This window comes from Dechloromonas sp. H13 (assembly GCF_009469615.1).
In the GTDB taxonomy this organism is placed as follows: domain Bacteria; phylum Pseudomonadota; class Gammaproteobacteria; order Burkholderiales; family Rhodocyclaceae; genus Azonexus.
This window is the reverse complement of the sequence record NZ_SSXX01000002.1, coordinates 540118-596353: the sequence shown is the minus strand read 5'-3', so window position 1 is coordinate 596353 and position 56236 is coordinate 540118. Positions and strand designations below refer to the sequence as shown.

Below are 56236 nucleotides of genomic sequence, written 5' to 3'. Positions count from 1 at the left end.
TAGCAGCGGGTAAGTCGACATGTTATTCCTTGCTTGTCTGCGAACTATTCACGCTAGGCGCGGTTGATCCACAGGGTCATCAGGACAAAGACACCGATGATCATGGTGAAAGCGTAGTGATAGACGTAACCGGTCTGGAAGGTCCGGGTCACGGTGGAAATCATTGCAACGAGTTTGGTCGAGCCGTTAACGATGACGCCGTCGATCACCGACACATCGCCACCTCGCCAGAAAACCTTGCCGAGAAGGCGGGCACCGCCGGCGAAAAACACCTCGTTGAATTTGTCGAAGTAGTACTTGTTCTCAAAGAGGGTATAGATGGCGGAGAAGCGACGCTGGATCGCAGCCGGGATGTCGGGACGCTTCATGTAGAAGAACCACGAAACCACCACGCCGGCCAGTGCCAGGAAGAACGGCAGCGTCGTCAGGGCATGGATGCCCATTGCCGCGGCGCCATGGAAATGCTCGGCAAGATGCTCCATCGCCGGGTGGGCGTGATGATCGATGAAGATGACACCCTTGAAGTAGTCGCCGAAGACCATGGGGCCGATCGCCAGGTAGCCGATAACCAGGGACGGGATGGCCAGCAGAACGAGCGGGAGAGTAACGACCCACGGCGTTTCGTGGGGCTTCTGGCCAGGCGCCAGTCCGTGGTGGTGGTCGTGGGCAACCTCCTCGTCATCGTGGTCGCCATGATGCTCGTGGTGATGCTCATCATCAGCCTTGCCAAAGCGCTCCTCGCCGTGGAAAACCAGGAAGTACATGCGGAAGGAGTAGAAGGCGGTCACGAAGACCCCGGCCAGCACCGAGAAGTAGGCGAAACCGGCACCTGGAATATGCGACAACGCGACAGCTTCGATAATCGAATCCTTGGAATAGAAGCCGGACAGGAAGGGCGTACCAATCAGCGCCAAGGAACCGATGAGCGATGTGATCCACGTGATCGGCATGTACTTGCGCAGGCCGCCCATGTTGCGGATGTCCTGATCGTGATGCATGCCGATGATCACCGAACCCGCCGCGAGGAAGAGCAAGGCCTTGAAGAAGGCATGGGTCATCAGGTGGAAGATGGCTACCGAGTAGGCCGACGCACCGAGCGCGACGGTCATGTACCCCAGTTGGGACAAGGTCGAATAGGCGACCACACGCTTGATGTCGTTCTGGATGATACCCAGGAAACCCATGAACAGTGCGGTAATGGCGCCGATGACCAGCACCAAGGAAAGCGCCGTGGTGGAGAGTTCGAACAGGGGCGACATCCGGGCGACCATGAAGATGCCCGCAGTCACCATCGTGGCAGCGTGGATCAGCGCCGAAATCGGTGTCGGGCCTTCCATCGAGTCGGGCAGCCAGACGTGCAGAGGTACTTGGGCCGACTTGCCCATGGCGCCGATGAACAGACAGATGCAGGTGGCGGTCATCAGCGAAACGCTCGATCCCTCGCCGAACAGGGCGATCGTCGCATTCGCGAATTCGGGCGCCTTCTGGAAGACGGTAGCGTAATCGAGCGTACCGAAGTAGGTCAGCACGAGGCCGATACCGAGAATGAAACCGAAGTCGCCGACGCGGTTGACCAGGAAGGCCTTCATGTTGGCGAAGATCGCCGTCGGACGCGTATACCAGAAACCGATCAGCAGATAGGAAACCAGGCCCACCGCTTCCCAGCCGAAGAACAACTGCATGAAGTTGTTGCTCATGACGAGCATCAGCATCGAGAACGTGAACAGCGAGATATAGCTGAAGAAACGGTTGTAGCCCGGATCTTCCTGCATGTAGCCGATCGTGTAGATATGCACCATGAGCGACACGAAGGTCACGACCAGCATCATCGTGGTGGTCAGCGTATCGATCAGGAAGCCCACTTCGAATTTGTAGTCGCCGCTGGTCAGCCAGGTATAGACCGGGCCGTTGAAGACGTGTCCGGCCTGCACATCCCTGAAAATGATCACCGATGCGACAAAGGCGACGGCAACCCCGGCGATGGTCACGGTGTGGGCGACCCAGCGCGGAATCACGCGACAGAAAAGGCCTGCGATCATGGCACCGAACAACGGAGCCAGGGGAACCAGGAGGTAGAGTTTTTGCATTTCCATGTTTAACCCTTCAGGCTACCCAGGTCATCCACGTGGATGCTCTTCAGGTTGCGGAACAGCACGATCAGTATGGCCAGGCCGATTGCCGATTCGGCGGCGGCAACGGTCAGGATGAAGAAAACGAAGATCTGTCCGGAAAGGTCCTGAAGATAGTGCGAAAACGCCACGAAATTCATGTTGACCGCAAGCAGCATCAGTTCGATGGCCATCAGCAACACCAGAAGATTCTTCCGGTTGAGGAAAATGCCGACCACGCTGATCGCGAACAGGATCGCGCCCAGAATGAGGAAATGCGAGAGGGAAAGAGTAAGCATTGGCGCCCCGGGTTCAGTCTTTTTCTACAGGCATCTGCAGTACGCGGACACGATCCTTCGCCTTGACGAAGACCTGTTGATTCGGATTGGTGTATTTCGACCTCTTGGGACCGCGGTAGGTCAGGACGATCGCCGCAATCATGCCGACGAGCAGGACGATAGACGCCAGTTCGAACGGATAGACGAAGTCGGTGAACATCAGGGCACCGATGCTCTTGGTGTTCGACACGCCGGCCGGAACCATGGCTTCGGCAGCCGGTACCTGGAAATACTTGGCGCCCAGAACCAGTCCCATTTCCATGACCATCAGAATCCCGAGCATCGCGCCGAGCGGCAGATAACTCCAGAAGCCCTGGCGAATCCGGTCGAGGTTGATGTCGAGCATCATCACGACGAACAGGAACAGCACCATGACTGCACCGACATAAACGAGAATGATCGCGATCGCTAGGAACTCGGCTTGCAGCAACGCCCAGATACCCCCGCAGGTGAAGAATGCGAGAATCAGGTGCAATGCGGCATGCACCGGATTGCGCGCGGTAATGACGCGCAGGCTGGCGAATATGAGGATCGCCGACAGGAAAAAGAAGACTAGGGTCTGAAAATCCATCGCTCGTACCTGTTATCGGTAAGGTGCATCTTGTTCGCGATCCTTGGCGATCTGCGCCTCGTACCGGTCACCGTTGGCCAGCAGCATCTGCTTGGTGTAGTAGAGATCGCCCCGCCGTTCGCCGTGGTATTCGAAGATGCGCGTCTCGACGACCGCATCCACCGGACACGCCTCCTCGCAGAATCCGCAGAAAATGCACTTGGTCAGATCGATATCGTAGCGCGTGGTACGACGCGAGCCGTCGTCACGGGGCTCTGCCTCGATGGTGATCGCCAGCGCCGGGCAGATTGCTTCGCACAACTTGCAGGCAATGCAACGCTCCTCGCCATTCGGATAACGGCGCAAGGCATGCAATCCGCGGAAGCGCGCGCTCTGGGGCGTCTTTTCCTCGGGGTACTGAACGGTAATCTTGCGTGCGAAGAAATACTTGCCCGTTACCGACATGCCCTTCAGCAGCTCCTTGAGGAGCAGGCTGTTGAAGATTTCCTTCATCGAACCCATTGATCTCTCCTCACTTCCAGATATTGAGCGGGGACATCATCCAGACGCCCACGACGACGAGCCAAACGAGGCAAACCGGAAGGAAAACTTTCCAGCCAAGACGCATCAACTGGTCGAAACGGTAACGCGGGAAAGTGGCGCGGAACCAGAGGAACAGGAAGAGTACGAAGGCCATCTTGGCAAACAGCCAGAGTGCACCATCGGGCAGGAACCCGACCGGCGACAGCCAACCGCCAAGGAACATGATGGAGGTCAGCGCCGACACCAGAATCATGTTGGCATATTCGGCCAAGAAGAAGACCGCAAAAGCCATACCCGAATATTCAACGTGGAAACCGGCGACGATTTCCGATTCACCCTCGGCCACGTCGAAAGGCGCACGGTTGGTTTCGGCGATTCCGGAAATCAGATAGACGAGGAACATGGGAAGCAGCGGCAACCAGTTCCAGGAAAGGATCCCCAGACCCCAGCTCGCAAAACGTCCGTGATCCTGGGCATTGACGATTTCGACCAGATTGAGACTGTTCGAAACCATCAGGACACAGATCAACGAAAAACCCATCGAGATTTCGTACGATACCATTTGCGCCGATGCGCGCATGGCGCCGAGAAACGCATATTTGGAGTTGGAGGCCCAACCCGACAGGATGATCCCGTACACGCCCATCGACGTGATGGCCATGATGTACAGGAGGCTGGCGTCGATATTGGCGAGGACCAGTGAATCGGTGAAAGGTACGACAGCCCACGCGGCGAGTGCCGGAGCGATCGCCAACATGGGCGCAATGATGAAGATACCCTTGTTGGCGCCGCTCGGAACGATGATTTCCTTGAGCAGCAGCTTCAGACCATCGGCAATCGGCTGGATCAGACCCCACGGCCCGACACGATTGGGGCCGATACGCACTTGCATGTAGCCGATCACCTTGCGTTCCGCCCAAGTCAGATAGGCAACGCTAAGCATCAGCGGCGCAACGATCAATACGATCTTGAGCAGGGCCCAGACGGCGGGCCACGCACCACCGAACACCCCTTGTCCAAAATTCATCAGTGCATCCATTTATGCACGCTCCACGGAAATGAGGCCGAACATAGCGCCTAGGCCCGCCGTACTCTGATGTGCCGCCGCAACGCGAACACACTCGTCGGGAACGGTGTTGTCGAGCTGGGCATTGAGAATCGCCTCGCCGGCTCCCTGCCTGACACGCACCGGCTGCCCACCGGCGATACCTAGTTTGGCCAGCGTCGTCTCGTTCATGCGGGCCGCAGGCGCTATCGAATCAGCAGTTTGCTGGAGCGCCGGCGCGCGGCGCGCCATCGGATCTGCAAAGTTAATCGGCACCTCGGCAATACGCTCCATTCCGCTCGTGGACAAAGGCTGCAGTTTGATCGCCACACCGCTCAAGCCATTGTCCAGGCCGGAGACAAATTCGGTTCCCTTGCCGATGATTTCATCACGCACCGCTTCGCTCGTCTCGTAAGCAAACCCGTCGAAATTCAGCACATTGCCGAGCACACGCAGGACCTTCCAGGCAGGGCGGCTGTCTCCGCGCGCCTTGACGACGCCGTTGAAACTCTGCACCCGACCCTCGGTATTGACGAACGTCCCGGCGGTTTCCGTATAGGGTGCAATCGGCAGCATCACATCGGCGTATTCAAGCGCCGGAGCATGCTTGAAGGCTGACATATAGACGACGAGACTGGCCTGTTTCAGCGCACCAACGACCATTTGCGGATCGGCACAATCGAATTCCGGCTCCAGTCCCATCAGCACGTAGGCCTTGCGCGGCTGCTCGAACATCTGGCGTGCGTTCGCACCGGCGGGCAACGCCCAGCCGACATGGCCACCCACGGTGTTGGCCCCCTCCCCGAGGAAGCCGACAACCGCATCGGTCAACTTCCCGAGTTCCAGCGCCAAGGCATGCAATTGTGTCGCATCAACCGCCTGGGTCGCGACATTGCCAAGGAAGATCGCACGCTTTTCACCTTCAAGCAGGCTTTGCGCAATTTTTTTGGCAACCTCTCCACTGGCAACATTTTCCAGTCCGGCCGGAACGGCGACCCCCTTGATCTCGGCCGCTGCCTTGACCACCGCCGCCAGGCTATGGGCCAGGTTGGACGGAGCAACAGAAAGGTTGGCGTGCAAATCGATCAACTGATCGTCAGCAGTCACGGAGATCAAACTGACCTTGGTGTATTTCTTGGCAGCCTGGCGCAGGCGTTGGGCAATCAGAGGATGATCCTTGCGCAGGAAGGAACCGACAACCAGAGCAGCATCCAGGTCCTTGATATCGGCCAGCCGCATGCCGAGCCACGGTGCACCGGTGCGCTTGAAGTCCGTACCAAAATCACTCTGGCGCGGACGGAAATCGATGTTGCCGCTTCCCAGGCCCTTCATCACCTTCGACAGGAGGTGCAACTCCTCAAGCGTCGAACTCTGGGCAGCGAGCGCAGCCACCGCATCGCCGCCAAATTCCCGCGCGACGTCTTTCAGGCCATGCGCGACGTAATCGAGGGCCACATTCCAGTCGACCTCGCGCCATTCGCCACCCTGCTTGACCATGGGCTTGACGAGACGTTGATCGGAGTTCAACGCCTGGTATGAGAAACGTTCCTTGTCGGAAATCCAGCACTCGTTCACCGCCTCGTTTTCGCGCGGCAGGACACGCATGACATTGTCGTGCTTGACCTGGACCACGAAATTTGCCCCGACGGAGTCATGCGGGCTAACCGACCTGCGGCGCTGCAACTCCCAGGAGCGGGCGGTATAGCGGAAGGGCTTGGAAGTCAGCGCACCGACCGGACACAGGTCGATCATGTTGCCCGACAATTCCGAGTCGACGGTACGTCCCAGGAAGGTGGTGATTTCCGAATGCATGTTGCGATTGGCCATGCCGAGTTCCATGATCCCGGCGATCTCCTGGCCAAAACGGACACAGCGGGTGCAGTGAATGCAGCGGCTCATTTCCTCCATGGAAATCAGCGGACCGACGTTCTTGTGGAATACCACGTGCTTTTCTTCGGTATAGCGGCTCTTCATTGGGCCGTAACCAACCGACATGTCCTGCAACTGACACTCGCCGCCCTGATCGCAGATCGGGCAATCGAGCGGGTGATTGATCAGCAGGAACTCCATCACTCCTTTCTGTGCCTTGACGGCAAGATCGGAGTGGGTAAATACCTTCATGCCATTGGTAACCGGCGTCGCGCAAGCAGGCAGCGGCTTCGGCGCCTTCTCCACCTGAACCAGACACATCCGGCAGTTGGCGGCAATCGAAAGTTTCTTGTGGTAGCAAAAATGCGGGATATAGACACCCACCTGCTGCGCGGCATCCATCACCGTACTGCCGTCGGGTACTTGCGCTTTCTTGCCGTCGATCTCGATTTCTAGCATGTCGCTACCTTGGAGCCAGTTCTTTCGTATCTATCGCTTGGAAGGTTTCGTTCAGGCCTGAACCTTGTGGAAACCGCTGCCCGCCCACTGCACATTCTTGGGAACCAGGCAGGTCTTGTGTTCGATGTGGTATTCGAATTCGCTGCCAAAATGCTTGAGGAAGCTCTGCACCGGCAGTGCCGCCGCATCGCCGAGGGCACAGATGGTGCGCCCCATGATGTTACCCAGCACGCTGTTCAAGAGATCCAGATCCTCAGGCTTGCCGAGTCCGTTCTCGATCCGATGGACCACCTTGTACATCCAGGCAGTACCTTCGCGGCATGGGGTGCATTGACCACAGGACTCTTCGTAATAGAAGAATGACAGACGCTCCAGCGCCTTGACCATGCATACCGTCTCGTCCATGACGATGACGGCACCGGAACCCAGCATGGAACCCGCCTTGCTGATGCTGTCGTAATCCATCGTGGTGTCCATCATCACCGCACCGGGGATGACCGGCGCCGAGGAACCACCGGGAATGACCGCCTTGATCTTGCGCCCACCGCGCATGCCGCCGCACATTTCAAGCAACGTGGAGAACGGCGTACCGAGGGGAATTTCGTAATTGCCGGGGCGGTTGACGTGACCGGATACCGAAAACAGCTTGGTACCGCCATTGTTCGGCTTGCCGAGATTGAGGTACTCCTCGCCACCCATCTTCAAGATGAAGGGAATGGAAGCGAAGGTCTCGGTATTGTTGATCGTGGTCGGCTTGCCGTAGAGACCGAAAGAGGCGGGGAACGGCGGCTTGAAGCGCGGCTGACCCTTCTTGCCCTCGATTGATTCGAGCAACGCAGTTTCTTCGCCGCAGATGTAGGCACCGTAACCATGGTGGGCGAAAAGTTCGAAATTGAATCCCGAACCCAGAATGTTCTGCCCGATGAACCCCGCGGCGCGCGCTTCGTCCAGAGCCTCCTCGAAGCGCTTGTAGATTTCCCAGACTTCACCGTGGACATAGTTATACCCGCGGTTGGCACCCATCGCGTAAGCGGCGATGGCCATCCCCTCAATCACCGAATGAGGGTTGTAGCGCATGATGTCCCGATCCTTGAAGGTTCCGGGCTCGCCCTCGTCGGTATTGCAGACGACATATTTGTCGCCCGGGAAGGAACGCGGCATGAAGGACCACTTCAAGCCAGTCGGGAAACCCGCACCTCCGCGACCGCGCAGCACGGATTTCTTGACCTCGCTGATAACCTCTTCCTGGGACATCTTGGTTTCCAGGATACGGCGCAACTGAGCGTAGCCGCCACGCGCAACGTAATCCTTGAGGCGCCAGGTATTGTCGCCATCAAGTCCTTCCATCAGGACGCCATTGATCGATCCAAGCATTGCCATTATTTGCACTCCTCCAGCAGCTTGTCGATCTGCTCCGGATGCATGTGGCTGCACATGCTGCGATTGTTGACGATCATCACCGGTGCGTCGCCACAGGCGCCCATGCATTCACCTTCCTTCAGGGTGAATTTCCCGTCAGGCGTCGTTTCACCGTAGCCGATACCGAGCTTCTTCTGGACGTATTCACCGGCGTGATAGCCACCGGACAAGGCACAAGGCAGATTGGTACAGACCGTGATCTTGTACTTGCCGACCGGCTTGAGGTCATACATGTTGTAGAAGGAAGCAACTTCGTAGGCTGCCATGGGGGGCATACCGAGGTATACCGCGACTGCCTCGATGCATTCCGGAGGCAACCAGCCCTTCTCTTCCTGGGCAAGCGCAAGACAGGCCATTACCGCGGACTGCTTCTGGTCAGCGGGATACTTGGCGACCTCGCGGGCGAATTTCTGGAGGGTTTCAGCGGAAAACATCAGCGGTCGATCTCGCCAAAAACAATATCTTGGGAACCGATAATCGTAACGACGTCGGCAATCATGTGGCCACGGGACATTTCGTCCATGCCCGCGAGGTGAACGTAGCCCGGCGCGCGAATCTTCATGCGATAAGGCTTGTTGGCGCCATCGGAGATGAAATAGATGCCAAACTCACCCTTTGGGTGCTCGACGGCAGCGTAGGCCTCGCCCGGCGGAACATGAATCCCCTCGGTAAAGAGCTTGAAATGGTGAATCAGCTCTTCCATGTTGGATTTCATGTTTTCGCGCGGCGGCGGTGCAACCTTGTGATTTTCGGTAATCACCGGCCCGGGATTCTTGCGCAGCCATTCGATGCATTGCTTGATGATGCGATTGGACTGAAGCATTTCTTCCATGCGCACCAGATAGCGATCGTAACTGTCGCCATTCACGCCAATCGGCACATCGAAATCGACCTTGTCGTAAGCTGCATACGGCTGTTTCTTGCGCAGATCCCATGCAATCCCGGAACCACGCAACATCGCCCCGGAAAAGCCCATCTGCAATGCCCGCTCGGGAGAGACGACACCGATATTTACCAGACGCTGCTTCCAGATCCGGTTGTCGGTCAGCAGGGTATGGTATTCACTATGATAGGTCGGGAAGCGATTGGTGAAGTCCTCAAGAAAATCAAGCAATGATCCGCTTCGATTCTCGTTTAACTCCTTGGCCTTTTTCGCGCTCGTCCAGGTGGATTCTTCGTACTGCGGCATGCGATCCGGAAGATCACGATAGACGCCGCCCGGACGATAATAGGCTGCGTGCAGGCGAGCACCTGAAACCGCCTCGTAGGCATCCATGAGATCTTCACGTTCGCGGAACGTGTAGAGCGCCATCGTCATCGCCCCGACGTCCAGCGCATGACAGCCGATCCACAACAAATGGTTGAGGATTCGCGTCACCTCGTCGAACATCGTGCGGATGTACTTGCCGCGCTCCGGCACCTCGATGCCGAGCAGCTTTTCCGTCGCCAAGCAATAGGCGTGCTCGTTGCACATCATGGACACGTAATCCAGACGGTCCATGTAGGGAACGGACTGAACCCAGGTCCGGGTTTCTGCGAGCTTTTCGGTGGCGCGATGCAGAAGTCCGATATGCGGGTCGGCGCGCTGAACCACCTCACCGTCGAGTTCCAGCACCAGACGCAGAACGCCGTGCGCCGCCGGGTGCTGCGGACCGAAGTTGAGTGTGAAATTGCGAATATCAGCCATGGGCAGGATCCCCGTAGGTATCTTCGCGCACAATGCGCGGGGTATTCTCGCGCGGCTCGATCGTCACCGGCTGGTAGATAACTCGAGCCTGATCCGGGTCGTAGCGCATTTCGACATGGCCGGAAATCGGGAAATCCTTGCGGAAAGGATGGCCGATGAAACCGTAATCGGTGAGGATGCGACGCAGGTCGACGTGGCCGACAAAGGCGATACCAAAAAGGTCGAAGGCTTCGCGCTCGAACCAGTTTGCGCTGGTCCACACACATGTCACGGAATCCACCGACGGAAATTCGTCATCTTCGGCAAAAACCCGAACGCGCAAACGCCAGTTGTTGGAAATCGACAGCAAATGCGAAACTGCAGCAAAGCGACGACCAGTCCAGGCGCCATCGCCATAGGTCGAATAATCGACGCCACAAAGATCTATGATCTCCGCAAAACCCAGATCAGGCTCGTCACGCAGGGAGGTCATCACCGCCAGATAGTCGGCGGGCGCAACTTCGATGGTCAACTCACCGAGCGCAAGCTTGACGGACTGCAACTTGTCACCGAAGTGCTTCTGCAGATTTTGGCTAAGCGTTTCCAGCTTGGCAGACATATCGGATCAGCCTTGGCAATTAACGAGCGATGGTATTGGTGCGACGAATCTTGTTCTGCAACTGGATGATGCCGTAAAGCAGGGCCTCGGCGGTCGGCGGGCAACCCGGCACGTAGATATCCACTGGCACGATTCGATCGCAACCGCGCACGACGGAGTAGGAATAGTGATAGTAGCCACCACCATTGGCACAGGAACCCATCGAGATCACCCAGCGCGGCTCGGCCATCTGGTCGTACACCTTGCGTAGCGCCGGTGCCATCTTGTTGGTCAGGGTGCCGGCCACGATCATCACGTCGGACTGGCGCGGACTGGGACGGAAAACGACACCAAACCTGTCGAGGTCATAGCGCGAGCAGCCGGCGTGAATCATTTCGACCGCGCAGCACGCCAGACCGAAGGTCATCGGCCACATCGAGCCGGTGCGCATGTAATTGATCAGCTTGTCAGCCGTCGTGGTGACAAACCCTTCCTGCAGGACGCCTTCAATACCCATGACGGAGCCTTATTCCCATTCCAGAGCACCCTTGGCCCAGGCATAGACATAACCAATGACCAAGATAGCAACAAAGACCAGCATCTCGATAAAGCCGAACAGCTTGATGGATTCGGCCGCGACGATATCCTTGAAAATCGTCGCCCACGGAAAAAGGAAGGCGATTTCCAGGTCAAACAGAATGAAGAGAATGGCTATCAGGTAATAGCGCACATCGAATTTCATGCGCGCATCTTCGAATGCTTCGAAACCGCACTCGTAGGGCGAGAGCTTTTCGGGATCCGGTCGACTGGGAGCGAGCAGAAAACCCATCGCCACGGGCAAAACGCCGATCGCGACCCCCACGAGAACGAACATCAGGATTGGAAAGTAGTTTTCCATGATCCGCCGCCAATATTCAGTTTCTTGTACGAAACAGCGTGCTATGCAGCCACTGCCCCCATTTTTGGTGCCGACGGCGAGACTCGAACTCGCACAGCTTGCGCCACTACCCCCTCAAGATAGCGTGTCTACCAATTTCACCACGTCGGCACTGCTTCTTTACCCCACCCGGCGAGGACTCATGCCGGGCAAGGCACCTTGCGTCACTTCGGAATATCCCTTGCCTTGGAACCCGCATCCGCCGGCGCCACAGGCGACTCACCACCCATCGCCGCAGGCTGCGAAACCGGCTGCGATTGTACCGTTTCCTGCATCACACTGCCAGTCGTTTTTGGCTTGTGCGAAGCCACATAAGCAAGACTGAGACTCGTGATGAAGAACACTGCCGCCAGAATGCCGGTGGTTCGACTAAGAAAATTGGCCGACCCGGTCGCGCCGAACAAACTGCCCGAGGCACCGCTACCGAAAGCCGCACCCATGTCTGCCCCCTTGCCATGCTGCATCAGCACAAGCCCGATGATGGCCAGCGCCACGAGAATATGGACAGTGAGAAGAAGAGAAAAAAGCCAGTTCATTATTTACGCCTATCAACCTGCCGCCTGGCAAATCGCAAGAAAATCATCCGCAACCAGCGCAGCCCCACCGATCAAACCGCCATCGATATCGTCCTGCGCAAACAATTCCGCCGCATTCTGCGGCTTTACGCTACCACCGTACAAAATTCGCAGCCCTTCCGCCAACCCCGCATCCAGATCAGCCACCCGCTTCCGGATTGCCGCATGCACCTCCTGCGCCTGGGCAGGTGACGCCGTCACACCTGTTCCTATCGCCCAGACCGGTTCGTATGCGACAACCGCCGAAGCCAGAGCAGCAACGCCGGCACGATCGATCACTGCGTCCAACTGCCGCGAAACAACCGCAGCCGTTGCTCCCGCCTCTCGCTCCGCCAGGGTTTCTCCCAGGCAGAGGATCGGCACCAGGCCAACCTCGCGGGCAGCCACGAACTTGGCCGCGACGACCGCATCGCTTTCACCAAACAGACTGCGCCGCTCCGAATGCCCGACCAGTACGTAGCGACAACCGAACTCGCAGAGCATCGCAGCCGACACCTCTCCGGTATAGGCACCGGACACATGTTCACTTACCGACTGCGCCCCCCAGCGCACCTGCGTACTCGCCAGCAGCGCCTGAAGCTGTGCCAGATAGGGAAACGGCGCACACACCGCCACTTCGCACTGAAGCCCCGGCATTCCCGCCTTCAGGCGTTCGAGCAAAGCTGCATTGGCCTGGAGGCTGCCGTGCATTTTCCAGTTTCCAGCAACGAGCTTCTTGCGCATGTGACAGGCCATTCCGTTGGCAAAAAACCCGAGGATTATAGCGGCCGGCAGGTTTTGCGGTCAAGAATCAAAGGGATTAATACCACTTCACTGCGCCGCCTCGCGCACCACTGCAGCCAGTTCCTCAGCCGCCGCCAGGACCTCCTTCGGGTCTTCCCCCTCCACCATCACCCGCAACAGCGGCTCGGTGCCGGAGGCGCGGAGCAATACCCGTCCACGCCCGGCGATACGCGCCTCGACGTCGCCGAGTCCGCGCTGAATCGAGACATCGTCCCGCCATGGAAAACCCCGCGCCAGAGGAACATTGATCAGCTTCTGCGGGTAGAGGCGCAAGTCGCCAAGCAGGCCGGCGAGGTCGCCACCCGCCTCCCTGAGCGCCGCAAGCACCTGCAGCGCCGCAACGATGCCGTCGCCTGTCGTATGACGATCGAGGGCAAGGATATGCCCCGAGTTCTCGCCGCCGAACAGCCAGCCTTTTTCATGCAGCATTTCGACCACGTAGCGGTCGCCAACCGCCGCGCGCGCGAAGGGAATATCCATCTTGCCCAGGGCATGCTCCAGGGCCAGATTGGTCATCAAGGTGCCGACGACGCCCTTCACCTGCCCATGGCGCGCCCGACTGCGCACGATCGCATAGAGCAACTGGTCACCGTCGTAGAGCCTGCCGCCGGCATCGACCATCTGGAGGCGGTCGGCGTCACCGTCGAGGGCGATGCCGAGGTCGGCCCGGTGCGCCAAGACCGCGTCGCACAAGGCCTTGGGGGCCGTCGCCCCGAACCCGTCGTTGATGTTCAGGCCATTGGGCTGCGAGCCGATCGTCACGACTTCCGCGCCAAGCTCGTGGAAGACGTTCGGCGCCGTGTGATAGGCTGCCCCATGCGCACAATCGACCACGATCTTGAGGCCGCGCAGATCGAGATCGTTGGGAAAGGTGCTCTTGCAGAATTCGATATAGCGGCCGCGCGCATCGTCGATCCGCCTGGCGCGCCCGAGTTCGGCAGCCGGCACGCAACCCATCGGCTGGTCGATTCCCTGCTCGATGGCAAGCTCGACCTCGTCGGGCAACTTGGTGCCCTGGGCCGAGAAGAACTTAATTCCATTATCGTAATAGGGATTGTGCGAGGCTGAGATGACGATCCCGGCCTGCAGACGCAGCGCCCTCGTCAGATAGGCCACCGCCGGCGTCGGCATCGGCCCTACCAGGCAGACGTCGACCCCGGCTGCCGAAAAACCCGCCTCCAGCGCGGATTCGAGCATGTACCCGGAAAGCCGCGTGTCCTTGCCGATCAGAACCGATGGCCGCTCGCCGTCCGGCATGGCGGTCTGCCCCAGCAGCGCCTTGCCCGCCGCATAGCCGAGGCGCATCACGAAATCGGGGGTTATCGGCGCCTGACCGACCCGACCCCGCACACCGTCAGTGCCGAAATATTTTCTGCTCATTGCTGTTCCACTCCCTGTTCCATGGCCGCCAGCACCGCCAGCGCATCCCTTGTTTCCGCGACGTCATGCACGCGCAATATTTTCGCACCTTTCTGCACCGCCAGCAGCGCGGCGGAAACGCTGGCCGCCAGACGCTGCTCGACCGGCCGGCCGGTAATGGCTCCCAGCATGGATTTCCGCGAGACGCCGACGAGCAACGGCAGCTGGTGGCTGCCGGTTGCGGTCAACGCCCGAAACAGGGCCAAATTGTGCGCCAGCGTTTTGCCGAAGCCGAACCCCGGGTCGAGCACCAGGCGATCATCGGCGATCCCCGCGGCTTGGCAGCGCGCCACTCGCGTGGCGAGAAATTCCCGCACCTCGCCCACCACGTCGTCGTAGTGCGGCGCCTGCTGCATCGTTCCCGGCTCGCCGGACATGTGCATCAGGCAGACAGCACAATCACCTGCAGCAACCGCTTCGAGGGCGCCAGGATGGCCAAGCGCGGTGATATCGTTGATCATGGCCGCCCCCGCATCGAGCGCGGCACGCATGACAGCCGGTTTGTAGGTATCGACGGAAACCGGCACATTCCAGGCGGCAATTTCGCGGAGCACCGGGATCAGCCGACGCAATTCTTCAGCCTCCGGCGTCGGAATCGCCCCGGGGCGTGACGATTCGGCACCGATATCGAGAATGTCGGCGCCGGCATCGAGCTGGTGACGGGCATGTTCGATGGCGCGACCGACATCCGATCCCGTTCCGTCGCCCGACAATGAATCCGGCGTGAGATTGACGATGCCCATGACAAGCGGGCGATCGAGTGGCAGCCTGTAGCGGCCGCAATGAAGAATGCTCATGGCAAAAAAGGAAAAGCCGGGAGAGAACTCCCGGCTTGCAATGAAAGACCTTGGTCAGGCGGTTGCCGGCGCGCTCGGCTCGGCGCCCGGCGAGTCGCTCGGGGTCGAGGCACGCGGCGTGCTCTGCGTCGGCTTCGGCGGACGCGGCGGCCGGCCGGCCATGATGTCATCGATCTGCTCGGCGTCGATGGTTTCCCATTCGAGCAATGCCTGGGTCATCGCCTCCACCTTGTCACGGTTTTCTTCCAGCAGCTTGCGCGCAAGCGCATATTGCTGGTCGATGATGCGCCCGATTTCGGCATCCACCTTCTGCATCGTCGCCTCGGACACGTTCTTGTGCTGCGTCACCGAACGGCCGAGGAAGACCTCGCCCTCGTTCTCGCCATAGACCATCACGCCGAGATCGGACATGCCGTAGCGCGTCACCATGTCGCGCGCCATCGAGGTGGCCCGCTCGAAATCGTTGGAAGCACCGGTGGTCATCTGGTTCATGAACAGCTCTTCCGCGATCCGGCCGCCAAACAGCACCGCGATGCGGCTCATCAGATAGGTGCGGTCGTAGGCGTAACGATCCTGCTCGGGCAACTGCATGGTGAGGCCCAAGGCACGGCCGCGCGGGATGATCGTCACCTTGTGCACCGGGTCTGATTTCGGGACCAGCTTGGCGACCACGGCATGCCCGGATTCATGGTAGGCGGTATTGCGCTTCTCTTCCTCGGACATGACCATGCTGCGGCGCTCGGCGCCCATCATGATCTTGTCCTTGGCCTTCTCGAAATCCTCCATGTCCACCAGGCGCTTGTTGCCGCGCGCCGCGAACAGGGCGGCCTCGTTCACCAGATTGGCCAGGTCGGCACCGGAGAATCCCGGCGTGCCGCGGGCGATGATGTCGGCCTTGACGTCGCCCGACATCGGGATCTTGCGCATATGCACCTTGAGGATTTCCTCGCGGCCGCGGATGTCCGGCAACGGCACGACGACCTGGCGGTCGAAACGGCCCGGACGCAGCAGCGCCGGGTCGAGAATGTCGGGACGGTTGGTCGCGGCAATGACGATGATGCCGGCATGACCCTCGAAGCCGTCCATCTCGACCAGCAGCTGGTTCAGCGTCTGCTCGCGCTCGTCGTTGCCACCGCCGAGGCCGGCACCGCGATGGCGGCCGACCGCGTCGATTTCGTCGATGAAGATGATGCACGGCGCGTGCTTCTTGGCGTTCTCGAACATGTCGCGGACGCGGGCGGCACCGACGCCGACGAACATCTCGACGAAATCCGAACCGGAAATGCTGAAGAACGGCACCTTGGCTTCGCCGGCGATGGCCTTGGCGAGCAGGGTCTTGCCGGTGCCCGGGTTACCGACCATCAGCACGCCCTTGGGAATGCGGCCGCCGAGTTTCTGGAACTTGGACGGGTCACGCAGGAAGTCGACCAGTTCCTGCACCTCTTCCTTGGCCTCGTCGCAACCGGCGACGTCGACGAAGGTGATCGTGTTCTGCGCCTCATCGGTCATCCGGGCGCGCGACTTGCCGAAGGAGAAGGCGCCGCCCTTGCCGCCGCCCTGCATCTGGCGCATGAAGAAGACCCAGACGCCGATCAGCAGCAGCATCGGGAACCAACTGACGAAGATGTTCATCAGGAAGGAGGGCTCCTCTTCCGGCTTGGCCTCGATCTTGACGCCGTTCTTCAGCAGGTCGGAAACCAGCCACAGGTCGGGCGGCGCGTAGGAAGTAATGCGCTTGCCGTCGGTGGTCGTCGCCTTCAGCGTGCGACCCTCGATGACGACCTTGTTGATGTGGCCCTGCTTGACCTCTTCGAGGAACTGCGAATATTCCATCGAACCCTGCGCCACCTGGCGGGTGTTGAACTGATTGAACACGGTCATCAGCACGAGTCCGATGACCAGCCAGATTGCGAGGTTTTTGAACATGTTGTTCAAGCTTGCTCTCCTTCTACAGCGTCGAGCGATAAAAACGCCATTTTATACATAACTTTCAACGCAATACACGCCCGAGCAAATAAAGCTCGGCACTCCGATCGCGCGATGCATCGGGCTTGCGCACGGCAACCGTCCTGAACGCTTCGCGCATGGAACGAAGAAAGCTTTCGTAATCCGTTCCCTGAAAAACTTTGACCAGAAAAGCACCATCCGGTTTCAGATGGGCTTTGGAAAACTCGAGGCCCAGTTCCGCGAGGTACATGACCCGCGCCTGATCGACGAGCGGTACACCGGACATATTGGGGGCCATGTCGGACATTACAAGGCCGACCTGACGCCCGCCCAGTTTTTCTTCGAGCGTCCGCAGCACATCGTCCTCGCGAAAATCACCCTGGATGAACTCGACGCCATGAATCGGCTCCATCTCCAGCAGATCGAGCGCCAGCACCAAGCCGCCGTCGCCGACCCGCTTGACCGCCACCTGCGACCAGCCGCCCGGCGTCGCCCCGAGGTCGACCACCACCTCGCCGCGCTTGAGCAGCCGGTCCTTTTCGTCCATCTCCATCAGCTTGAAAGCGGCCCGCGAACGCCAGCCCTCCTTACGGGCGAGCTGCACATACGGGTCATTGAGATGCTCCCGCATCCACGCCTTGCTGGTTCTGGTTCTTTTCATTCGCTAAAATGCCGTTTTTGAAAGGTTTACCGATGCTGCAATTATCGTCTGTCGAGCGCCGCGAACTGCGTGCCCGTGCCCACAACCTCAACCCCGTCGTCTCGATCGCCGAGAACGGACTCACCGAGGCGGTCCTCAAGGAGATCGAGGTGAATCTGTCGGCGCACGAACTGATCAAGATTCGCGTCTATGGCGATAGCCGGGAAAACCGCCTCGCCTACCTCGAACAGATCTGCGCCACGCTTGGCGCCGCGGCCGTTCAGCACATCGGCAAGCTGCTGGTGGTCTATCGTCCCGCGCCAGCCAAGGCTGCTGCGGTCAACGCCCTGAAAAGCCCAAAAACCGGGCGCCCGGCCAGCGCACCGCGCAAGACCAAGCGCAGCTTCCAGGGCTGATCACTTCAGCCCCCGGCTGCTCCAGACGACCAGCCACAGCCCGAGCAGACTCTGCACCAGGTAGAGGATGCTCGAAATGCCGTGCCACGCGGCAAAGCGGTCGCGCAGCACGCTCTCCATCACCTCCCGCGGCAAGGCATCGGCCTTCAGTTGCGCCATCAGCGGCTGGATGCCGAACTGGCTGGCCGCCGTCAGCGCCGCCATGACCATCACCAGCCAGAAGACGGCACGCCCGAATACCTGGCTGCCGTTGCGCAAGACCAGAAAGGCCAGCAGGTAGACGGCGCTGCCGAGGCCTATCCAGCCGAGCAGCGCGAACAGCCTGCCGGCGACCAGGCCCGCCAACTGGCGATCGCCCAAGCTGGCGAACAGCACGGGCGCCACGATGTAGCCGATCGCCCACATCCCGCCCACCCAAAGGGTGACGACCGCCAGGTACAGGGCCTCGGAAAGCTTGCGCAACGCTGCCTACTCGTAACGCACGTCGATGATTTCGTATTCCCGAAGGCCGCCCGGCGCCTGGACCTGGGCGATATCGCCAGCATACTTGCCGATCAGCGCCCGCGCCATAGGCGAAGCGACGGACAGCTTGCCGTTCCTGATGTCGGCCTCATCCTCGCCGACGATCTGGTAGATCACGGCATCGCCGGAATCCTGGTCCTCGATCTCCACCGTGGCACCGAAGACACAACGACCATCGGCATCGAGCAGCTTGGGGTCGATGATCTGGGCGTTCGACAACTTGCCCTCGACCTCCTGGATGCGCCCTTCGACGAAGGCCTGACGCTCCTTGGCGGCATCGTATTCGGCATTTTCCGAAAGGTCGCCGTGCGAACGCGCCTCGGCGATCGCCGCGATGACGTTCGGTCGCTCGATCGTCTTCAGGCGCTGCAGTTCTGCGCGCAATTTTTCGGCACCGGCCACGGTCAGCGGAACTTTACTCATTTTCTATTCCAGCAAAAGCAAACCGCCGGCGCCCTTGCGGAGCGACCCGGCGGCTTGGATTGGTCTTAGTGAAGCTGCTCGTGCAGCGCCTGAATCGGATACACCACCAGTTCCCCGAGATTGCGGATGCCTTCCGCGGCAGCCTCGGCGCCCCAGATCGTCGTATACATCGTCACCCGGGCCTGCAGGCCGGTCGTGCGGATCGAGCGCGAATCGTTGATCGCGCCGCGCTTTTCTTCCACCGTGTTGATGATCAGCGCAATCTCGTTGTTCTTGAGCATGTCGACAATATGCGGGCGGCCTTCAGTCACCTTGTTTACCGGCTGCACCGGCAGGCCGGCCGCCGAGATGGCATGCGCGGTGCCGCGCGTGGCAACCAGGTGGAAACCAGCCTCGTGCAGGTGACGGGCGATCTCGATGGCCTTGGCCTTGTCGCTGTCCTTGACCGACAGGAAGACCTTGCCGGAGCGCGGCAGCCTGACGCCGGCCGCCAGCTGCGACTTGACGAAGGCTTCGGCGAAGGTGACGCCGACGCCCATGACCTCTCCGGTCGACTTCATTTCCGGGCCGAGAATGGTATCGACCCCGGGGAACTTGACGAAGGGAAAAACGGCTTCCTTGACCGAGAAGTACGGCGGCACGACCTCGCCGGTGATGCCCTGGGCCTTCAGGCTCTTGCCGGACATGCAGCGGGCCGCGATCTTCGCCAATTGCAGGCCGGTGGCCTTGGAAACGTAGGGCACGGTACGCGAGGCACGCGGGTTCACTTCCAGCACGTAGACATCGTTTTCCTTGATCGCGAACTGGACGTTCATCAGACCGCAGACATTGAGCGCCTTGGCCATCAACTTGGTCTGGCGACGCAGCTCGTCCTGGATCGCGGCGGACAGCGAGTACGGCGGCAGCGAGCAGGCCGAGTCGCCGGAGTGCACGCCGGCCTGTTCGATGTGTTCCATGACGCCGCCAATGATCACTTCTTCGCCATCGGACAAAGCATCGACGTCGCATTCGACGGCGTCGTTCAGGAAGCGGTCGAGCAGCACCGGCGAATCGTTGGATACCTTGACCGCTTCGCGCATGTAGCGCTCAAGATCCTTCTGCTCATGGACGATTTCCATGGCACGGCCACCCAGCACGTAGGACGGGCGGACGACCAGCGGATAGCCGATTTCCTGCGCCAGACGCAGGGCATCTTCCTCGGTGCGCGCGGTGCGGTTGGGCGGCTGCTTCAAACCGAGGTCGTGCAGGAGCTTCTGGAAGCGCTCGCGGTCTTCGGCAATGTCGATCGATTCCGGCGTCGTGCCGATGATCGGCACGCCGTTGGCTTCCAGCGCCAGCGCCAGCTTCAGCGGGGTCTGGCCGCCATACTGGACAATCACGCCTTCCGGTTTTTCAATCGCGCAGATTTCCAGCACATCTTCCAGTGTCAGCGGCTCGAAGTAGAGACGGTCGGAAGTGTCGTAGTCGGTAGAAACGGTTTCCGGGTTGCAGTTGACCATGATCGTTTCATAACCGTCTTCGCGCATCGCCATCGCGGCATGCACGCAGCAGTAGTCGAACTCGATCCCCTGACCGATCCGGTTCGGACCGCCGCCCAGCACCATGATCTTCTTCTTGTCGGTCGGATTGGCCTCGCACTCGTCCTCGTAGGTCGAGTACATGTAGGCGGTGTTGGTCGAGAATTCGGCGGCGCAGGTATCGACGCGCTTGTAGACCGGGCGTACGCCCAGCGCATGGCGACGCTTGCGGAACTCGGACTCGGTCGTCTTCAGCAGATAGGCCAAGCGGCGGTCGGCAAAGCCCTTCTTCTTCAGGAAGCGCAGCTCTTCTGCGGTCAACGATGAAAATTCGCGTTTTTCAACCGCCAGCTCGAGATCGACGATCTCCTTGATCTGGACCAGGAACCACGGGTCGATCTTGGTCAGCTCGAACACCTTCTCGACACTCATGCCGACGCCGAAAGCGTCCGCCACGTACCACAGGCGGTCCGGCGACGGACGGGCCAGTTGCTCGTCGATGGTTTCCGGATCGACCGACTTCAGGTTGAAGCCATCGACACCGACTTCCAGCCCGCGCAGGGCCTTCTGCAACGACTCCTGGAAGGTGCGGCCCATGGCCATGACTTCGCCGACCGACTTCATCTGCGTGGTCAGCGTCGAGTCGGCCTGCGGGAATTTCTCGAAAGCGAAACGTGGCACCTTGGTGACTACGTAGTCGATCGACGGCTCGAACGAGGCCGGGGTCTTGCCGCCGGTAATGTCGTTGGCCAGTTCGTCGAGCGTGTAGCCGACCGCCAGCTTGGCGGCGATCTTGGCGATCGGGAAGCCGGTGGCCTTGGAAGCCAGCGCCGACGAACGCGAGACGCGCGGGTTCATTTCGATGACGATGCAGCGACCATCCTTGGGGTTGATCGAGAACTGCACATTGGAGCCGCCGGTATCGACGCCGATCTCGCGCAGCACGGCGATCGACGCGTTGCGCAGCAGCTGGTATTCCTTGTCGGTCAGCGTCTGGGCCGGCGCGACGGTGATCGAGTCGCCGGTGTGCACGCCCATCGGATCGAGGTTTTCGATGGAGCAGACGATGATGCAGTTGTCCGCCTTGTCGCGGACCACTTCCATCTCGTATTCCTTCCAGCCGAGCAGCGATTCCTCGATCAGCAGCTCGTTGGTCGGCGAGGCTTCAAGACCGCGCTTGCAGATGGTCTCGAACTCTTCCATGTTGTAGGCAATGCCGCCGCCCGTGCCGCCCAGCGTGAAGGACGGACGGATGATGGTCGGGAAGCCGATGGCGGCCTGCACCTGGTATGCCTCTTCCATGCTGTGCGCGGTGGCCGAGCGGGCCGAACCGAGACCGATCTTGGTCATCGCGTCCTTGAACTTCTGGCGATCCTCGGCCTTGTCGATGGCCTCCTTGGAGGCCCCGATCAGCTCGACGCCGAACTTGGCCAGCACGCCCTCGCGATCGAGGTCAAGCGCGCAGTTCAGCGCGGTCTGACCGCCCATGGTCGGCAGCAGCGCGTCCGGGCGCTCCTTCTCGATGATCTTGGCGACGACCTGCCAAGTGATCGGCTCGATGTAAGTCACATCCGCCATTTCCGGGTCGGTCATGATGGTCGCCGGGTTGGAGTTAACCAGGATGACGTTGTAACCCTCTTCGCGCAGGGCCTTGCAGGCCTGGGCGCCGGAGTAGTCGAATTCACAGGCCTGGCCGATGATGATCGGGCCGGCGCCGATGATGAGGATGCTTTGAATGTCTGTACGTTTCGGCATCTTGTGTATCTCTCTGAGTGCCGCTGCTTATTGCGCGTTGTTGAGCGCAGCCACGCCGCGCGTCATGGTGTCGATGAAGCGGTCGAACAGGTAGGCAACGTCGTGCGGCCCCGGGCTCGCTTCCGGGTGCCCCTGGAAGGAGAAGGCCGGCACGTCGGTGCGGGCGATCCCCTGCAGCGAACCATCGAACAGCGAAACGTGCGTTACCCGGACATTGGCCGGCAGCGAGTCGGCATCGGCAGCGAAGCCGTGGTTCTGGCTGGTGATCAACACCTGGCCGCTATCCAAGTCCTTGACCGGATGATTGGCACCATGGTGACCGAACTTCATCTTGACCGTCCGCGCCCCCGAAGCCAGGGCCAGCAGCTGATGACCGAGACAGATGCCGAAGACCGGCTTGCCGCTCGCCAGGAATTCGCGAATCGCCGCGATGGCGTAATCGCACGGCTCCGGGTCGCCAGGGCCGTTCGACAGGAAGATGCCGTCCGGATTCATCGCCAGCGCGTCGGCGGCCGGCGTCTGGGCCGGCACCACGGTCAGGCGGCAGCCGCGCTCGGCCAACATGCGCAGGATGTTGCGCTTGACACCGAAGTCGTAGGCGACAACATGGAAACGTTCTTCGCTGCGCTGCCTGTAGCCCTTCAGCGTCCACTCGGCCTCGGTCCAGGCATAGCCTGCCTTGGCCGAAACCACCTTGGCCAGATCCATGCCTGCCAGTCCGGGGAAAGACCTGGCCAGCGCCAGCGCCTTCGCCTCATCGACCTCGCCGGCCAGGATGCACCCGGCCTGGGCGCCCTTTTCGCGCAGGATCCGGGTCAGCTTGCGCGTATCGATACCGGCGATGGCGACGATGCCATGCTTCTTCAGGTAGGACGACAGGTCGCCCTCGCTGCGCCAGCTGGAAGCGACCTGCGGCAGGTCGCGAATGACCAGGCCGGCGGCGTAGTTGGCGTCGGATTCGAAATCCTCCGCATTGCACCCGGTATTGCCAATGTGGGGATAGGTCAGCGTGACGATCTGGCGGCAGTAGGAGGGATCGGTCAGGATTTCCTGATAGCCGGACATCGCGGTGTTGAATACCACCTCGCCGCTGGTCACGCCGTCTGCGCCGATGGATTGCCCCTTGAAAACCGTCCCGTCGGCGAGGGCGAGAATGGCGGGAGTAAATGAGGGCAGCAACGACACGACCGGCTCTCCTAGAATTTTCTGCTTATTCATGTGCCAAGCGGGAAGGCTTGCGCCTCCCCGCTTGTGCTTTTTAACCTTGTTATTCTAGCCGAAAAGGGGTTGTTCAGGCAAACGGCGGAACCCCTCGCCCCGGTCGCAACGGGAGCGATTCAAGCCCGGAACGGGCCCGCCAGGACACCCGGGCGACGCTCAGCGCAGCCCCAGGACATCCTGCATGTCGAACAGGCCGCTCTTGCGCCCGGCCAGGAAGCGGGCGGCGCGCATGCTGCCCAGCGCATACGGCATGCGGCTGCCGGCCTTGTGGGTGATTTCCACACGCTCGCCGATCCCGCAGAACATCACGGTATGGTCGCCGACGACATCGCCGCCACGCACCGTGGCGAATCCGATGGTCGACGGGTCGCGTTCGCCGGTGACGCCTTCGCGGCCATAGACCGCGCATTCCTTCAGGTCCCGGCCGAGGGCACCGGCAACGACCTCTCCCATGCGCAATGCCGTCCCGGACGGCGCGTCAACCTTCATGCGATGGTGGGCCTCGACGATCTCGATGTCGTAGCCCTGATTCAGTATCCGCGCCGCGGTATCGAGCAGCTTGAACACCAGATTGACGCCGACCGCCATGTTCGGCGCGAAGACGACCGGGATGTCGCGCGATGCCTCGGCGATTGACGCCTTGCCGTCGGCCTCGAAGCCGGTCGTGCCGATCACCATCGCCACGCCGGCCTTGCGGCAGAGCGCGATGTGCTCTAGTGTACCTTGCGGCCGCGTGAAATCGATCAGGCAGTCGATCTGCGCCAGCCCGGCGACCAGATCGTCGCTGACCACGACATCGCTCGGCAGACCGGTCAGCTGTCCAGCCGTCTGGCCGATCGCCGGACTGCCGGGCACGTCGAAGGCACCGGCCAGCATCACACCATCATCCTTGAGCGCAGCCTCTAGCAACATGCGCCCCATGCGCCCCCCTGCCCCGACGACGCCTATCCTTGTTCCAGCCATGTTCACAACCCCAGAGAATTCATCAAGCCCTTGAAGAAGCCCGGCCCTTCCGGCGGCGGCATGGGCGGCGCCGAGCCGTCTTTGGGCAGGGAACCGAAGTCAACCAGCCGCGTATTGGCCTTCGGCGTCGCCAGGTCGTCGACATCCGCCACATCGACATCTCCTGTCGCTTTCACCAGGCGGTTGTCCTGATCGAAATACACCGAGAACTGGCGCGTCTCGACGACGCCGGTCCGGCCGTTCCGGTAGCTATAAACGTAGTCCCAACGCTGCTGATGGAAGATATCGGTCAGCAGCGGGGTGCCGAGGATGTAACGGACCTGCTCGCGGGTCTGCCCCGGCTTCAGCTGGGCGACCATTTCCTGCGTCAGCACATTGCCCTGCTGGACGTCGATCTTGTAGGCATTGATGTAGCTGGCCGGGCTGCTGCACGCCGCCAGCAGCGAAACCACAGCGCAGAGATGAAGCAATGGGGAACGGAACATACGCGAATCCGAAGTTTCTCAAACATCTTTGAAGCGGTATATCATACCCGAAATCACCGGCGGCTCTGCCCCAACCACCAACGGACACAAAACAATGAGCGACCCGCAAAGCCTCAAGAACATGGGGCTGAAAGCGACTTTCCCGCGCCTCAAGATACTCGAACTGTTCGAGAAGGCCACCGTGCGTCACATGACCGCGGAAGACGTCTACCGGATGCTCATTGCCGAAAACATGGACATCGGCCTCGCCACCGTTTACCGGGTGCTCACGCAGTTCGAGCAGGCCGGGCTTCTCGAACGCCATTTCTTCGAATCCGGCAAGGCGGTCTTCGAGATCAACCGCGGCAATCACCACGACCACCTGGTCTGCGTCGATTGCGGCGTGGTCGAGGAATTCTACGACCCGGAAATCGAGCGCCGGCAAAACCTGATCGCCAAGGAACGCGGCTTCGCCATCCACGATCACGCGCTCTACCTCTACGCCCACTGCACCAAATCCGCCTGCCCCAACCGGGAAAAATCCGGCAAATCCTGATCTGAACGGCAATGCCTGATTTCTCGTCGGTCCTCTCCGGGCCGTGGCTGGCATCGGCCGGGACGACCTTCCTGCTCGTCGGTCTGGCCGAATTCGGCGACAAGAGCCAACTGGTCTGCATGACCTTGGCCGCCCGCCATCGCGGCCTGCCGGTGGTCATCGGCGCGGTCGCGGCGTTCGCCATCCTCAACCTGCTGGCCGTCCTGTTCGGTGCCGCCGTCGCCGCCTGGCTGCCGGAATGGCTGGTCACGCTGGCGGTCGCCGTCCTCTTCGCCGGGTTCGGCGTCAGCGCCCTGCGCTACGAGGAGGAAGACGAGGACGACAAGGTCGAGGAAGCCCCCGGACACGGCGTCGTCGCGACTACCTTCCTGCTGATCTTCCTCGCCGAGTTCGGCGACAAGACACAGCTCGCCGTCGCCGGCCTCGGCAGCACCGGCGAACCGTCCGCCGTGTGGGCCGGCGCGACCGCCGCCCTGGCCACCACCTCGGCACTCGGCGTCTTCGCCGGGCGCAAGCTGCTCAACCGGCTGCCGCTGCTGTGGATCCACCGGATCAGCGGCGTCTTTTTCCTGTTGCTGGCGGCCTTTGCTGCGAGCCGTCTGCTCTGATCATTTTTGCCCCGTTACCGGGGTCGACCGCAGCAGCTCGCCGGCGTGCGCCAGGGTGATGTCGGTGACCTCGACGCCGCCCAGCATGCGGGCGATTTCGCGGACGCGCTGTTCTTCGCCGAGCGGCCGGATGGAACTCAGGGTCGCACCGTCGCGGGTTTCCTTGCTGACCTGCCATTGCCATTCGGCGCGCGCCGCGACCTGCGGCAGGTGGGTCACGCACAACACCTGACGTTCGCCGCCGAGTTCGCGCAGCAAACGGCCGACGATCTCGGCGACGCCGCCGCCGATGCCGACGTCGACCTCGTCGAAGATCAGCGTCGGCACGCTGGCCGACCGCGAGGTCAGGACCTGGATGGCCAGGCTGATGCGCGACAACTCGCCGCCCGACGCCACCCTGGCCAGCGGCCTAGCCTCCTGGCCGGCGAGACCGCCGACCCGGAATTCGACCTGCTCCAGGCCGTAGGCGGCGCCTTCGGCGAGCGGCGGCAAGGCCACTTCGAAGCGCCCGGAAGCCAGCGCCAGCTGCTGCATCAGCGCGCTGACCGCGGCACCCATTTCGCCGGCAACGCGCTGCCGTCCGGCGGACAGGACCCGGGCCTGCTTCAGGTAGTCGGCGTGGGCCGCATCAACGCGGGCGGCAAGTGCCGCCAGGTCGGTCGAAGCATTCAGCGTCGCCAGGCGCGCCTGCCCATCGGCCAGCAAGGCCGGCAGCTCGACCGGCGACACGCGGTACTTGCGGGCGCAGGCGAGGACCGCTTCCATGCGCCGCTCGACTTCCGCCAGGCGCGCCGGATCGAGATCGACGCGATCGGCATAGCGGCGCAAGGTGGATACCGCCTCCGCCAGCTCGGCCTGCGCCGACTGCAGCAGGCCGGCGACCTCCTGCAACGCGGGATCGTAGCTGGCCAGCCCGTCCAGCCGCGCCGCCACGCGGTCGACCTGGCCGGTGCACGCCGCTTCGCCGTCGGCCAGCGCATCGAGCGCGAACTGCGCGCCTTCGATCAGGCTGGCGGCATGCCCGAGACGGCGGTGCTCGACCTCCAGTTCGGCCCATTCCCCGGCGCTGAAAGCCAGGCTGTCGAGCTCGCGCACCTGCCATTCGAGCTGCTCGCGCTCGCGCGCCAGCGCGTCGGCGCCACTCGCCGCCGACTGCAGAAGCTGCGTCGCCTCGCGCCAGGCCCGGTAGGCAGCCGCGACCTGCTGCACGGCCCCGGTCAGCCCGGCATGGCTGTCGAGCAGCGCGCGCTGCGCATCGGCGCGCAGCAGTGACTGGTGGGCATGCTGCCCATGGATGTCGACCAGGAACTCGCCGACTTCGCGCAACTGCTGGGCGGTCGCCGGCGAACCGTTGATGTAGCCGCGCGAACGGCCACCGGCATCGAGCACGCGACGCAGGATCAATTCGTCTTCGGCGTCGAGATCGTTGGCGGCAAGCCACTCGCCGGCCGCCGGCAGACCGGTGATGTCGAAGGTCGCCGCCACTTCCGCCTTGTCGCAGCCGGCGCGCACGACGCCGGCATCGGCACGCTCGCCGAGGGCCAGGGCCAGGGCGTCGATGAGGATCGATTTGCCGGCGCCGGTTTCCCCGGTCAGCGCGCCGAAACCCGCCGCGAACTCGAGTTCCAGCCGGTCGACGATGACGAAATCGCGAATCGCAAGGTGACGCAGCATCAGACGCCCTTGGGTCCCTCGCTCCAGCGCAGTTTCTGGCGCAGCATCGCGAAATAGCTGTAGCCCGGCGGGTGCAGGAAGCAGATGGTGTATTCCGAACGGCGCAGGCGAACGCTGTCGCCGGGGTTCAGGTCGAGGGTGACCTGGCCGTCGAAGTGCACGCGCGGGTCTTCGGCATGGGTGACGCGCAGTTCGATGTCGGCGCGGTCATTGACGATGATCGGCCGGTTGGTCAGCGCATGCGGGCACAGCGGGACCAGCGCGATGCCGGTCAGGGTCGGGTGCAGGATCGGCCCGCCCGACGAGAGCGAATACGCGGTCGATCCGGTCGGCGTCGACACGATCAGGCCGTCGGAGCGCAAGTTGTAGATGAACTCGCCGTCGATGAAGAGCTCGAACTCGATCATCCGGCCGATCGCCCCCTTGTCCACGACGACGTCGTTGAGCGCCTGGTTGGCGGCGATCTCCCTGCCGTCGCGCACCACCTCGGCGTCAAGCAGCATGCGGTTCTCGGCGGTGAAGCGCCCGTCGAGCAGATCGTCCATGCAGGTCAGCATGTCGCAGCGCGCGATGTCGGTCATGAAGCCGAGCCGCCCCTGGTTGACGCCGACCAGCGGCACGCGATAGCGCGACAGGCGACGCGCCGCGTTGAGCATGGTGCCATCGCCGCCGATGACGATGGCGAGGTCGGCATGGGCGCCGATGTCGTTGAAGCCGCAGGTCACCCAGCGCGCCAGATCGACCTGGCGCCCGACATGCTCAGCCGTCTCGCGTTCGATGAATACCGAAACGCCGCGCTCGTGGAGGTACTCCGCCAGCCCGCGCAGGGATTCGGCAATTTCGAGGCTATGGTACTTGCCGACCAGCGCGATGGTCTTGGGCGAGCGAGAGGAGCCGAAGCTGGATTTCATGGGCCGAATTCTTGCATAAAAATGGCCGCGCGCGCCGCCCGCGCTTTTTTGTACAATGCCCTGCCATGCTCGATGATCGCTCCCGCACACTTCTCAAGGCCCTGGTCGAACACTACATCGCCGACGGTCAGCCGGTCGGCTCGCGCGCGCTGTCGAAGTTCTCCGGCCTCGACCTGTCGCCGGCGACCATCCGCAACGTCATGGCCGACCTCGAGGAAGCCGGCTTCGTCGCCAGCCCCCACACCTCCGCCGGGCGCGTCCCGACGCCGCGCGGCTACCGGCTGTTCGTCGACACCCTGCTGACCATGCGCCCGCTCGAAGCGCGACAACTCGACCAGATGGAAGACGCCCTGCACGGTCGGCCGGCCAACCAGGTCATCGCCAATGCCTCGCAACTGCTGTCCAGCCTCACGCATTTCGCCGGCGTCGTCATGGCGCCGCGCCGTTCGGTCAGCCGCATCCGCCAGATCGAGTTTCTCAATCTGACCGAGAAGCGCATCCTGCTGATCATAGTCACCACCGACGGTGACGTGCAGAACCGCATCCTGACCACCGAGCGCGCCTACTCGGCGGCCGAACTGGTGACGGCCGCCAACTACCTCAACCAGAATTACGCGGGCATGGATTTCGAGCAGATCCGTCAGCGGTTGTCGGCGGAAATCCAGCAACTGCGTGACGACATCAAGCCGCTGATGACGCTGGCGCTCGAAGCCGGCGACGAGGCGCTGTCGGCCAGCCCGGCGCCCTACGTGATTTCCGGCGAGCGCAACCTGATGGACGTCGAGGAACTCTCCTCCAACATGAAGCGCCTGCGCGAGCTGTTCGACCTCTTCGAGCAGCGCTCCAGCCTGATGCGCCTGCTCGACGTCTCGCACCGCTCCGCCGGCGTCCGGATCTTCATCGGCGGCGAGTCGGGCATCGCCACGCTCGACGAATGCAGCGTCATCGCCGCGCCCTACACCGTCGACGGCCAGATCGTCGGCTCGGTCGGCGTCATCGGGCCGACCCGTATGGCCTACGAGCGCGTCATCCCGATCGTGGACATCACCGCCAAGCTGCTGTCCAGCGCCCTATCCAACCCGCAGAACTGACCGATGCCACGTTTCCAGCCGGAACCACCCTACCAGCACGGCAGCGTCCCCGGCACCGCCGTCGTCCTCGTCAATCTGGGCACACCCGAGGCGCCGACCGCGCCGGCGCTCAAGCGCTACCTGCGCCAGTTCCTCGGCGACCGGCGCGTCGTCGAGATTCCGCGCGCGCTGTGGTGGCCGATCCTGAACGGCATCATCCTCAACACCCGCCCGAAGAAGTCGGCCGAGAAATATGCCGCGGTCTGGCTGCCCGAAGGCTCGCCGCTGAAGGTCCACACCGAGCGCCAGACCAAGCTGCTGGCCGGGTACCTGGGCGAGCGCGGGCACCGCGTGACGGTCGTATGGGCCATGCGCTACGGCGCGCCGTCGATTGCCGACGTTCTGGACAGGCTCAAGGCGGACGGCGCGACGCGCATCCTGCTGCTGCCGATGTATCCGCAATATTCGGCGAGCACCACCGCCACCGTGGTCGACGCGGCCTGCCACTGGCTACTGGCCCGGCGCAACCAGCCGGAGATGCGCTTCGTGCGCAATTTCCACGACGACCCCGCCTACATCGCTGCGCTCGCGCAGACTGTGCGCAGCCACTGGATGAAGCACGGGCGGCTGGAAGCCGGTGACCAGTTGCTCATCAGCTTCCACGGCCTGCCCCGGCGCAGCCTCGATCTCGGCGACCCCTACCACTGCGAGTGCATGAAGACCGGCCGCCTGCTCGCCGAAAACCTGAATCTCCCGGCCGAGCAGGTGAAAATCTGCTTCCAGTCGCGCTTCGGCAAGGCTGAATGGCTGCAGCCGTACACCGCGCCGACCCTCGAAGCGCTCGGCAAGGCCGGCACCCGCCGCGTCGACGTCATCTGCCCCGGCTTCGTCGCCGACTGTCTGGAAACCCTGGAAGAGATCGCCATGGAAGGCAAGACCATCTTCCTGTCGAGCGGCGGCAAGGAATACCACTACATTCCCGCCCTCAACGAAGACCCCGGCTGGATCGCGGCGCTGGCGTCGCTCGTCGAACGCCATCTCGGCGGCTGGAGCACGACGGAAATTGCCGATATTTCGGCGTCGACCGCAACCGCCCAGCGGGCCAGGGCGCTCGGCGCCAGGACTTGAAATAGGCGCCACCGACCAAATATCAGGGTTTTCTGATACCGGGAAAACACCATGAACGACACCCTGCACGTCGTCTGCCCGCATTGCGACGCCGTCAATCGCCTACCGGCCGGCCGGCTCGCCGAGAACCCCAAGTGCGGACAGTGCGGACAGGCGATCTTTGCCGGACAGCCGGTCGACCTGACCGCCGCCAATTTCGATCGCCACATCGGGCGCAGCGACCTGCCCGTCGTCGTCGATTTCTGGGCGCCGTGGTGCGGCCCCTGCCGGGCCATGGCGCCGACCTTCGCCCGCGCCGCCGGCGAACTGGAACCCGCCGTCCGCCTGGCCAAGGTCGACACCGAAAGCCAGCAGCAACTGGCGGCCCGCTTCAACATCCGCAGCATTCCGACCCTGGCCATTTTCCGGAACGGACGCGAAATCGCCCGCCAGAGCGGGGCCGTCGATGCGGCGACGCTGCGGCGCTGGGTCCGGGCGCACCTGTAACACCCCGCCAGTCGCGACGGGAACGCTGCGGAAACACCTACGGCGGCGCCAGTTCGAGATCGAGCCCGGTTCCCGGCGCGGCGCGCGTCGAGCCGGCCATCAGGCTCTGCGCCGACTCGACGGCGGGCGTCCCGAGCGCGGCGGCGATCCGGTTCACATCCCGCATGCGGTCGATCATCTTGCCGAGCAGCGCCGTACGCATGCGTTCCTGCAATTCCTCCGAGGCCAGGGCCAGGGCCGGCGCGTTGATCTCGAGGAACAGCGTGTTCTCGAGCGTCACGACGCTCGCCGAACGCTCGTCGCTGGTCGGATGCAGGTAGGCCACCTCGCCGACCACCTCGCCCTCGCCGAGCCGGCAAAGCGTTCGGCCGGCGATGGAAATTTCCACGTAGCCCTCGACGACGATGCCGAAGACCTTGCTGCTCTCGCCCTCGCGGATGATCGTCACGCGCGGGGCGATCTGCCGCCAGACGGAGATGCGCAGGATCTCCCACAGCTCGACGTTCTCGAATTCGGTGAAGAAGGCGAGCTTGCGCAGCATCTCGAAGTGGCGGTTGTCCTGGACCGTGTCGTCGTCGCCGACGATCTGGTAGCGCACCGCCGCCAGGTCCTTGGCGAACTCGGCGCCGTTGCGGTAACGGCTGTAGAGATCCTTCTCCAGCGCCCGGCGCAGGATGGCGTTGAGCCCTTCCGGCAGGCCCGGGTTGAGCGAGGTGACGTCGGGCGCCTCGGTATTGATGATGCGGTAGATCAGCGTCGCCTGGTTCTTGGCGCGGAACGGCAGGCGGCCGGTCAATAACTGGAAGAGCACGACGCCGAGCGAGTAGAGGTCGGTCTTCTGGTTGAGCTGGTAGCCCTTGACCTGCTCCGGCGACATGTAGGACGGCGACCCCACCCCGGTAATGAAGGTCGAATCGCGATCCATGTTCTTGTTCAGGTTGAGCGCCAGGCCGAAATCGACCAGCATGGGCTCGTCGTCGCCCCGGACCAGGATGTTGGCCGGCTTGATGTCGCGGTGGATGATGCCCTGGCGGTAGGCGCTGTCGAGCGCCATGCAGCACTTGAAGATGATCCCGATCACGCGATGCAGCGGCAGCAGCTTGTCGATCCGCGTATGCGCCTCGAGCGAGAAGCCCTGGATGTATTCCATGGCCAGGTAGGCGAAGTTCTCCTCGACCACCCCTTCGTAGACCTTGGCGATATTCGGGTGATCGAGGCGGCGGGCGACCATTTCCTCGTTCCGGAACAGCTTGCGCAGGCGGCGCGACATCGCCGCGCAGTCCTGGCCGAAGCGGATGACCTTGACGGCGACGGGAAGGTCGGAATCCGGGCTCGCGCAGAGGTAGACCGTAGCCGTCGCCCCCTTGCCCAGTTCCTTGACCACCCGGTATTTGCCTATCGTTTCCATGCGCCTCGTGCTGATCCGATCAAGGGAACGATCGTAGCACGCGGCCCGCGCGCCGGCCATTCGCCGACCGCCTGCCGAATATTTGCAGTCGCCTCTTGAAATGCAAAATGGCGCCCCCAACTATCCACCAACTTTTTTGGAGAAGCGTCCATGTCCACCCCGGAAACCCCCCAGGAACCCTTGCTGGGCAACGAACCCGCCACCGAGGCGAGCCCCGCGCCCGCCGCGCACGAGCACGAGCACACCGATACGCTGCCGAGCGTCGAGGAACAGTTTCGCGCCCTCGAACTGAAGGCCGCCGAGCACTACGACGCCTGGCTGCGCGCCAAGGCCGAGGGCGAGAACATCCGCCGCCGCGCCCAGGAAGACATCGCCAAGGCACACAAGTTTGCCGTCGAGAAATTCGCCGGCGAACTGCTGGCCGTCAAGGACAGCCTGGAAGCCGCGCTGGCCGTGCCGGAACAGACCGTCGACAGCTTCAAGTCGGGCGTCGAGCTGACCCTCAAGCAACTGGTTTCGGCTTTCGAGAAGAACGCCCTGGTCGAGGTCAATCCGGCCGGCGAGAAGTTCGACCCCCACAAGCACCAGGCAATCGGCATGGTCGATTCCGAGCAGGACGCCAACACCGTCGTCACCGTCCTCCAGAAGGGTTATCTGATCGCCGAGCGCGTCCTGCGCCCGGCGCTGGTCATGGTCGCCAAGGGCAAATGAAAAACCGGCGATTTCCGCGGTCGACCGCGGCAGACGCTTGAAATCGGGGGCACCGCCCCCAATTCACGAACATCAGTCATTCACATCTAGGAAAACGAACATGGGCAAGATCATCGGCATCGACCTCGGCACCACCAACTCCTGCGTCGCCATCATGGAAGGCGGCCAGCCGAAGGTCATCGAAAACTCCGAAGGCGCGCGTACCACGCCGTCCATCGTCGGCTACACCGACGACGGCGAAATCCTGTGCGGCGCACCGGCCAAGCGCCAGGCCGTCACCAACCCGAAGAACACGCTGTACGCCGTCAAGCGCCTGATCGGCCGCCGCTTCGAAGAGAAGGAAGTGCAGAAGGACATCGCCTTGATGCCCTTCAAGATCGTCAAGGCCGACAACGGCGATGCCTGGGTCGAGGCGCGCGACAAGAAAATCGCCCCGCCGCAGGTTTCCGCCGAAGTGCTGCGTAAGATGAAGAAGACCGCCGAAGACTACCTCGGCGAAGAAGTCACCGAAGCCGTCATCACCGTGCCGGCCTACTTCAACGACAGCCAGCGCCAGGCCACCAAGGACGCCGGCCGCATCGCCGGCCTGGAAGTCAAGCGCATCATCAACGAGCCGACCGCCGCTGCGCTCGCCTTCGGCATGGACAAGCAGTCCTCCAAGGACAAGAAGATCGCCGTCTATGACCTCGGCGGCGGCACCTTCGACATCTCGATCATCGAAATCGCCGACGTCGATGGCGAAAAGCAGTTCGAAGTGCTGGCCACCAACGGCGACACCTTCCTCGGCGGCGAAGACTTCGACCAGCGCCTGATCGACTACATCATCGACGAATTCAAGAAGGAATCCGGCGTCGACCTGAAGAAGGACGTGCTGGCCCTGCAGCGCCTCAAGGAAGCTGCCGAAAAGGCCAAGATCGAGCTGTCCTCCAGCCAGCAGACCGAAATCAACCTGCCCTACATCACCGCCGACGCTTCCGGCCCGAAGCACCTGGCGCTGAAGATCACCCGCGCCAAGTTCGAATCGCTGGTTGACGAGCTGATCGAGCGCACCGTCGCCCCCTGCCTGACCGCGCTGAAGGACGCCGGCTGCAAGCTGGGCGACATCGACGACGTGATCCTGGTCGGCGGCCAGTCGCGCATGCCCAAGGTTCAGGAGAAGGTCAAGGAAGTGTTCGGCCGCGAGCCGCGCAAGGACGTGAACCCGGATGAGGCCGTCGCCGTCGGCGCCGCCATCCAGGGCGGCGTGCTGCAGGGCGAAGTCAAGGACGTGCTGCTGCTGGACGTCACCCCGCTGTCGTTGGGTATCGAGACCCTGGGCGGCATCATGACCAAGCTGATCCAGAAGAACACGACGATCCCGACCAAGGCCTCGCAAGTCTTCTCGACCGCCGACGACAACCAGGCGGCGGTGACCATCCATGTGCTGCAGGGCGAACGTGAAGTCGCTTCCGGCAACAAGAGCCTCGGCCAGTTCAACCTGGAAGGCATCCCGCCGGCCCCGCGCGGCACGCCGCAGATCGAGGTCATTTTCGACATCGACGCCAACGGCATCATGCACGTCACCGCCAAGGACAAGGCCACCGGCAAGGAAAACAAGATCACCATCAAGGCCAACTCCGGCCTGAGCGAGGACGAGATCCAGCGCATGGTGAAGGACGCCGAGCTGCACGCCGAGGAAGACAAGAAGGCGCACGAGCTGGCCGACGCCCGCAACCAGGCAGACGGCATGGTGCACATGGTCAAGAAGTCGCTGACCGAATACGGCGACAAGCTCGATGCCGGCGAGAAGGAAGCCATCGAGAAGGCGATCAAGGATGTCGAGGACGTGCTGCGCGATGGCGACAAGGACGTCATCACCGCCAGGACCGAAGCGCTGTCCGCCGCCGCCCAGAAGCTGGGCGAAAAGATGTACGCCCAGCAGCAGGCTGAAGGTGCCGCCCCCGGTGGCGATGCCGGCGCCCAGCAGCAGGCGAAGAAGGACGAAGGCGACGTGGTCGACGCCGAGTTCACCGAGGTCAAGGACAAGAAGTAAGTCCTGAAGCATCAGCCCGGCGCCGAGCCTTCCGGAAAACTCCGGCGGCGCTCGGCGCCTTTGTCACTTGACGGGTAGACGACATGTCAAAACGCGACTTTTATGAAATTCTCGGCGTCAACCGCGACGCTTCCGACGACGAGATCAAGAAGGCCTACCGCAAGCTGGCCATGAAGTACCACCCGGACCGCAATCCGGACAATCCAAAGGCCGAGGAGCATTTCAAGGAAGCCAAGGAAGCCTACGAAATCCTCTCGGACGGCCAGAAGCGCGCGGCCTACGACCAGTTCGGCCACGCCGGCGTCGACCCGCAGGCCGGCATGGGCGGCGGCGGTTTCGGCGGCGGCGGCTTTTCCGACGCCTTCGGCGGCATCTTCGACGAGATCTTCGGCGGCCGCGGCGGCGGTGGCGGCGGCCGCTCCAACGTCTATCGCGGCGCCGACCTGCGCTACAACCTGGAAATCACGCTGGAGCAGGCGGCGCACGGCACGGAAACCAAGATCCGCATCCCGACCATGGAGGAATGCGAGGTCTGCCACGGCTCCGGCGCCAAGCCCGGCACCCAGCCGAAGACCTGCCCGACCTGCAACGGCTCCGGCCAGGTTCGCCTGCAGCAGGGCTTCTTCTCGATTCAGCAGACCTGCCACAAGTGCCACGGCACCGGCCGCTTCATCGCCGACCCCTGCAAGAGTTGCGGCGGCGTCGGCCGCGTCAAGCAGCACAAGACGCTGTCGGTCAAGATTCCGGCCGGCGTCGACGAGGGAGATCGCATCCGTCTCGCCGGCGAGGGCGAGCACGGCGTCAACGGCGGCCCGCCGGGCGATCTCTACGTGCAGATCCACCTCAAGCCGCACGCGGTGTTTACCCGCGACCACAACGACCTGCATTGCGAGATGCCGATTTCCTTCACCACCGCCGCGCTCGGCGGCGAGATCGAGATTCCGACGCTCGATGGCGCCGCCAGCATCAAGATTCCCGGCGAAACACAGTCGGGCCGCGTCTTCCGCCTGCGCGGCAAGGGCATCAAGGGGGTGCGCAGCCACACCCACGGCGACCTGATGTGCCACGTCGTGGTCGAGACCCCGGTCAACCTGACCGAGCGCCAGAAGGAACTGCTGCGCGAACTGGAAGAATCGACCAGCCGCGACAACGGCGCGCAACACAACCCGCGCGCCAAGTCGTGGATGGACAAGGTGAAGGAATTCTTCGGGGATTGACCCCGCCCTGCATTTTCGGCACTTTTCGGGTGTCGACCGCAACCGGTGGCCGGCGCCCGTGCCGGCCACCTGCCCTGTTCCCCCCGCCGCCTTTCGGCTGTTAGAATCTGCGCACTCAACAGGGGGGACGAACAATGCAATTCCTGAAGCAACTGCTGGCTGTCGCAGCCATCACCGTTTCAACGCTGGCGACGGCCGAGCCGGGAGTCACCGACAACGCGATCACGCTGGGCATGACCTCGCCGTTCTCGGGAACCAACGGCGTCTATGGCACCGACATGCGCCAGGTGATCCAGGCCTATTTCGACCAGGTCAACAAGTCCGGCGGCGTCAATGGCCGCAAGATCAACCTGGTGGCGCTCGACGACGGCTATGAAACCGACCGCGCAGTGGCCAACACCAAGGCCCTGATCAACGAGAAGAACGTCTTCGGCCTGCTCGCCTCCTACGGTTCCAGCCCGACGACCGAGGCGATGAACACGGTGTTCGGCCCGGCCCGGGTGCCGCTGGTCGGCACGATTTCCGGCGCCGGCACCCTGCGCGAACCGATTTCCCAGAATCCGAACGGCCGTTACATGTTCAACGTGCGTGCCAGCTATGCCGACGAAACCGAGGCCATCGTCAACCAGCTGGTGTCGCTCGGCCTCAAGAACATCGCCGTCTTCTACCAGAACGACGGCTTCGGCAAGTCCGGGCTGGACGGCGTCACCGCCTCGTTGAAGAAGCACAACCTCGCCCCGTCGGTCGCCGCCACTGTCGAACGCAACTCGGTCGAGGTGACGGCAGCGGTCGAAGCGATCGCCAAGGCCAAGCCGCAGGCGGTGGTCATGGTCACGCTGTACAAGCCGACGGCGGCCTTCGTCAAGGCGATGAAGAAGATCAACCAGAGCCCGATGTTCATGACCCTGTCGCCGGTCGGCACCGAACAGCTGGTCGCCGAGCTCGGCCCCGACGCCCGCGGCATCGGCATCTCGCAGGTCATGCCGTATCCGTGGAACGACATCGTGCCGATGGTGCGCGACTACCAGAAGCTGGTTGGCAGCAAGGGCGGCTACTCGTATTACGGCATCGAGGCCTATGCCATGGCGCGCGTCACGGTCGATGCACTGAAGCGCGCCGGCAAGGACCTGACCCGCGAGAAGTACATGGCCGCGCTGGAAAGCACCAGCCTGGACATGGGGGGCCTCAAGGTCGCCTACAGCGCCACCAACCGGCAGGGCTCGCGCTTCGTCGAACTGACGGTCGTCGGCCCGGGCGGCAAGGTGCTCAAGTAGGCCCGGCTGCGGTCGACCAGAAAAAACGGCCTGTTTTCACAGGCCGTTTTTCATTTCAGAGCCGCCGCCAGGTCGTTCCCTGCGGACTGTCGTCGAGCGCGATGCCGGCCGCCTTCAGTTCGTCGCGCAGGCGATCGGCTTCGGCGAAATTGCGCGCCTTCTTGGCCGCCGCGCGGTCGCCGATCATGCGCTCGATGGCCGCCTCGTCCAGCCCGCCAGCCGCCGCGCCGCCGCCGCGCAGATAGGCCGTCGGCGCGCGTTCAAGCAGACCGATGACGCCGGCCAGCGCCTGCAGCAGACCGGCGAGCTCGCCGCTGCGCTGGCGATTGACCTCGCCGGCCAGCTCGAACAGCACGGCGATCGCCCCGTGCGAGTCGAAATCCTCGTTCAGCGCGGCCGCGAAGCGGGCGGCGAAGCCCTGCGTCCAGTCGATCTCCACGGCCACCGGCGGCACGTCGCGCAGGGCGAAGTAGAGGCTGTCCAGACTGCGCTTGGCGTCGTCGAGATGCGCGTCGGAGTAGTTCAGCGCGCTGCGGTAGTGGGCGCGCAGGATGAAGAAGCGCACCACCTCGGCATCGTAGCGTTGCAACACCTCGCGGATGGTGAAGAAGTTGCCGAGCGACTTCGACATCTTCTCGTTGTCGACGCGGACGAAGCCGTTGTGCATCCAGTAATTGACGAAGGTGCAGCAGTTGGCGCCTTCCGACTGGGCGATCTCGTTCTCGTGGTGCGGGAACTGCAGATCCTGGCCGCCGCCGTGGATGTCGAAATGCTGGCCGAGCAGCTTCGAGCTCATCGCCGAACACTCGATGTGCCAGCCCGGCCGGCCGTCACCCCACGGCGATTGCCAGGCCGGCTCGCCCGCCTTGGCGTGCTTCCACAGCACGAAGTCGAGCGGGTCCTGCTTGGCCGAATCGACCTCGACCCGCTCGCCGGCGCGCAGGTCGTCGAGCGACTTGCCGGACAACTTGCCGTAGCCGGGAAACTTGCGCACCGCGTAATTGACGTCGCCGTCCGCCGCCCGGTAGGCGAGGCCGTTGCCCTCCAGCTTGCCGATCAGGTCGAGCATTTCCGGCACGTACTCGGTGGCGCGCGGCTCGTGGTCCGGGCGCAGCACGCCCAGCGCGTCGGCGTCCTCGTGCATGCAGGCGATGAAGCGGTCGGTCAGCTGCTGAATCGTCTCGCCGTTCTCGCTGGCGCGCTTGATGATCTTGTCGTCGATGTCGGTGATGTTGCGCACGTAGGTCACGTCGTAGCCGCTGGCCTTGAGCCAGCGATAGACCATGTCGAAGACGACCATGACGCGGGCGTGGCCAAGATGGCAGTAGTCATAGACGGTCATCCCGCACACGTACATGCGGATCTTGCCCGGTTCGATGGGCGTGAAGAGCTGCTTTTCCCGTTTCAGGGAGTTGTGGATTTTGAGCATGGGAAGGGAGTTCCGGCAACGCCGTCAGCCGTCTGGAAGCTTTGGAAAGGCCGGCGTTCTTGGTAGAATCGAACGATTGTAAACCGGCGCCGAGTATAGCATAGCGATGACTTCCGTTCCCCTGCCACAGCCGCGCTTCCGGGTCTCGCGAACCCTGCGGGCGATCGCCGTCGGGCTGGCAGTCGCGGCCGCCGCGCCGGCCTTCGCCGACGATCTCGCCGATGCCCAGCGCCATATCAAGCGCGGCCAGTACGTGCAGGCCATGGAAAAGGTCGACGCCCTGCTGCGCGCCACCCCCGACGATGCTCAGGCGCGCTTTCTCAAGGGCGTCATTTATTCCGAGACTGACCGCCCGGCCGAAGCGATTGCCATTTTCACCCGGCTGACCGAGGAGTACCCGGAAATGCCCGAGTCGTACAACAACCTGGCCGTGCTCTATGCCCGCCAGAAGCAGTACGACAAGGCGCGCATGGCGCTCGAGATGGCCATCCAGGCCCACCCGTCCTATGCCGTCGCCTACGAAAACCTCGGCGACCTCTACGCCAAGCTGGCCAGCCAGGCCTACGCCAGGGCGGTGCAGCTCGATGCCGGCAGCCGCACGGCCAAGGCCAAGCTGGCCCTGGCCCATGAACTGATCGCCGCGCCCGCCGGCAAGCCGGCGGCAGCCGTCGACGGCAACGGCAACGGCAACGGCAACGGCAAGCCCGGCCGCTGATCGACCATTCACCGCGAAGGAATTCCCCGATGCTGAAGCAAGTCTCCACCCTCGCCGCCGGCCTGCTCATCGCCCTCTCCGCCTGGGCTGCGCCGACCGTCGAAATGACCACCTCGCTGGGCAAGATCACGCTCGAACTCAACGCCGAGAAGGCGCCCAAGACAGTCGAGATGTTCCTCTACAACGCCAAGCATGGCTTCTACGAAGGCACCGTCTTCCACCGCGTCATCGACGGCTTCATGATCCAGGGCGGCGGGTTCAGCACGGCGATGGAGGAGAAGAAGACACGCACCCCGGCCCTGCAGAACGAGGCGGCGAACGGCCTCAGGAACGACCGCGGCACGATCGCCATGGCGCGCACGCAGGATCCGCATTCGGCGCGCGTCCAGTTCTTCATCAACCTGAAGGACAACGACTTCCTCAACCACAAGACGGCGGCCGACCCGCGCGGCTACGGCTATGCCGTGTTCGGCCGCGTCACCCAGGGCATGGACGTCGTCGACAAGATCGCCAGGGTGCCGACCGGCAACGCCGGCATGTACGAGAACGTGCCGACGACGCCGGTCATCATCAAAAGCGTCACCATCATTTCCGAGAAATAAGGACTCCCAATGATCAAGCTCACCACCAACCACGGCGTCATCGCGCTCGAACTGAACGCCGAGAAAGCCCCGAAGACGGTCGCCAACTTCGTCGCCTACGTCGAGGCCGGCCACTACGACAACACCGTCTTCCACCGCGTGATCAAGAACTTCATGATCCAGGGCGGCGGCATGGAGCCGGGCATGAACCAGAAGGCGACCAGGGCACCGATCGAGAACGAAGCCGCCAACGGCCTCAAGAACAAGCGCGGCAGCATCGCCATGGCGCGCACCGGCGACCCGCATTCGGCGACCGCCCAGTTCTTCATCAATGTCGTCGACAACGACTTCCTCGACTTCAAGGCGCCGTCCGGCCAGGGCTGGGGCTACTGCGTGTTCGGCGAGGTCGTCGAGGGCATGGACGTGGTCGACAAGATCCGCGCCGTCGCCACCGGCAACAAGGGCTTCCACCAGGACGTCCCGAAGGAAGACGTGATCATCGAGAAGGCCGAGATCGTTTGATCCTCTTCATCTCCGATCTGCACCTGTCGCCCCGGTCACCCGGGGCGACTTGTTTGTTCCTCCGCTTTTTGGCCGGCCGTGCCCGCCAGGCCGACGCGCTTTACATCCTCGGCGACCTGTTCGAGGTCTGGATCGGCGACGACGACATCGACGACCCCTACCACGCGCAGATCGTCGCCGCGCTGCGTGCCGCCAGCGACGCCGGCGTGAAGATCTATTTCCAGCACGGCAACCGCGATTTCCTGCTCGGCGAAGGGTTCGCTGCCGCCAGCGGCGTCCGCCTGCTACCCGACCCCTGCGACCTGCAGCTTCCAGAATGGAGCTTCGTCCTCTCGCACGGCGACGCGCTGTGTCTGGACGACACCGCCTACCAGGCCTTCCGCGCCCGCGTCCGCACGCCCGAATGGCAGGCAAGGATGCTCGGCCGCCCGCGTTTCCTGCGCCGCCTCGTGGCGCGCTGGATGCGCTGGCGCAGCCGCTCACGCCAACAGGCCATGAACCCGCCGTACAGCGACCTGCAGGGTGCCGCGACCGACGATTTCCTGCGCGACCACGCCTACGCCACCTTCATCCACGGCCACACGCATCGCCCGGCGACGCACGACCACATCGTCGACGGCATCCACGTCGAACGCTGGGTACTCGCCGACTGGCACGAGGAGCGCGGCGAATGCTTGGTCTGGGACGGCGCGACGCTGGCCCGCGAAGCCGTGCTGCCTGAAAATCGGCCCTGAAATGACGTCGACCGCAACCGGCGCCCTGGACGTCCTGCGCGCTACCTTCGGCTATCCCGCCTTCCGCGGCGCCCAGGCCGAGATCATCGACCACGTCGCCGGCGGCGGCGACGCGCTGGTGCTGATGCCGACCGGCGGCGGCAAGAGCCTGTGCTACCAGATCCCCGCCCTGCTCCGCCCGGGCTGCGCCGTCGTCGTCTCGCCCTTGATCGCGCTGATGCAGGACCAGGTCGATGCGCTGACCCAACTCGGGGTCAAGGCCGCCTGCCTCAACTCCACCCTCGACTGGCGCGAAGCGCAGGCGGTCGAACAGGCCATGTTCAGCGGCGGCCTCGACCTCGTCTATATCGCCCCCGAGCGCTTGCTACTCGACCGTACGCTGGCCCTGCTCGACGCGCTGTCCGAAGCCGGCAAGCTGGCGCTGTTCGCCATCGACGAAGCGCACTGCGTCTCGCAGTGGGGCCACGACTTCCGCCCCGAATACCTGCAGCTCTCGGCGCTGCACGAACGCTACCCGGCGGTGCCGCGCATCGCGCTGACCGCCACCGCCGACCAGGCGACGCGCAACGAGATGCTGCAGCGCCTCGGCCTCGGCGAAGCGCGCGTCTTCCTCTCCAGCTTCGACCGGCCGAACATCCGCTACACCGTCGTCGAAAAGGACAACGCCAGGAAGCAATTGCTCGGCTTCCTCGCCGGACGGAAAGGCCAGGCCGGCATCGTCTATTGCCTGTCGCGCAAGAAGGTCGAGGAGACCGCCGCCTGGCTGTCCGAGCAAGGCTACCCGGCGCTGCCCTACCACGCCGGCCTGCCGGCCGACGAGCGCGCCGCCAACCAGCGCCGCTTCCTGCGCGACGACGGCCTCGTCATGTGCGCCACCATCGCCTTCGGCATGGGCATCGACAAGCCGGACGTGCGCTTCGTCGCCCACCTCGACCTGCCGAAGAGCATCGAAGCCTACTACCAGGAAACCGGGCGCGCCGGCCGCGACGGCGAGCCCTCGGAAGCCTGGATGGCCTACGGGATGCAGGACGTCGCCCTACAGCACGCGCGCATCGCCGAATCGGGTGCCGGCGAGGGCCAGAAGATCCTAGAAGCGCAGCGCCTGACCGCCCTGCTCGCCTACTGCGAAGCGCCGCGCTGCCGGCGCCAGGTGCTGCTCGACTACTTCGGCGAGGAACGCCAGCCCTGCGGCAATTGCGACGTCTGCGCTGAACCGCCGGAACTGTGGGACGGCACGCAGGCGGCGCAGAAGGCGCTGTCGGCGATCTTCCGCACCGGCATGCGCTTCGGCGTCACGCACCTGACCGACATCCTGCGCGGCAAGGCGACCGACAAGGTCAGGCAATGGAATCACGACCGACTGCCGACCTTCGGCGTCGGCGGCGACCTCGACGACCACGCCTGGAAAAGCGTCTTCCGCCAGTTGGCGGCGGCCGGCCTCGTCCATGTCGACATGGCCGAGCATGGCGCGCTGCAGCTGACCGAAGCCGCCCGCGAAGTGCTCAAGGGCCGGCGCACGGTACAGCTACGCCGGCCGGCCAGGCGCAAGTCGGCCCCATCGCGCAGCAGCAGCAGCGCCGTGGTCAGCGATCTCGCGCCGGCCGACGAGGCGTTGTTCCAGCTGTTGCGCCGCTGGCGCGCCGACACTGCCAGGGAGCAGGCCGTCCCGGCCTACGTCATCCTGCACGACAGGACGCTGCGCGAACTGGCCGAGGCCCGCCCGACCAGCCACGGCCTGCTCGCCGGCATCACCGGCATGGGCGGCGCCAAGATCGAGCATTACGGCGAGGAACTGCTGGCGCTGATCCGCGAGGCCGGCTGAAACGGGGCCGCTCGCGGAATATCCATCATCGACGCTACGCGGCTAGCGGGCCACCCAGCCGCCACACACGGGAAAGACCTGCCCGACGAAGCAGTTGGCTGATTCGCCGCAGAGATACGCCGCGAATTCGGCATCCTCGCGGGCGCCGACCAGCCGCCCCAGCGGAACCTCGCGCTTCAGTCGCTCCTGAAAGCGAGGATTGGCTTGCACCTCGGCCGGGAAATAGGTCGGATTGTCGACGAAGTTCTGGGCAATGGCATTCATCTGGATGTTATACGGCGCCAGTTCGACGCCAGCCGATTGCACATAGGCCAGCTGGGCGCCCCGCGCGGCGCTGTAGGTGGAAGCCCGCTTGATGCCGCGCAGGGCCGAAGCGCTGCCCATGACCAGAATTTTGCCGCTGCGGCGCCCGATCATCTGTGGCAGGACGGCCCGCACCAGGCGCGGCAATGGCGTCACAAGCGCATTGAATACGGAACCCCACTCCTGGTCATCCGCATCGGCGACCGGTGTCGTGGGTGCCTCGATCGCCAGGTTGGCGACCAGCACGTCGACCTGGCCGGCCTCGGCCAGCGCGCGGGCCGGTTCGTCCGGCGCCAGCAGTCGGAGCACGTTGGCGATGACGGTCGCACCGTGCTCCCTGAACACCTCACATAGGACCGGGCCCATGAAGGCATCGGCATGCGTGACGAGAATGCGCTTTCCGGCGAGGCTGGATGGCTGCATGGTGGCTCCTCCTCTGGCAAGGGAAATCCATGGTAGCCGAGTTGGACGGTCAATACTGCGCCCAAGCGATCAGACCTGGCCGGATGCAGGTTTTCTAGCGGTGCCGGCTGCCGCTGTGATGCTGCTGCGGTCGACCGGATTTTTGGCCCATTTTCTGGCTTTGCGGCTTGCCCGACGCAGTTTGCTTGCGCGGGCCGCGCGGCGGCGGCACGGGGCGCGGTGCGGCGGTAGCGGATTGCTCGAAGCCGGCGATCACCACGCGTTCGAGACTGCGCTTGATCAGCTTCTCGATGTCCTTCAGCTGCGGCCGCTCGTCGTGGCAAACCAGCGAGATGGCCTCGCCCTCCATGCCGGCGCGGCCGGTGCGGCCGATGCGGTGCACGTAGTCCTCGGCGACATTGGGCAGTTCGTAATTGATGACGTAGGGCAGCGCGTCGATGTCGATGCCGCGCGCGGCGATGTCGGTGGCGACCAGCGCGACCAGCTTGCCGTCCTTGAAGTCGCCCAGCGCGCGCGTGCGCGCCCCCTGCGACTTGTCGCCGTGGATGGCCGCCGACTTGATGCCGGCCTTGTCGAGCGTGCGGGCCAGCGCGTCGGCGCCGTGCTTGGTGCGCGCGAAGACCAGCACCTGGTGCAGGCCGCGCGACTCGAACAGGTGCTTGAGCAGGTCCTTCTTCTGCTCGCGGTTGGTCTCGATGACCTTCTGCGTCACCGTCTCGGCGGCCGTGTTGCGCGGCGCGACGTCGACCGATACCGGCTGGTGCAACAGGCTGGCCGCCAGTTCGCGGATTTCCGGCGAGAAGGTGGCCGAGAACATCAGGTTCTGCCGTTGCTTCGGCAGCAGCGCGATGATCTTGCGGATGTCGCGGATGAAGCCCATGTCGAGCATGCGGTCGGCTTCGTCGAGGACGAAGATCTCGATGCTGCCGAGGTCGACCGTCTTCTGCTGCACGTGGTCGAGCAGGCGGCCAGGCGTGGCGACCAGGATATCGACGCCGCGGCGCAGGTTGGCGATCTGCGGATTGATGCCGACGCCGCCGAAGACGGCCAGCGAATTGATCGGCAGGTGCTTGCCGTAGGTGCGCACGCTTTCCTCGACCTGGATCGCCAGTTCGCGGGTCGGCGTCAGCACCAGCACGCGCGGCGTGCGGGCGACGCGGGTCAGGCGGTCGTTCGGACCAGAGGCCAGGCGGTGCAGGATGGGCAGCGTGAAGCCGGCGGTCTTGCCGGTGCCGGTCTGCGCCGTGGCCATCAGGTCGTGACCGGCGAGCACGGCGGGAATCGCCTGCTGCTGGATCGGGGTCGGCGTGTCGTAGCCCTGTTCGGCAACGGCGCGCTGGATTTCGGCCTTGAGGCCGAGGTCGGAAAAATGCATGGGAACTCCGTGGCGGAGCACCCGGCGTGCGCCGGGTGCCGCCTGAATGTCAGATGAGGGAGAGGCCGCGCGCGAGGTCGGCCTGCAGGTCTTCGACGGCTTCGAGGCCGACGGCGATGCGCAGCAGGCCCTCGCCGATGCCGGCCGCCGCCCGGGCTTCCGGGGGGATGCGGCCGTGCGTGGTGGATGCGGGATGGGTGATGGTGGTCTTGGTGTCGCCGAGGTTGGCGGTGATCGACAGCAGCCGGCAATGGTCGACGACCTGCCAGGCCTGCTCGCGGGCGCCCTGCACTTCGAACGAGACGATGGCGCCGCCGCCCTTCTGCTGCTTCTGCGCCAGTTCATACTGCGGATGCGACGGCAGGCCGGGGTAGAAGACGCGCGCCACTTTCGGATGGGCTTCGAGCCAGCGCGCCAGTTGCAGGGCATTGGCCGACTGCGCCTCGACGCGGATCTTCAGCGTCTCCAGGCCCTTGAGCAGGACCCAGGCGTTGAAGGCGGAAAGCGTCGGGCCCGCGGTACGCAGGTACTTGAAGACCTCCTCGGTCAGCCGTTTCGGGCCGCACACGGCACCGCCGAGCACGCGCCCCTGGCCATCGAGAAACTTGGTCGCCGAATGGACGACGAGGTCGGCGCCCAGTTCGAGCGGACGCTGCAGGATGGGCGTGCAGAAACAGTTGTCGACGGCGACCAGAATGCCCCGGGCATGGGCTGCTGCGGTCAACGCCGAAATATCGGCGATTTCCGTCAGCGGGTTGGACGGCGTTTCGAGGAAGAACAGCTTCGTTTCCGGGCGGATCGCCGCTTCCCAGGCCGTCGGGTCGGTCTGCGGCACGAAGGTGGTGGCGATGCCGGTACGCGCCAGGATATTCGAGAACAACTGCACGGTGGCGCCGAACAGACCGCTGGAGGCGACGATGTGGTCGCCGCTCTTGAGGTGCGCGAGGACCAGCGCCATGATCGCCGACATGCCGCTGGCCGTGGCGACGCAGTCCTCGGCGCCTTCGAGGGCGGCGAGGCGCTCCTCGAACATGGTGACGGTCGGGTTGGTGAAGCGCGAGTAAACGTTGCCCTCCTCCTCGCCGGAAAAGCGCTTGGCGGCCAACGCCGCGCTCTTGAAGACGAAGCTCGAGGTCAGGTAGAGCGCCTCGGCATGCTCGCCGAACTGGCTGCGCTCCTGGCCGGCACGCACGGCCAGGGTCTCCGGGCGGTAGGCCGGCGTGGCGTCGTCGAAACCGGCCATCAGTCCTGCCCCCCGGCCGCCAGGCCGAGCACGAGCTGCTGCGAGGCCTTGCCGTCGCCGTCCTCGTCGCTCTTGGCCGCCTTGCCGCCGCGATTGCCCTCGACGGCATCGAGGTAATACTCGTCGATGTCGCCGGTGATGTAGCAGCCATCGAAGCATGAGGCTTCGAAGACGGTCAGGTCGGAACGGATCGTCGTCACCGACTGCTTGAGGGCGTCGATATCCTGATAGACCAGCGCATCGGCGCCGATCTCGGCGGCGATGCCGGCATCCGTCCGCCCGGTGGCGATCAGTTCGGCGCGCGTCGGCATGTCGATGCCATACACGTTGGGGAAGCGCACCGGTGGCGCCGCCGAGGCGAAGTAGACCTTGATTGCGCCGGCGGCCCGCGCCATCTCGACGATTTCCCGGCTGGTCGTGCCGCGCACGATGGAATCGTCGACCAGCAGCACGCGCTTGCCCCGGAACTCCTGGCCGACGGTATTGAGCTTCTGGCGCACCGATTTCCGGCGCATCGATTGGCCGGGCATGATGAAGGTGCGGCCGACGTAGCGGTTCTTGACGAAGCCTTCGCGGAACGGAATGCCCAGCGTCTGCGCCAGCTGCATGGCCGACGGCCGGCTCGAATCGGGAATCGGGATGACGACGTCGATCTCGTCGACCGGGATGTTCTTGCGCACCTTCTCGGCCAGCAGCTCGCCCATCGCCAGGCGCGCTTCGTAGACCGAGACTCCGTCAATCACCGAATCCGGCCGCGCCAGATAGACGTATTCGAAGATGCACGGTGCGTAGGTCGGCTGTTGCGCGCACTGGCGGCTGTGGAACTGGTGGTTGAGGTCGATGAACACCGCCTCGCCCGGCTCGATGTCGCGCACCATCTTGAAGCCCAGGGTGTCGAGCGCCACCGATTCGGAGGCGACCAGATATTCGGTCCCCGCCTCGGTCTCGTTCTGGCCATAGACCAGCGGGCGGATGCCGTAGGGATCGCGGAAGGCGAGCAGGCCGTAGCCGGCGATCAGCGCCACCACGGCATAGGCGCCACGGCAGCGGCGATGCACGCCGGCGACCGCCTGGAAGATACTGTCGACATCGAGCTCATAGCCGTGTGCGGCGGATTGCAGTTCGTGCGCCAGCACGTTGAGCAGGACTTCGGAATCGGAATTGGTGTTGATGTGCCGGCGATCGAGCCGGAACATCTCGCCTTTCAGCTGTTCGGCGTTGGTCAGGTTGCCGTTGTGCCCGAGGACGATGCCGAACGGCGAATTGACGTAGAACGGCTGGGCTTCGGCGAAGTTGTAGGCCGAGCCGGCGGTCGGGTAGCGGACGTGGCCGATCCCCCAGTTGCCGGGCAGCGCCCGCATGTTGCGCGTGCGGAAGACGTCGCGCACCAGCCCCGGCCCCTTGTGCAGATGGAAGGTGTTGCCTTCCGCCGTGGCGATGCCCGCCGCGTCCTGGCCGCGGTGCTGGAGCACCATCAGTCCGTCGTATAGCAACTGGTTGACCGGCGTCGTCGCCATCACACCGAGAATCCCGCACATAGTTTCTTCCTGCCTAACTGAATCGAATCTTTTTTGCCAGATCGTCCGGCAGCCAGGGTTTGGCTACCAGAACGGCCGTTTCCAGGGGGGGGGCCAGCGTCGCATCCTTCCACCACGGCTGCTGCGGCGCCGAGGTCATGCCGCCGGCGGCGACCAGCAGCATCACCAGCAGGATGCCGCGCGCCAGGCCGAAGAACATGCCGAGCAGACGATCCGAAAGGCTCAGCCCGAGCGCCTTGACCATGCTGCGCACGGCCAGCCGCACCAGCGACATGGCGACCAGCACGCCGACGAAGACCAGCACGCAGCCGGCCAGCGCACGCAGCGCCGGATCGACGATCCCGGCGAACACTGCCTGACCGCTGGCGGCGCCGAACTCGAGCGCCGCCATGAAGGCCAGCACCCAGGCGGCCAGCGCGATCAGTTCGCTCACCACGCCCCGCCACAAGCCAATCACCAGGGAGATGGCGACGATGCCGAGGACGACATAGTCGAAGGTCGCCATCACTTGCCGGAAATCACGCCGGACACGCCGGCCTGCTTCATCTTCTCGAGCGCCTTCTCGGCTGCCTCGCGGCTCGCGAAGGGGCCCGCCCGTACCCGGGTCTTGGTGCCGCCCGGCGTCTGCAAGGGTTCGCTGAACGTCCTGATGTTGCTTTCGGCCAGCTTGGCCCGCAAGTTGCGAACGTTGTCCTCGTTGGCGAAGGCGCCGATCAGGATCACGAATTCGCCGGACTTGGCGGGCGCGGCTTCCGGCGCGGCGCCCTGCCCGGCAAGAATCGCCGCCGCGCGCTTGGCGTCGGCCGCGGATTCCTTGGTCGCGGGCTTCTCGACGGCCTTCTCGGGTGCCTTCTCCGGCTTGGGCGCCGGCTTTTCGGCGGCTTTCGGCGGTGCCTTCTCGGGTGACTTTTCCGCGGTCTTTTCGGCCGGTTTTTCAGCAGGCTTCTCGGCCGGCTTGTCCTTGGTCACTTCCATCACCCGCGCCGTCGGCCTGGCGGCCGGTGCCGCTTCCGCCGCCACCGGCGGCTTGCTGTCGGCGGCCGTCGGCTCGGGCGTCTTCGACGCCGGTTTTTCGGCCGGCGCCATGACCACCTTCGGCGTCAACGGCTTCTCGTCCTGGCCCGGAATGCGAATCTCGACATCCTGTACCGTCTGCCGCGGCTCATGGTCCATCACCATCGGCAGGACCACGGCGACCACCGAGGCAAAGGCCACGGCGCCGACCAGGCGGCGACGTGCGCGTTTCTTGAGTTGGGTCTGGGCGTCGTTGTCTTCCATGACTAGGGCTTGCCCCGCAGCGCCTGCAGCGCTCCGGCCACCGTGTAGAAGGATCCAAAGGCCAGAATTCTATCACTTTCAGCGGCCTGCCCCTTGGCCGCCTGCATCGCGGCCTGCGGCGAGGGGTGGCAAACGACCTCGCCGCCGAGGCGGGTATCGGCGATGATGGCCGCCAGTTCCTCGGCAGCGGTGCCGCGCGGTCCGCTCAACGTCGCCACGTGCCAGAAATCGACCCGGTCCTTCAGCGGCTGCAGCGCACCGACGATGTCCTTGTCGCGCAGCATACCGAGCACGGCATGGGTGCGGTCGAAGAAGCCCATGCCCGACAGGTTGTCGGCCAGCACTCGGATCGCCTGCGGGTTGTGGCCGACGTCGAGGACGATAGCCGGCTTGCCGGGAACGACCTGGAAGCGGCCGGGCAACTCGGTCTCGATCAGGCCGGGCCGGATCGCCTGCATGGTCACCGGCAGTCGGCCGCCCAGCGCATCGAGCGCCGCCAGGGCGACCGCCGCGTTGTAGAGCTGGGTTGGGCCGCGCAGGCCGGGGTAGGCCAGCGCGCGCTTGACGACCTGCTCGCCGGAACGACACCACCAGCGCCACTGCAGCCGGTTTTCATTGCCTTCGGCACGCGGCCGTTCGAAGCCGAAATCGCGGCCGATCAGGCGCAGGTCGGCACCGATCGCCGCCGCGTGGTCGAGCAGGCTTTGCGGCGGCTGCGGGTCGGCGCACAGGGCGGGCTTTCCCGGGCGGTAGATGCCGGCCTTCTCGAAACCGATCGACTCGCGGTCCGTGCCCAGCCAGTCGGTGTGGTCGAGATCGACGGTCGTGACGATGGAAACGTCCGGTTCGTAGGCGTTGACCGCATCGAGCCGCCCGCCGAGGCCAACTTCGAGAATCGCGGCCTCGACGCCGGCCGCCGCGAACACCTCCCAGGCGGCCAGGGTGCCGAACTCGAAATAGGTCAGCGCGACGCCGGTTTGCTGCCGGGCCGCCTCGACGCGGGCGAAGGCCGCGCACAGCGTTTCGTCGTCGACCGGCCGGCCGTTCAGGCGCACCCTTTCGTTGTAGGCCAGCAGGTGCGGCGAGGTGTAGCAGCCGACCCGGTAGCCGGCGCGATCGATGATGTTTTCGAGGTAGGCGCAGGTCGAGCCCTTGCCGTTGGTGCCGCCGACGATGACCACCGGGCAGTGCTGCGTCTGCCCGAGCGCCGCCTTGACGCGCCGGATGCGCTCCAGCCCCAGTTCGATCCCGGCCTGCCCTTTCGGATGCAGGCCTTCGAGGTGGCGCAGCCAGTCTTCGAGCGTCTTCAAGCGGCGGCCGGCAGTTTCTGCAAAAGTGCCAGCACGCGGGCGACCTGGTCGCGCAGTTCGCGGCGGTCGACGATCATGTCGATCGCGCCCTTCTCGAGGATGAATTCGGAACGCTGGAAGCCTTCCGGCAGCGTCTCGCGCACCGTCTGCTCGATGACGCGCGGGCCGGCGAAACCGATCAGCGCCTTCGGCTCGGCGATCACGACGTCACCGACGAAGGCGAAGGAAGCGGAGACGCCACCCATGGTCGGGTCGGTCAGGATCGAGATGAAGGGCAGGCCGGCCTCCGACAGCTTGGTCAGCGCGGCGGTCGTCTTGGCCATCTGCATCAGCGAGAACAGCCCTTCCTGCATGCGGGCGCCGCCCGAGGCGGTGATGCAGATGAAGGGCATCTTCTGCTCGACCGCGACCTGCACGCCGCGCACGAAACGCTCGCCGAGCACCGAGCCCATCGAACCGCCCATGAAGTCGAACTCGAAGGCGGCGGCGACCACCGGCATGGTCTTGATGGCGCCCTGCAGAACGACCAGCGAATCGCTCTCGCCGGTTCCCTGGTTGGCCTCCATCAGGCGCTCGGGGTAGGACTTGGAATCCTTGAATTTCAGGCTGTCGACCGGAACGACCTCGCTGCCGATCTCGAAACGGCCTTCGGCATCGAGCAGCAGGTCGAGGCGCTGGCGGGCGTCGAGGCGATTGTGGTGGCCGCACTTGGGGCAGACCTGCAGGTTGTTCTCGAGATCGGTGGCATAGAGCACCGCCTCGCAGGACGGGCATTTGCTCCACAGGCCTTCGGGCAGCGCACCGCGCCGTTGCGGCCCCGGTTCGCGCTTGATCTTGGGGGGCAGCAGTTTGGTCAGCCAGCTCATTGTTTCACCTCATCCACACCACGACGGATATCCGCCACCAGCGCCTTGACGTTGGCGCAGGCCGTTGCGGCCGTCGATTGTTCAATTTCTTCGATAATGCGGCTGCCGACGACGACGGCATCGGCGAAGGCGGCGATGCGGGCGGCGGTCGCCGCGTCGCGGATGCCGAAGCCGACGCCGACCGGCAGGCCGGTCTGTTGGCGGATCAGCGGCAGGCGCTCGGCCACCGCCTGGACATTCAAGGCGCCGGAGCCGGTCACCCCGGCCAGCGACACGTAATAGACGTAACCGCTGGCAATGCGGGCCACCTGGGCGATTCGTTCCGCGGTCGACGTCGGGGCGATCAGGAAAATCGGATCCATGCCGTTGGCCTTCATCGCCGCGCCGAAGGACTCTGCCTCCTCCGGCGGGTAGTCGACGACCAGCACCCCGTCGACACCGGCGTCGGCCGCCGCGCGGGCGAACCTGTCGAGGCCCATCGCCTCGATCGGGTTGGCGTAGCCCATCAGAACAATCGGCGTCGTGCCGTCGGTCTTGCGAAATTCGGCGACCAGCGCCAGCACCTTGCGCAGGTTCATGCCCCTGGCCAGGGCACGTTCGGAGGCGCGCTGGATGGTCGGGCCGTCGGCCATCGGGTCCGAAAACGGCACGCCGAGCTCAATGACGTCGGCGCCGGCAGCGACCAGCGCCTGCAACAGCGGCAGGGTCAGCGCGGCATCGGGATCGCCGGCGGTGATGAAGGGAATCAGCGCCTTGCGGCCCTCGCCATTGAGGCGTTCAAAAGCGGATTTGATACGCGACATCAGAAGACAATCCCGGATTTTTCGGCCACGGTATGCATGTCCTTGTCCCCCCGGCCGGAGAGGTTGACCAGCAGAATCCTGTCCTTCGGCAACGTCGGCGCCAGCTTGGCGGCATAGGCCAGCGCATGGCTGGATTCGAGCGCCGGGATGATGCCTTCGAGGCGGCAGAGGTTGTGGAAGGCCTTGAGCGCCTCGGCATCGTTGATCGGCACGTATTCGGCGCGGCCGATGTCCTTGAGCCAGGCGTGTTCCGGGCCGACGCCGGGGTAGTCGAGGCCGGCCGAGACCGAATGCGTCTCGACGATCTGGCCATTCTCGTCCTGCAACAGGTAGGTGCGGTTGCCGTGCAGCACGCCCGGCACGCCGGCGGTCAGCGAGGCGGCGTGGTGGCCGGTCTCGATCCCCTCGCCGGCGGCCTCGACGCCGATCAGGCGGACGCCTTCGACGTCGATGTAGGGGTAGAAGATGCCCATCGCGTTGGAACCGCCGCCGACCGCGGCGATCACCGCGTCGGGCTGGCGGCCGGCCATTTCCGGCATCTGCACCAGGCATTCCTCGCCGATGATCTTCTGGAAGTCGCGCACCAGCATGGGATACGGGTGTGGACCGGCGACCGTGCCGATGATGTAGAAGGTGTTGTGGATGTTGGTGACCCAGTCGCGCATCGCTTCGTTCAGCGCGTCCTTCAGTGTCTTCGAGCCGGATTCGACGGGCACGACGGTGGCGCCGAGCAGCTTCATGCGATAGACATTGGCCGCCTGGCGCTTGACATCCTCGCTGCCCATGTAGACGACGCATTCCATGCCGTAGCGGGCGGCGACGGTGGCCGTGGCGACGCCGTGCTGGCCGGCGCCGGTCTCGGCGATGACGCGCGGCTTGCCCATGCGCCGGGCGAGCATGGCCTGGCCAATGCAGTTGTTCACCTTGTGCGCGCCGGTGTGGTTGAGGTCCTCGCGCTTCAGGTAGATCTGCGCGCCACCGAGCAGGTCGGACCAGCGTTTGGCATGGTAGATCGGCGACGGACGGCCGACGAAGTGCTTCAGCTCGTATTCGTATTCGGCGCGGAACGCCGGGTCGGCCTGGGCGGCGGCATAGGCGGCCTTCAGCTCGTCGAGCGCGCCGAACAGCGTCTCGGCCACGAATACGCCACCGTAGGGGCCGAAATGGCCCTTGGCGTCGGGGAAGTTATAGTGATTCATCGACTTTCCGTACTGCCGCCACGAAGGCGGCGATTTTTTGGTGATCCTTGATGCCCTTGCCCATTTCCACCCCCGAGGAGACGTCGACCGCAACCGGCCGCACGTGCCGGATGGCATCGCCCACGTTGGCTGCGGTCAACCCGCCGGAAAGCACCAAAAACGCCGGGAGCCCCGGCGGAATCAGCGTCCAGTCGAAGACATGGCCGCCGCCGCCATACCCCTCGACGAAGGCGTCCAGCAACAGCCCGCGGGCATCGGGAAACGCGCGGGCGAATTCTACCAGATCGAGGCCCGGCCTCACCCGTGCCGCCCGCAGCCAGGGTCTTGAAAACTGGCGGCAATAGGCGGCCGTCTCGTCGCCGTGGAACTGCAGGAGGCTGACCGGCACGACGTCGCACACCGCGCGCACGGTATCCGGCGCCTCGTTGACGAACAGGCCGACGACGTCGACGAAGGGCGGCACGCGCCGCGCCAGTTCGGCCGCCCGCTGCGGTGTCACGTAGCGTGGGCTGGGCGGATAGAGGACGAAACCGACAGCGTCGGCACCGGCCGCTACGGCGGCATCGACGTCTTCTTCGCGGGTCAGTCCGCAGATCTTGATGCGCGTGCTCATGTCAGCATTCCATCCAGAAAATCGTCGGCCGGATCGGGCAGGCCCCAGTGCGGCTCATACACCGGGCCGCGGAAATACAGCCCGTCGGGCGAAAAGGTCGGTGCCGCCAGCCTGCGGTCCCGCATCTGCAACAGTTCGTCGACCCAGGCGGGCGGCTGCGCCCCCTTGCCGATCTGGACCAGGGTACCGACCAGGTTGCGCACCATGTGATGCAGGAAGGCAGAGGCCGCGAAATCGAAGATGAACATCACCCCGCACTGACGGACTGCGGCGTCGGTCATCGTCTTGACCGGCGATTTGGCTTGGCACTCGGCTGCCCGAAAGGCGGAAAAATCGTGCTCGCCGAGCAGTCGACCGCAGGCGTCCTGCATCGCTGCCAGATCGAGCGGCCCATGGAACCAGCCGACCCGCCCCTGCCACAACCCGGGGCGCTGCGGCCGGTTGAGCAGCAGGTAGCGGTAGCGCCGGCCGCGGGCGCTGAAGCGGGCGTGAAATTCGTCGCCGACCGGCTGCGCCCAGCGCACCGCGACGCCATCGGGCAGATGCGAATTGACGCCGCGCACCCAGGCCGTCAGCGGGCGCGCGGCCGGCGCATCGAAATGCACGACCTGCTGGCTGGCATGGACGCCGGCGTCGGTGCGCCCGGCACAGGTGACCCCGACCGGCTGCCCGGCGATCTCGCGCACGGCGGATTCCAGCGCATCCTGCACCGTGGTGCCGTGCGCCTGGCTCTGCCAGCCGCGAAACGCTGTTCCGCAATATTCCACTCCGAGGGCAATTCTCGACGTCATGCTCACCCCAATGCGACTGCACATAGCGAAAATACCACCGCGCCCAGGCAGACGAGGTAATCGAGCGAGCGCCAGGCCGGCACCTCGACCTGCAAGCTCGCCGGACCGTCGCCGCCGCCTGGATTGCCGTCCAGCATGTCGCGCCAGGCGCCCTTGGGCAATTCGACCTGCAGATTTTCCATCACCAGCGACAGACGGACGACCAGCCGGTCGGTGGCGACACCGCAACGCGCCAGCGGGCGCAGCAGGGAGACCAGCGCGACCAGCAGCCCGCGCTGCCCGAGCGACCCCAACAGCCAGGCCAGGCAACCCAGCATCAGCGTCAGACGCGCCACATGCAGCGTCGCTTCGGCCACCCCTTCATGGGTCGGCAGCCACGCCGCGTCGAGGAGCGCGTCGCCGGGCGTCCCGTAGGCCAGGATCAGCCAGACGCTGGCCAGCAACCAGCGCAGGCGGCGCAGCAATTTCCACCAACCGGGCAGTAGGGCGCGAATGCCGGTCAGCAGCAGGAGAAATACCAGCCCCAGCCCGCCATAACCGAGAAACTGGATGACGACGATCGCCGTCAGGCAAATCAGCAATGCCGAAGATGGATGCAAAAGCCGGCCCCAGAAATGCACATGACCCCACGCGGGGGCCATG

General features: G+C 63.9%; 57 protein-coding genes and 1 tRNA gene (1 of these 58 cut by a window edge). 15 read left to right on the top strand and 43 right to left on the bottom strand.

What is annotated here, in order from left to right; all coding sequences use genetic code 11:
• From GH660_RS07525 to rlmE, 20 genes are all read right to left on the bottom strand, one after another.
• Positions 1-21: the 5' portion of an NADH-quinone oxidoreductase subunit M gene (locus GH660_RS07525; RefSeq protein ID WP_153146020.1), read on the bottom strand. The gene continues 1464 nt to the left of window position 1, outside the view; only the first 21 of its 1485 coding nucleotides appear in the window; the start codon lies at positions 19-21; its stop codon lies beyond the left edge, outside the window.
• Between the two features lie 32 nt (positions 22-53).
• The gene (gene nuoL / locus GH660_RS07520) at positions 54-2093 is read right to left on the bottom strand and encodes an NADH-quinone oxidoreductase subunit L (protein ID WP_153146019.1); all 2040 of its coding nucleotides are present in this window, start codon (positions 2091-2093) and stop codon (positions 54-56) included.
• Positions 2094-2095: 2 nt separating this feature from the next.
• Positions 2096-2407, bottom strand: coding sequence for an NADH-quinone oxidoreductase subunit NuoK (nuoK, locus tag GH660_RS07515; protein ID WP_011286724.1), 312 nt, complete (start codon positions 2405-2407; stop codon positions 2096-2098).
• A 13-nt stretch (positions 2408-2420) separates the two neighbouring features.
• Positions 2421-3017: an NADH-quinone oxidoreductase subunit J gene (locus GH660_RS07510; protein ID WP_153146018.1), complete on the bottom strand. Its 597-nt coding sequence runs from the start codon at positions 3015-3017 to the stop codon at positions 2421-2423.
• Positions 3018-3029: 12 nt separating this feature from the next.
• Positions 3030-3518: an NADH-quinone oxidoreductase subunit NuoI gene (gene nuoI, locus GH660_RS07505; RefSeq protein ID WP_153146017.1), complete on the bottom strand. Its 489-nt coding sequence runs from the start codon at positions 3516-3518 to the stop codon at positions 3030-3032.
• A gap of 10 nt (positions 3519-3528) precedes the next feature.
• Entirely contained in the window at positions 3529-4578 is a 1050-nt protein-coding gene (gene nuoH / locus GH660_RS07500; protein ID WP_194266249.1) for an NADH-quinone oxidoreductase subunit NuoH, read from the bottom strand.
• On the bottom strand, positions 4579-6912 hold the full coding sequence (gene nuoG, locus GH660_RS07495) for an NADH-quinone oxidoreductase subunit NuoG (RefSeq protein ID WP_153146016.1): 2334 nt from the start codon (positions 6910-6912) through the stop codon (positions 4579-4581). It abuts the gene before it with no gap.
• A gap of 51 nt (positions 6913-6963) precedes the next feature.
• Positions 6964-8292 carry an NADH-quinone oxidoreductase subunit NuoF gene (gene nuoF, locus GH660_RS07490; RefSeq protein ID WP_153146207.1) on the bottom strand — a complete coding sequence of 443 codons (1329 nt, stop codon included), beginning with the start codon at positions 8290-8292 and terminating at the stop codon, positions 6964-6966.
• Positions 8292-8765 (bottom strand): NADH-quinone oxidoreductase subunit NuoE, encoded by a 474-nt coding sequence (gene nuoE, locus GH660_RS07485; RefSeq protein ID WP_153146015.1) that lies wholly within the window; start codon positions 8763-8765, stop codon positions 8292-8294. Before nuoE ends, nuoF begins: the two co-directional genes overlap by 1 nt.
• Entirely contained in the window at positions 8765-10018 is a 1254-nt protein-coding gene (locus GH660_RS07480; RefSeq protein WP_153146014.1) for an NADH-quinone oxidoreductase subunit D, read from the bottom strand. Before GH660_RS07480 ends, nuoE begins: the two co-directional genes overlap by 1 nt.
• Positions 10011-10616, bottom strand: coding sequence for an NADH-quinone oxidoreductase subunit C (locus GH660_RS07475; RefSeq protein WP_153146013.1), 606 nt, complete (start codon positions 10614-10616; stop codon positions 10011-10013). Before GH660_RS07475 ends, GH660_RS07480 begins: the two co-directional genes overlap by 8 nt.
• Positions 10617-10635: 19 nt before the next feature.
• Positions 10636-11112 (bottom strand): NADH-quinone oxidoreductase subunit B family protein, encoded by a 477-nt coding sequence (locus GH660_RS07470; RefSeq protein ID WP_153146012.1) that lies wholly within the window; start codon positions 11110-11112, stop codon positions 10636-10638.
• Between the two features lie 9 nt (positions 11113-11121).
• The gene (locus tag GH660_RS07465; protein ID WP_153146011.1) at positions 11122-11496 is read right to left on the bottom strand and encodes an NADH-quinone oxidoreductase subunit A; all 375 of its coding nucleotides are present in this window, start codon (positions 11494-11496) and stop codon (positions 11122-11124) included.
• 62 nt (positions 11497-11558) lie between these two features.
• Positions 11559-11643: transfer RNA gene (locus tag GH660_RS07460), tRNA-Leu, on the bottom strand.
• A gap of 53 nt (positions 11644-11696) precedes the next feature.
• Positions 11697-12071, bottom strand: coding sequence for a preprotein translocase subunit SecG (gene secG, locus GH660_RS07455; RefSeq protein ID WP_153146010.1), 375 nt, complete (start codon positions 12069-12071; stop codon positions 11697-11699).
• A gap of 9 nt (positions 12072-12080) precedes the next feature.
• Positions 12081-12830, bottom strand: coding sequence for a triose-phosphate isomerase (gene tpiA / locus GH660_RS07450; protein ID WP_153146009.1), 750 nt, complete (start codon positions 12828-12830; stop codon positions 12081-12083).
• 87 nt (positions 12831-12917) lie between these two features.
• Positions 12918-14270 carry a phosphoglucosamine mutase gene (gene glmM, locus GH660_RS07445; RefSeq protein WP_153146008.1) on the bottom strand — a complete coding sequence of 451 codons (1353 nt, stop codon included), beginning with the start codon at positions 14268-14270 and terminating at the stop codon, positions 12918-12920.
• Positions 14267-15106: a dihydropteroate synthase gene (gene folP, locus GH660_RS07440; RefSeq protein WP_153146007.1), complete on the bottom strand. Its 840-nt coding sequence runs from the start codon at positions 15104-15106 to the stop codon at positions 14267-14269. The genes glmM and folP overlap by 4 nt, the downstream gene beginning before the upstream one ends.
• A gap of 54 nt (positions 15107-15160) precedes the next feature.
• Positions 15161-17041, bottom strand: coding sequence for an ATP-dependent zinc metalloprotease FtsH (gene ftsH / locus GH660_RS07435; RefSeq protein ID WP_153146006.1), 1881 nt, complete (start codon positions 17039-17041; stop codon positions 15161-15163).
• A 55-nt stretch (positions 17042-17096) separates the two neighbouring features.
• Complete coding sequence (rlmE, locus tag GH660_RS07430; protein ID WP_153146005.1) at positions 17097-17714, bottom strand: 23S rRNA (uridine(2552)-2'-O)-methyltransferase RlmE; 618 nt, start codon at positions 17712-17714, stop codon at positions 17097-17099.
• Between the two features lie 32 nt (positions 17715-17746).
• Between rlmE and GH660_RS07425 the strand changes: the two genes are divergently transcribed.
• A complete protein-coding gene (locus GH660_RS07425; protein WP_153146004.1) occupies positions 17747-18109 on the top strand; it encodes a YhbY family RNA-binding protein in 363 nt (120 codons plus the stop codon).
• Here the strand turns inward: GH660_RS07425 and GH660_RS07420 are convergent, their stop codons facing one another.
• The 6 genes from GH660_RS07420 to GH660_RS07395 all read right to left on the bottom strand — a co-directional run bounded on the left by GH660_RS07420 (position 18110) and on the right by GH660_RS07395 (position 24995).
• Positions 18110-18571, bottom strand: coding sequence for a DUF4149 domain-containing protein (locus tag GH660_RS07420; RefSeq protein ID WP_153146003.1), 462 nt, complete (start codon positions 18569-18571; stop codon positions 18110-18112). It lies immediately after the preceding gene.
• 6 nt (positions 18572-18577) lie between these two features.
• Positions 18578-19054 (bottom strand): transcription elongation factor GreA, encoded by a 477-nt coding sequence (greA, locus tag GH660_RS07415; protein WP_153146002.1) that lies wholly within the window; start codon positions 19052-19054, stop codon positions 18578-18580.
• Between the two features lie 65 nt (positions 19055-19119).
• Positions 19120-22326, bottom strand: a complete 3207-nt coding sequence (gene carB / locus GH660_RS07410) for a carbamoyl-phosphate synthase large subunit (protein WP_153146001.1) — start codon at positions 22324-22326, stop codon at positions 19120-19122.
• 27 nt (positions 22327-22353) lie between these two features.
• Positions 22354-23544 (bottom strand): glutamine-hydrolyzing carbamoyl-phosphate synthase small subunit, encoded by a 1191-nt coding sequence (gene carA, locus GH660_RS07405; protein ID WP_153146000.1) that lies wholly within the window; start codon positions 23542-23544, stop codon positions 22354-22356.
• Positions 23545-23703: 159 nt separating this feature from the next.
• A complete protein-coding gene (gene dapB, locus GH660_RS07400; RefSeq protein ID WP_153145999.1) occupies positions 23704-24510 on the bottom strand; it encodes a 4-hydroxy-tetrahydrodipicolinate reductase in 807 nt (268 codons plus the stop codon).
• A 2-nt stretch (positions 24511-24512) separates the two neighbouring features.
• Entirely contained in the window at positions 24513-24995 is a 483-nt protein-coding gene (locus GH660_RS07395; RefSeq protein WP_153145998.1) for an outer membrane protein assembly factor BamE, read from the bottom strand.
• Positions 24996-25089: 94 nt separating this feature from the next.
• Between GH660_RS07395 and fur the strand changes: the two genes are divergently transcribed.
• Positions 25090-25530: a ferric iron uptake transcriptional regulator gene (gene fur / locus GH660_RS07390; RefSeq protein ID WP_153145997.1), complete on the top strand. Its 441-nt coding sequence runs from the start codon at positions 25090-25092 to the stop codon at positions 25528-25530.
• An 11-nt stretch (positions 25531-25541) separates the two neighbouring features.
• On the top strand, positions 25542-26138 hold the full coding sequence (locus GH660_RS07385; RefSeq protein WP_153145996.1) for a TMEM165/GDT1 family protein: 597 nt from the start codon (positions 25542-25544) through the stop codon (positions 26136-26138).
• Here the strand turns inward: GH660_RS07385 and recN are convergent, their stop codons facing one another.
• Positions 26139-27812: a DNA repair protein RecN gene (gene recN, locus GH660_RS07380; protein WP_153145995.1), complete on the bottom strand. Its 1674-nt coding sequence runs from the start codon at positions 27810-27812 to the stop codon at positions 26139-26141. It lies immediately after the preceding gene.
• Entirely contained in the window at positions 27812-28723 is a 912-nt protein-coding gene (locus tag GH660_RS07375) for an NAD kinase (protein ID WP_153145994.1), read from the bottom strand. Before GH660_RS07375 ends, recN begins: the two co-directional genes overlap by 1 nt.
• 65 nt (positions 28724-28788) lie before the next feature.
• Between GH660_RS07375 and hrcA the strand changes: the two genes are divergently transcribed.
• Genes hrcA through trxC form a run of 3 tightly spaced genes read left to right on the top strand, consistent with a single transcriptional unit; the run spans position 28789 to position 31407 of the window.
• Positions 28789-29814 carry a heat-inducible transcriptional repressor HrcA gene (gene hrcA, locus GH660_RS07370; protein ID WP_153145993.1) on the top strand — a complete coding sequence of 342 codons (1026 nt, stop codon included), beginning with the start codon at positions 28789-28791 and terminating at the stop codon, positions 29812-29814.
• Positions 29815-29817: 3 nt separating this feature from the next.
• Entirely contained in the window at positions 29818-30921 is a 1104-nt protein-coding gene (gene hemH / locus GH660_RS07365) for a ferrochelatase (RefSeq protein ID WP_153145992.1), read from the top strand.
• A 51-nt stretch (positions 30922-30972) separates the two neighbouring features.
• Positions 30973-31407 carry a thioredoxin TrxC gene (trxC, locus tag GH660_RS07360; protein WP_153145991.1) on the top strand — a complete coding sequence of 145 codons (435 nt, stop codon included), beginning with the start codon at positions 30973-30975 and terminating at the stop codon, positions 31405-31407.
• Between the two features lie 37 nt (positions 31408-31444).
• Here the strand turns inward: trxC and GH660_RS07355 are convergent, their stop codons facing one another.
• Positions 31445-32815 carry a serine/threonine-protein kinase gene (locus tag GH660_RS07355; RefSeq protein WP_153145990.1) on the bottom strand — a complete coding sequence of 457 codons (1371 nt, stop codon included), beginning with the start codon at positions 32813-32815 and terminating at the stop codon, positions 31445-31447.
• Positions 32816-32965: 150 nt separating this feature from the next.
• On the opposite strand from GH660_RS07355, the gene grpE reads away from it, so the two are divergent.
• From grpE to GH660_RS07335, 4 genes are all read left to right on the top strand, one after another.
• Complete coding sequence (gene grpE, locus GH660_RS07350; RefSeq protein ID WP_153145989.1) at positions 32966-33526, top strand: nucleotide exchange factor GrpE; 561 nt, start codon at positions 32966-32968, stop codon at positions 33524-33526.
• A gap of 100 nt (positions 33527-33626) precedes the next feature.
• Positions 33627-35558: a molecular chaperone DnaK gene (gene dnaK / locus GH660_RS07345; protein WP_153145988.1), complete on the top strand. Its 1932-nt coding sequence runs from the start codon at positions 33627-33629 to the stop codon at positions 35556-35558.
• 83 nt (positions 35559-35641) lie between these two features.
• The gene (gene dnaJ / locus GH660_RS07340; protein WP_153145987.1) at positions 35642-36775 is read left to right on the top strand and encodes a molecular chaperone DnaJ; all 1134 of its coding nucleotides are present in this window, start codon (positions 35642-35644) and stop codon (positions 36773-36775) included.
• 134 nt (positions 36776-36909) lie between these two features.
• Entirely contained in the window at positions 36910-38049 is a 1140-nt protein-coding gene (locus GH660_RS07335; RefSeq protein ID WP_153145986.1) for an ABC transporter substrate-binding protein, read from the top strand.
• 55 nt (positions 38050-38104) lie between these two features.
• Here the strand turns inward: GH660_RS07335 and cysS are convergent, their stop codons facing one another.
• Positions 38105-39478, bottom strand: a complete 1374-nt coding sequence (cysS, locus tag GH660_RS07330; protein WP_153145985.1) for a cysteine--tRNA ligase — start codon at positions 39476-39478, stop codon at positions 38105-38107.
• 106 nt (positions 39479-39584) lie between these two features.
• On the opposite strand from cysS, the gene GH660_RS07325 reads away from it, so the two are divergent.
• From GH660_RS07325 to recQ, 5 genes are read left to right on the top strand one after another with little or no spacing between them, the layout of a single operon-like run.
• Complete coding sequence (locus GH660_RS07325) at positions 39585-40193, top strand: tetratricopeptide repeat protein (RefSeq protein WP_153145984.1); 609 nt, start codon at positions 39585-39587, stop codon at positions 40191-40193.
• 29 nt (positions 40194-40222) lie between these two features.
• Positions 40223-40795: a peptidylprolyl isomerase gene (locus tag GH660_RS07320; protein WP_153145983.1), complete on the top strand. Its 573-nt coding sequence runs from the start codon at positions 40223-40225 to the stop codon at positions 40793-40795.
• 9 nt (positions 40796-40804) lie between these two features.
• Positions 40805-41296 (top strand): peptidylprolyl isomerase, encoded by a 492-nt coding sequence (locus GH660_RS07315; RefSeq protein ID WP_153145982.1) that lies wholly within the window; start codon positions 40805-40807, stop codon positions 41294-41296.
• A complete protein-coding gene (locus GH660_RS07310) occupies positions 41293-42030 on the top strand; it encodes a UDP-2,3-diacylglucosamine diphosphatase (RefSeq protein WP_153145981.1) in 738 nt (245 codons plus the stop codon). Before GH660_RS07315 ends, GH660_RS07310 begins: the two co-directional genes overlap by 4 nt.
• A 1-nt stretch (position 42031) precedes the next feature.
• On the top strand, positions 42032-43852 hold the full coding sequence (gene recQ / locus GH660_RS07305; protein WP_153145980.1) for a DNA helicase RecQ: 1821 nt from the start codon (positions 42032-42034) through the stop codon (positions 43850-43852).
• Positions 43853-43894: 42 nt separating this feature from the next.
• On the opposite strand, the gene GH660_RS07300 is transcribed toward recQ, so the two are convergent.
• The 13 genes from GH660_RS07300 to GH660_RS07240 form a co-directional block, all read right to left on the bottom strand.
• Positions 43895-44578, bottom strand: a complete 684-nt coding sequence (locus tag GH660_RS07300; RefSeq protein WP_153145979.1) for an SDR family oxidoreductase — start codon at positions 44576-44578, stop codon at positions 43895-43897.
• 94 nt (positions 44579-44672) lie between these two features.
• Complete coding sequence (locus GH660_RS07295; protein WP_153145978.1) at positions 44673-45953, bottom strand: DEAD/DEAH box helicase; 1281 nt, start codon at positions 45951-45953, stop codon at positions 44673-44675.
• Between the two features lie 49 nt (positions 45954-46002).
• Positions 46003-47196, bottom strand: coding sequence for an O-succinylhomoserine sulfhydrylase (locus GH660_RS07290; protein ID WP_153145977.1), 1194 nt, complete (start codon positions 47194-47196; stop codon positions 46003-46005).
• Positions 47196-48734, bottom strand: coding sequence for an amidophosphoribosyltransferase (purF, locus tag GH660_RS07285; protein WP_153145976.1), 1539 nt, complete (start codon positions 48732-48734; stop codon positions 47196-47198). The genes GH660_RS07290 and purF overlap by 1 nt, the downstream gene beginning before the upstream one ends.
• A 13-nt stretch (positions 48735-48747) precedes the next feature.
• Positions 48748-49239, bottom strand: a complete 492-nt coding sequence (locus GH660_RS07280) for a CvpA family protein (protein WP_153145975.1) — start codon at positions 49237-49239, stop codon at positions 48748-48750.
• Positions 49239-50012 carry an SPOR domain-containing protein gene (locus tag GH660_RS07275; protein WP_153145974.1) on the bottom strand — a complete coding sequence of 258 codons (774 nt, stop codon included), beginning with the start codon at positions 50010-50012 and terminating at the stop codon, positions 49239-49241. The genes GH660_RS07280 and GH660_RS07275 overlap by 1 nt, the downstream gene beginning before the upstream one ends.
• A 2-nt stretch (positions 50013-50014) precedes the next feature.
• Positions 50015-51322 carry a bifunctional tetrahydrofolate synthase/dihydrofolate synthase gene (folC, locus tag GH660_RS07270; RefSeq protein ID WP_153145973.1) on the bottom strand — a complete coding sequence of 436 codons (1308 nt, stop codon included), beginning with the start codon at positions 51320-51322 and terminating at the stop codon, positions 50015-50017.
• Entirely contained in the window at positions 51319-52188 is an 870-nt protein-coding gene (gene accD, locus GH660_RS07265; protein ID WP_153145972.1) for an acetyl-CoA carboxylase, carboxyltransferase subunit beta, read from the bottom strand. The genes folC and accD overlap by 4 nt, the downstream gene beginning before the upstream one ends.
• Positions 52185-52991, bottom strand: coding sequence for a tryptophan synthase subunit alpha (gene trpA / locus GH660_RS07260; RefSeq protein ID WP_153145971.1), 807 nt, complete (start codon positions 52989-52991; stop codon positions 52185-52187). The genes accD and trpA overlap by 4 nt, the downstream gene beginning before the upstream one ends.
• Complete coding sequence (gene trpB / locus GH660_RS07255) at positions 52991-54190, bottom strand: tryptophan synthase subunit beta (RefSeq protein WP_153145970.1); 1200 nt, start codon at positions 54188-54190, stop codon at positions 52991-52993. Before trpB ends, trpA begins: the two co-directional genes overlap by 1 nt.
• Positions 54177-54803, bottom strand: a complete 627-nt coding sequence (locus GH660_RS07250) for a phosphoribosylanthranilate isomerase (protein WP_153145969.1) — start codon at positions 54801-54803, stop codon at positions 54177-54179. Before GH660_RS07250 ends, trpB begins: the two co-directional genes overlap by 14 nt.
• Positions 54800-55594 carry a tRNA pseudouridine(38-40) synthase TruA gene (truA, locus tag GH660_RS07245; RefSeq protein WP_153145968.1) on the bottom strand — a complete coding sequence of 265 codons (795 nt, stop codon included), beginning with the start codon at positions 55592-55594 and terminating at the stop codon, positions 54800-54802. The genes GH660_RS07250 and truA overlap by 4 nt, the downstream gene beginning before the upstream one ends.
• Before the next feature lie 2 nt (positions 55595-55596).
• Complete coding sequence (locus tag GH660_RS07240; RefSeq protein WP_194266247.1) at positions 55597-56193, bottom strand: hypothetical protein; 597 nt, start codon at positions 56191-56193, stop codon at positions 55597-55599.
• Between the last annotated feature and the right edge of the window lie 43 nt (positions 56194-56236).

What these genes read in the sequence shown, in the direction of transcription:
- nuoL (WP_153146019.1), bottom strand. Translation starts at nt 2,093, where the DNA reads ATGGAAATGCAAAAACTCTACCTCCTGGTTCCCCTGGCTCCGTTGTTC.
- nuoK (WP_011286724.1), bottom strand. Translation starts at nt 2,407, where the DNA reads ATGCTTACTCTTTCCCTCTCGCATTTCCTCATTCTGGGCGCGATCCTG.
- GH660_RS07510 (WP_153146018.1), bottom strand. Translation starts at nt 3,017, where the DNA reads ATGGATTTTCAGACCCTAGTCTTCTTTTTCCTGTCGGCGATCCTCATA.
- nuoI (WP_153146017.1), bottom strand. Translation starts at nt 3,518, where the DNA reads ATGGGTTCGATGAAGGAAATCTTCAACAGCCTGCTCCTCAAGGAGCTG.
- nuoH (WP_194266249.1), bottom strand. Translation starts at nt 4,578, where the DNA reads ATGGATGCACTGATGAATTTTGGACAAGGGGTGTTCGGTGGTGCGTGG.
- nuoG (WP_153146016.1), bottom strand. Translation starts at nt 6,912, where the DNA reads ATGCTAGAAATCGAGATCGACGGCAAGAAAGCGCAAGTACCCGACGGC.
- nuoF (WP_153146207.1), bottom strand. Translation starts at nt 8,292, where the DNA reads ATGGCAATGCTTGGATCGATCAATGGCGTCCTGATGGAAGGACTTGAT.
- nuoE (WP_153146015.1), bottom strand. Translation starts at nt 8,765, where the DNA reads ATGTTTTCCGCTGAAACCCTCCAGAAATTCGCCCGCGAGGTCGCCAAG.
- GH660_RS07480 (WP_153146014.1), bottom strand. Translation starts at nt 10,018, where the DNA reads ATGGCTGATATTCGCAATTTCACACTCAACTTCGGTCCGCAGCACCCG.
- GH660_RS07475 (WP_153146013.1), bottom strand. Translation starts at nt 10,616, where the DNA reads ATGTCTGCCAAGCTGGAAACGCTTAGCCAAAATCTGCAGAAGCACTTC.
- GH660_RS07470 (WP_153146012.1), bottom strand. Translation starts at nt 11,112, where the DNA reads ATGGGTATTGAAGGCGTCCTGCAGGAAGGGTTTGTCACCACGACGGCT.
- tpiA (WP_153146009.1), bottom strand. Translation starts at nt 12,830, where the DNA reads ATGCGCAAGAAGCTCGTTGCTGGAAACTGGAAAATGCACGGCAGCCTC.
- glmM (WP_153146008.1), bottom strand. Translation starts at nt 14,270, where the DNA reads ATGAGCAGAAAATATTTCGGCACTGACGGTGTGCGGGGTCGGGTCGGT.
- folP (WP_153146007.1), bottom strand. Translation starts at nt 15,106, where the DNA reads ATGAGCATTCTTCATTGCGGCCGCTACAGGCTGCCACTCGATCGCCCG.
- rlmE (WP_153146005.1), bottom strand. Translation starts at nt 17,714, where the DNA reads ATGAAAAGAACCAGAACCAGCAAGGCGTGGATGCGGGAGCATCTCAAT.
- GH660_RS07425 (WP_153146004.1), top strand. Translation starts at nt 17,747, where the DNA reads ATGCTGCAATTATCGTCTGTCGAGCGCCGCGAACTGCGTGCCCGTGCC.
- greA (WP_153146002.1), bottom strand. Translation starts at nt 19,054, where the DNA reads ATGAGTAAAGTTCCGCTGACCGTGGCCGGTGCCGAAAAATTGCGCGCA.
- carB (WP_153146001.1), bottom strand. Translation starts at nt 22,326, where the DNA reads ATGCCGAAACGTACAGACATTCAAAGCATCCTCATCATCGGCGCCGGC.
- carA (WP_153146000.1), bottom strand. Translation starts at nt 23,544, where the DNA reads ATGAATAAGCAGAAAATTCTAGGAGAGCCGGTCGTGTCGTTGCTGCCC.
- dapB (WP_153145999.1), bottom strand. Translation starts at nt 24,510, where the DNA reads ATGGCTGGAACAAGGATAGGCGTCGTCGGGGCAGGGGGGCGCATGGGG.
- GH660_RS07395 (WP_153145998.1), bottom strand. Translation starts at nt 24,995, where the DNA reads ATGTTCCGTTCCCCATTGCTTCATCTCTGCGCTGTGGTTTCGCTGCTG.
- fur (WP_153145997.1), top strand. Translation starts at nt 25,090, where the DNA reads ATGAGCGACCCGCAAAGCCTCAAGAACATGGGGCTGAAAGCGACTTTC.
- GH660_RS07385 (WP_153145996.1), top strand. Translation starts at nt 25,542, where the DNA reads ATGCCTGATTTCTCGTCGGTCCTCTCCGGGCCGTGGCTGGCATCGGCC.
- recN (WP_153145995.1), bottom strand. Translation starts at nt 27,812, where the DNA reads ATGCTGCGTCACCTTGCGATTCGCGATTTCGTCATCGTCGACCGGCTG.
- GH660_RS07375 (WP_153145994.1), bottom strand. Translation starts at nt 28,723, where the DNA reads ATGAAATCCAGCTTCGGCTCCTCTCGCTCGCCCAAGACCATCGCGCTG.
- hrcA (WP_153145993.1), top strand. Translation starts at nt 28,789, where the DNA reads ATGCTCGATGATCGCTCCCGCACACTTCTCAAGGCCCTGGTCGAACAC.
- hemH (WP_153145992.1), top strand. Translation starts at nt 29,818, where the DNA reads ATGCCACGTTTCCAGCCGGAACCACCCTACCAGCACGGCAGCGTCCCC.
- trxC (WP_153145991.1), top strand. Translation starts at nt 30,973, where the DNA reads ATGAACGACACCCTGCACGTCGTCTGCCCGCATTGCGACGCCGTCAAT.
- GH660_RS07355 (WP_153145990.1), bottom strand. Translation starts at nt 32,815, where the DNA reads ATGGAAACGATAGGCAAATACCGGGTGGTCAAGGAACTGGGCAAGGGG.
- grpE (WP_153145989.1), top strand. Translation starts at nt 32,966, where the DNA reads ATGTCCACCCCGGAAACCCCCCAGGAACCCTTGCTGGGCAACGAACCC.
- dnaK (WP_153145988.1), top strand. Translation starts at nt 33,627, where the DNA reads ATGGGCAAGATCATCGGCATCGACCTCGGCACCACCAACTCCTGCGTC.
- dnaJ (WP_153145987.1), top strand. Translation starts at nt 35,642, where the DNA reads ATGTCAAAACGCGACTTTTATGAAATTCTCGGCGTCAACCGCGACGCT.
- GH660_RS07335 (WP_153145986.1), top strand. Translation starts at nt 36,910, where the DNA reads ATGCAATTCCTGAAGCAACTGCTGGCTGTCGCAGCCATCACCGTTTCA.
- cysS (WP_153145985.1), bottom strand. Translation starts at nt 39,478, where the DNA reads ATGCTCAAAATCCACAACTCCCTGAAACGGGAAAAGCAGCTCTTCACG.
- GH660_RS07325 (WP_153145984.1), top strand. Translation starts at nt 39,585, where the DNA reads ATGACTTCCGTTCCCCTGCCACAGCCGCGCTTCCGGGTCTCGCGAACC.
- GH660_RS07320 (WP_153145983.1), top strand. Translation starts at nt 40,223, where the DNA reads ATGCTGAAGCAAGTCTCCACCCTCGCCGCCGGCCTGCTCATCGCCCTC.
- GH660_RS07315 (WP_153145982.1), top strand. Translation starts at nt 40,805, where the DNA reads ATGATCAAGCTCACCACCAACCACGGCGTCATCGCGCTCGAACTGAAC.
- recQ (WP_153145980.1), top strand. Translation starts at nt 42,032, where the DNA reads ATGACGTCGACCGCAACCGGCGCCCTGGACGTCCTGCGCGCTACCTTC.
- GH660_RS07300 (WP_153145979.1), bottom strand. Translation starts at nt 44,578, where the DNA reads ATGCAGCCATCCAGCCTCGCCGGAAAGCGCATTCTCGTCACGCATGCC.
- GH660_RS07295 (WP_153145978.1), bottom strand. Translation starts at nt 45,953, where the DNA reads ATGCATTTTTCCGACCTCGGCCTCAAGGCCGAAATCCAGCGCGCCGTT.
- GH660_RS07290 (WP_153145977.1), bottom strand. Translation starts at nt 47,196, where the DNA reads ATGGCCGGTTTCGACGACGCCACGCCGGCCTACCGCCCGGAGACCCTG.
- purF (WP_153145976.1), bottom strand. Translation starts at nt 48,734, where the DNA reads ATGTGCGGGATTCTCGGTGTGATGGCGACGACGCCGGTCAACCAGTTG.
- GH660_RS07280 (WP_153145975.1), bottom strand. Translation starts at nt 49,239, where the DNA reads ATGGCGACCTTCGACTATGTCGTCCTCGGCATCGTCGCCATCTCCCTG.
- GH660_RS07275 (WP_153145974.1), bottom strand. Translation starts at nt 50,012, where the DNA reads ATGGAAGACAACGACGCCCAGACCCAACTCAAGAAACGCGCACGTCGC.
- accD (WP_153145972.1), bottom strand. Translation starts at nt 52,188, where the DNA reads ATGAGCTGGCTGACCAAACTGCTGCCCCCCAAGATCAAGCGCGAACCG.
- trpA (WP_153145971.1), bottom strand. Translation starts at nt 52,991, where the DNA reads ATGTCGCGTATCAAATCCGCTTTTGAACGCCTCAATGGCGAGGGCCGC.
- trpB (WP_153145970.1), bottom strand. Translation starts at nt 54,190, where the DNA reads ATGAATCACTATAACTTCCCCGACGCCAAGGGCCATTTCGGCCCCTAC.
- GH660_RS07250 (WP_153145969.1), bottom strand. Translation starts at nt 54,803, where the DNA reads ATGAGCACGCGCATCAAGATCTGCGGACTGACCCGCGAAGAAGACGTC.
- truA (WP_153145968.1), bottom strand. Translation starts at nt 55,594, where the DNA reads ATGACGTCGAGAATTGCCCTCGGAGTGGAATATTGCGGAACAGCGTTT.